Consider the following 47,298-nt stretch of genomic DNA (forward strand, 5'->3'; position numbering starts at 1 on the left):
GATAAATTCTATCAGGGAGGATATTAGGCTTAAATGATCTGTAGTTCAAAGAAATTTGGATTGACAGCTAGCCAAGCAGTTATCATAAATGTTACAGTAATTAATAATAAAAAATAAAAAGTGTTTACTTAGGGAATTTTTATCTAACTGTAGATACTTGTAAAAAATGGGAAATAGCTGTAATTTTTTGCAGTTAAGAACCAAAATATGACCAAGAGCCGCAGAATAGCCGTTGTGCGTCAGTTGCAAATTACAATATAACTTTCCACTGAAAAACACCGGAAGTAACCTTCTAAAAGGCATCTATCAGCTCTAACCCCACTATTAAACCCAATTATCAAGAAAAGAGTAGCGCCATGAAGACCGCTCAGACAGCTACAGACCTAGTGCGGACTTACTTACGTGAGATTGGCAAAGTGCCACTCCTATCGCACGAGGAAGAAATATTCTATGGAAAGCAAGTACAGCGTTCAACAGCATTACAAGAAATCAGGGAATCGTTAGCCACTCAATTAAATCGTCAACCCTCGCTAGAAGAGTGGGCAAAAGCAACGCAACTAGAACCCGCAGAGTTGAACGAAGCCATAGCAGATGGTGAAGTAGCGAAACGCAAAATGGTAGAAGCTAATTTGCGACTGGTTGTGTCTGTAGCTAAAAAATATATCAAGCGGAATGTTGATTTACTCGATTTAATACAAGAAGGTAGCATAGGAATGCAACGGGGTGTAGAAAAATTTGACCCCACAAAAGGATATCGGTTCTCTACCTACGCTTACTGGTGGATACGTCAAGCTATCACTCGTGCGATCGCAGAAAAAGGTCGTACCATTAGATTGCCCATTCATATAACAGAAAAACTCAATAAAATCAAGAAAGCACAGCGTCAATTATCCCAAAGATTGGGACGTGCTCCTACAGCTTCTGAGCTAGCCCAAGAATTAGAACTGACTCCAAGACAAGTGCGAGAGTATCTCGAAAAGGCGAGGTTACCATTATCCTTAGATTTGCGATTGGGTGATAACTACGATACAGAACTCGGGGAAATGTTGGAAGATCCAGGAACTTCTCCAGAAGACTTTGTTACCCAATCATCCTTATCTAAGGATTTGGAAAGTCTTATGGCGGAACTGACACCACAACAAAGAGAAGTTTTATCCCTACGATTTGGTTTAAATGATGGACAAGCGCTGACACTCTCCAGAATTGGTGAACTTCTTAACATTAGCCGCGAACGAGTCCGGCAAATTGAGAGAGAAGCCCTCAGTAAACTCCGTAAATCTAAAGCAGGTATAAATGAATACTTAGCAAGTTAGCTAATTGTCATTGGTCATTGGTTATTGGTCATTGGTAAAGAACTATGAACAAATGACAACGGACAAATGACAACGGACAAATGACCAATGACAAAAAACTCTTGGGTGAAAAACCCGTTACTCGTGGTACGGTTACAACGACTCCCAAAAGAGAAGATACTTGTTACATTAGATGATAGGAACACACAACGCGAAAGCATTGTCCATACCTAAAGACGCAATTGTGACCTAAGTAGTTTTGACCACAGTTGTGGTATTCCAAGGAGGTAAAAGTGAGTAACCCATCTAACCGAGTCTCAGAATTTTTTAACGGTGAGTCAGAAGCAGGCAATTTGTTATTGCAGTACGTCAAATCTCTAAGCCCAGATACAGTTAGCCAACTATCCAAACCGACTTCTCCAGAAGTCTTCCAAGCTATGGAGCGCAATATTATGGGAATATTAGGGAACTTACCTTCAGAGCACTTTGGAGTTACTATCACTACTAACCGCGAACATTTAGGTCGCCTGCTTGCCTCCGCCATGATTAGTGGTTATTTTTTACGTAATGTAGAACAAAGGATGAATTTTGAAATGGTTCTGCAAAGAACTGAAGGTAACGAGGAATGAAGTGACAAGTAATCTCTAAAAATTCAGCAGTGAGAATCGTTAAGTACATAGGTTGCTTGGGCAACAATGGCAAAAATATAGAGTTGCTCCCTGCAAACTCCATGAATTACAAACTCGGCAAATATGTATATCATTTGCCGAGTTTTGTTGTATCTTTATGTATATTGAAAAACGTATGAGCGAAACAACGTCTTCTGTACCGCATAAAATCATAGGTGTTGCCATAGTCAAAAATGACTTAGGACAGATTTTAATCGATCGGCGACCTTTAGAGGGAGTTATGGGAGGTTTGTGGGAATTTCCTGGAGGAAAAGTTGAGCCAAATGAGACAGTGTCTGAGTGCATCAAACGTGAAATACAAGAAGAACTGGGGATTGAAATTGAGGTAGGCAAACATTTACTAACAATCGATCACACCTACACTCACTTACGAGTTACTCTAACAGTTCATGAATGTCGCCATCTTTCAGGCATTCCGCAACCTATTGAGTGTGAAGAAGTTCGTTGGGTGAGTGTAGATGAGTTAGAAACATTTACTTTTCCCGAAGCCAATCTTCAAATTATTGAGGTTTTGAAAAAGAGCTAATTGCTAATTGCTAATTGCTAATTGCTAATTGTGAATTACTATTAGCCATTAGCCATTAGCCATTAGCCATTAGCCATTAGCTAATTTGGATATACTGGTAATGTAAAGTGGAACCATGCTCCGCCTTCGGGAGCAGCATCTACCCAAATTTGACCGTAGTGTGCTCGGATAATGCGTTGACACAAACACAATCCAATACCATAACCTTCGGTGGTTTCGTCTCTTTCTAAGCGGAAGTGATTTTCAAAAATGCGTTCTCGATTTTCTTCGGGAATACCGGGACCTGTATCACCAACACTAAATTGAACTTTTTGAGTTGTACGGTGCAGCCCGGATACCGCAATACTACCGCCTTCAGGAGTATATTTTATTGCATTGTCTAACAAATTCATCAACACTTGCCGTATGCGTTCTGGATCGGCATAAACGCTAGGTAAATCTTTCGGGATGTCTTTTGTCAATGTATGAGATTTAGCTGTGTAGCGATCGCGTAACTCTTCAAGTACCTCTGAACAAAGTTTGCCCAAGTCTATCTTCTGAGGTTGTATGTAAAATTCCTTTTCACTGCCGCGACTGACCTGTAGAAGGTCAGTAATCATCTTATCTATTATCTTGGTTTGGCTGCGAGCTTGTTTAAATAAGTGTACCGTCATCTTTGGTGTGATGCGCTCAAAAGTCCCTTGTTCTGAGTCGAAGTTAGATTGTAAGGTATCTATAGCTATGGAAGCCGCAGTCAGGGGGTTGCGAAGGTCGTGGGCTAACATAGCAATAACTCGGTCTTTGAACTGTAACTGTTCGGTAAGTTTCTCTTTTTCTTGTTTTAAACGAAAGATTTCATCCGAGAGGTGTAAAAGTTCTTCTGAAACAGCTAGGGAACCAATTGTATGCTTTTTATCCTTAACAAGACCATTATCAACCGTGTTTTCGTCTAAATTACTTTGTAATTCTAAATACGCGTCTACAGCCGCCTGCCACCTAGGCCACCACGTTTTCAATTGAGCTGTAATGTTACTACCAGCCAAAATTTGTCTTGGTTCCGGATGGATTTTGATGAGAGCTGGCGTTGCTACCAGTTTAAAGTGTTCTGCCAAGTAGGGCTTTTGTCCTACATCTACAATCTGTAGTTCAAACTTATAGTCAGCCTGCAATTCTTCTAAGAATGAAAGGATTCGCTGTACCTGCTGTCTGGACTTTGGACGTCCATCGACAAAAAGTAGCAGCTGTAGTGGAGCCTCAGAATAAATAGGCCGATCCTGGGAAAGTTGCATGTAATCGTGTTTCAGCACTGGTAACAAACCGACGACGCGTAATGGTGGAAGTGAAATTGACTGGCGGTTGTCCTCGATGGAATGGTTGCTCTGTTTTTTTCAATTTAATATCTATTTTAGATTCTTCATAGTCCTATCCCACACTGGTTTTTAAGAAGAGATACATTCTTTTTAGCTTCCTGGTTCTTTTTTGACCAGATCTTTTCCTAAAAAACATCCATGCTCCTCCTTGGAGGGCAATATTTGCTCTCATCAACCTGTTTCACCACGCTCCAAGGCATAGTGGGTGTATATTGGCTGGTTGATTAATACAAGAACGGTTACCGATTTTTCTAGGCATTGCCCAGCATAGATTGGTTCGCCAACAACATTCCCAAATCGGTTGCACGGAACTGTTAGCGAACTTTACCGTTGTCCATCTTTAGAGGCAAAGAGTGGGTTTAATCTCAGTTTACCACCTCAGATAGTTGCTGATAACCTTGGAGATTGGAGGTTAGGGATTGAGAAAACTGCGTTGACTCTACGCTACTGTAGAAGTTGATCTGCTTATTTATGGTTGTCCGTGTTGCAAAGTAAACGTCCAGTTGTTTCGCTCGGTGTGGCTGTTCTACTAGCTGCGTTAACAGCCTGTGCCAATAGTCCAACTGCCAAAGAAATTGAGCAGTCGTTGGCAGCAGATCCGAAGCTAAGCAGTAACCCAGTTAGTCTTGGTTCTCAAGAAGCAAGCAGTAACCAACAACAGCAAACCGATGGGGCAACAGTTAAGTTACCTGCTGATTTTCCCAAGGATATCCCTTTATATCCCAATGCCAATTTGCAAGAAGTGACACCACCGAGTGACGAAAACCCTGGTGCATCATCAACTCGCTGGATGAGCATTGACCCCAGTAATATTATTGCTAGCTACTATCTCCAACAACTTCGAGCAAACAACTGGCAAATTGTTCAACAGTCAAATGAGCAGGGAAATGTTATTGAGGCGCGACGCGATCGCTTGTTACTCAAAATTTCCATTCAGCCAAAAACTGTCACAACCGCCTCACCCAATCAACCACAAACTTCAACTGAGATAGCGATTGATTATCAACCAAATTCTACAGAAATAGCGCAAGCTACCCCAACTCCTACCTCCAGCCCCGAAACAACTGCAACGGAAGTTCCACCTACTAGCTCTTCACCAGTTGTCGAGCCGACGCGATCGCCAGAAGCAACACCACAACCAAATACCACGGGTGAACCAACCAATAATACTACCAACACCACTACCACTTCTAATCCTCAAGAATTTAGCGATTTAACCAAAGCACCTCAAGAATTCCAAAGATACATTCGAGATCTAGCAGAGTTGGGTGTCTTATCCGTAAGCTCAAATGCTGCTAAGAGCGATGGGGGTTTTGCAACAAACCAATTTGAACCGAATAAAATTATTGCTCGACGCGAGTATGCTCGTTGGCTAGTCACTGCTAACAATAATATGTACGCCAGCGATCCAGCCAAACAAATTCGCTTAGCATCCTCTGGTTCCCAACCCGCTTTTAGTGATGTTCCAAAAACCGATCCAGATTTCCCAGTGATTCAGGGATTAGCTGAAGCTGGATTAATTCCTAGCCCTTTATCAGGAGATGCTACAGCAGTATTGTTTCGTCCGGGCGCACCTCTGACACGAGAACAATTGATTTTGTGGAAAGTGCCTTTGGATACACGCCAAGCCCTGCCAAATACCAATTTAACAGCGATCGAGCAAACTTGGGGTTTTCAGGATGCAGGGAAAATAGACCCCAAAGCATTGCGAGCAATTCTGGCAGATCATCAGAATGGCGAACAATCAAATATTCGTCGTGTATTTGGATATACCACAATATTTCAGCCGAAGAAGCCAGTGACTCGTGCTGAGGCAGCAGCAGCTTTGTGGTACTTTGGAACTCAAGGCGAGGGAATATCAGCAGCTGAAGCCTTAAGGGTTAAACGTCCATGAAGTTAACATTTGTCATTGGTAATTTGTCATTGGTCATTTGTCACTAATTACTGGTCAGTATATGTGGGATGAGCGCCAACTGTTTAAAAGCATATAAGAGTTGGTGATGCACCATTCTCCTAGTGGTGCGGAAGAAGAAATCAATCAGTTCTTAATGCAGCAGAGTTCGAGTGAATTTTTGGTTAAAATGTGTGAATGGGAAGAGGGTTAGTGCTACAGCAACTACGTACAATAATGGCAATGAAACCTAGTAGCACGACAGCAAGCAAATGCCTAAAACCGTTGCCGATGTAATGAGCCATAACCCAATTGTTGTGCGCCCTGAAACTCCTTTAAAGGAAGCCATTCAAATTTTGGCAGAGCGACGAATCAGCGGACTACCCGTTACAGACAATACTGGGAAATTGGTAGGCATCATCTCAGAAACGGATTTGATGTGGCAAGAAACAGGGGTCACACCTCCTGCGTACATAATGTTTCTTGACAGCGTTATCTATTTACAGAATCCCGCCACTTATGAACGTGACTTACACAAAGCACTGGGGCAAACAGTTGGCGAAGTGATGACTCACAACCCCATCACAATTTCTCCTGATAAAACTGTGACAGAAGCTGCTAGACTCATGCACGATCGCAATATTCACCGTCTTCCAGTACTTGACAGCGAGGGTCAAGTCGTTGGTATTCTCACCCGTGGTGACATTATCCGAGCAATGGCAGCAAGTCAGGAAGGTTAGTTGTGAGTTGTGAGTTGTGAGTTGTGAGTTGTTAGTTGTTGATTGTTGCTACCACTAACCCCTAACCCCTAACCCCTAACCCCTAACCCCTAACCCCTAACCCCTAACCCCTAACCCCTAACCCCTAACCCCTAACCAAAAAATGAGTACTACTCCAGAATCTGTTAAGCAAATGCTTGGCTCGCAAGATTTGGGCGATCGCTTGCGTGCAGTGAATCTCGTTCGTCAATTAGAACCAACAGTAGGCTATGAGTTAATTCAAACCGCTATCAACGACAGCAATTCCCGCGTGCGTTACTCAGCTGTCAGTCAATTAGATACCCTTGGCAAGCAAAATATAGATTTAACCTTAAACGTTTTGCGCGATCGCCTTCTCAACGATCCAGAAGCTGATGTACAAGCAGCAGCAGCAGATTGTTTGGGTGCTCTTAAGCTACAGGAAGCTTTTCAAGATTTACAACAGGTTTACCGCACAACTAAAGAATGGATTGTCCAATTGAGCATTATTGCTGTATTAGGAGAGTTAGGAGATCCAAGAGCCTTTGAGTTGCTCAAAGAAGCCCTCGCTTCCAATAATGAGCTAGTCATTACAGCTGCGATTGGTTCTTTGGGAGAGTTGGGCAATCCACAAGCAGTTCCCCTTTTAGCTCCATTTGTTACAAATCCCGATTGGCAACTCCGCTATAGACTGGCGCAAGCTCTAAGGCGTTTGGGTAGTGCAGATGCCAAACCTGTATTAGAAACTTTAGCTAACGATGAAGTAGAAGCAGTTGCCGCAGAAGCCAAAAAGTCTTTGAACGAGTCTTAAAGCCTTTAGTCCCCTCAAAAGATTCTCTGATTACCACTTTAATTCTGGATTTGATCTGAATCAAATATGAGGGGAAGTCAGTAAAAAAACTCAATACTTATAATCTCGTCAAAAAACATACATTCAATCAACAATGATTCACGCATAGTATACGTGAATCATTAATTTTATATTGCTTTAAAGGTTAAAGATTTGATATCTTCCGAACTTGCTTTCAATCAGAGGAAGTGAAGAGAACAGGTGCTCGCAAATATACAAGATAGATGTATTTTTTAGCACCATTTTTTAAGTACAGTTTTCGGTTTGTACTTAAGTTAATATTTTTTTAACAAAAGGTTTAAAGAAACATCATTAAGATTGGTTAAATTTCCGTAAAAATCTCAAAACTAGTCCGTAATTTATTGTCAAAAAAAAATTGCATATTGTGTAGATTTTACGGAAATTTAATAATAACATAAATAGCAAAATCAAGATTGCATTAATTCTCTTTTCTAGTCTTCTCGAACTCTAAAAAACTATTTAAATTAGTGGAATAGGAAAGAGGCAAAATACATTTCTCTGCCTTTAATAGAAATCAATTGGAAGTTAGTTATGCAAAAATTTAATTTGAGAGCAGCAATCGTTTTAGGAACCACTCTAAGTATAGGTATAGCTGCTAATATGCCTGCGGCTCACGCTATTTCTCTTGTTCCCAATCAAGAAGGTGAAATCAAACTAACTAATTTTGGCTGTGTTGTGAATCCTAGCGACTGTATTGATACCTCATCATTAGGTTTTACAGTCACAAGTTTGGACTACGGTTCAGAATATGGGCTTCCACAATATGGCCTCAGCCGTTTGTTTGTTGATATGAATGGTACAGCAAACAACTGGGCATCTGGAATTAGCTTTGCTAAAACAGATGCTGGAACTAACCCAAGTGCTTATCAACTTTGGTTGCGCCCTGTAGCTATCAAAAAGGATAGTTCAGTACCTGAAAATGGTCAGTTAGAAATAGGTCGATACGAGTTTACGTTCGATCGAGCTTATGAAGATCTTGAATTGAGCTTCCTTGATGTAGAGACTAGTGGTTTTAGTGGCATTTTAAGCGTGAACGGACAACCGCCCACTCAATTGCTTCCAGCCAAAGGCAACAATAAGATACAAACATTGAAGTTAAACAACGTGAAATCTTTTATAGTTCAATTAGGAATAGCTGGATCTCAGTCTAAGATTCAGCCCGGTGACGGTGTGCGGTTAGCTGGGATAGCAACAAAACCAGTACCCGAACCAGGAACTACATTGAGTTTGGGTGTTTTGGCATTTGTCGGTTTGTTTGGCTTACGGAAACGCGATCGGGCTTCAAAAACTCGTACTTCCTAACTGCGCTAAAATAAAGGATTTTTGTAGAGTAGGCATTACCCACAATTCAATGTTGCTGGGCGGTGCTACTTCTATAGGTAATCAAACGTAAAGGTCAAGACTAGCCATAGAGCCATGGAGCAAAGACGCGCCATGGCGCGTCTCTACATTTGTTTTATGTTTATTTGGCACTATTGTGAATTACTCGTCTAGCAAAATTCTTCGATCTTGAACTTCTGGAAAATTTACTGAGTGATAAATTATACTAATCTTAAAATGAAAGTACTAAAATTTAGTACAAGTTTCTCTAGTAGTTTATCGGAAAACCGCAGCAATTTGGGATTGATTTTTGAGGAAATAAAAAGAGCTTGAGAGATTGATAGGCGCGATCGGCTGGAAGCTTAACGGAGTACAGCCGTATTGCGTGCATTATAGCTAGACTTCAACTTGTTCAATGCCATACTGATAAGGGCTTTAACCACATTCAATACTGCAAGGGCTGAGAGAAATTGTAGGTTGGGTAGAGCGATAGCGTTACCCAACAAATGCTGATAAATGTTGGGTTTCGTTCCTCAACCCAACCTACGTGTTTTGGAATTTATGTCTCAGCCCTTGTAGTATTGTAACCACATTATGTTTTTTCAATTAAGTAAATAGCAAAAGAATCGAAAATTACTTACGTAATATAAAGTCCAATTCAGTAATAATATCAACTTGAAAGTTGGATTTAAGAATTCAAATCATTTTTAAGTATTAGGAGTTTTTACTGACAAAAATACAATCATAAATCTCAAAATTAAGATTGTATCAATTCTGATTTTTAGACTTTTCGATTGAAAAAAAGATGGCTAAATTAGTGAATGTAAAGAGCGGGCAAAAAAAATTAAAACTGCTGCCCGTAACTAATAGGGCTAATCTAATCGGGAGCAAGTTATGCAAAAGTTCAATTTAGTAGCAGCAACAATTCTAGGAACAAGTTTGAGTATAGGTCTAGCTGCTGCAATGCCAGCCGCTCACGCTGTTTCTTTGATTCCTCAGCAAGAAGGTGAAATTGGCTTGACCAATTTAACAAGTGTTTCTAGCACCACTATTGATACAACATCAATGGGCTTTAATGTTACAAGTTTACAATTTGACAGTAAGCTTGGACTCAGCCGTTTATTTGTTGACAAAAATGGTACAGAAAATACCTGGGGTTTAGGAATTAAATTTGGAGCAACAGACCTTGGAACCAACCCAAACAGCTCGCAATACTGGTATCGTCCTGTTGCTATAGGGACTGACAATAAAGTACTTGAAGGTGGTCAGTTAGAAGTGGGTCGTTTCTTGTTCAACTTGGATAAAACATATGAAGAAGTATCATTAGACTTTGTTGACGTAGAAGACAACGGTTTCAGTGGCATTTTAGAAGTAAATGGACAAAGCGTTAGCAATCTACTTAATGCTGGACCTAACGATGGTACTCAATCCTTAACTTTAAAGAATGTCAAATCATTTGTTGTTCAAATGGGTAATTCTGGCAAGAATTACAGTAATCCCAATGCCCGCTTCGCTACTGGTGACGGTGTTCGTTTGTCTGGGCTAGGAGTAACAAAAGCAGTACCCGAACCTACAACCACCTTGGGCTTGGGTGCAATGGCAGTAGCTGGTTTATTGGGCTTGCGTCGTAAAAAAGCTTCTCAAGTTGGTTAATTGAAGTTTTGTGCAAATCGCAAATCTCTCATCAACCAAAAGTTTTGAATGAGATAATCTAAAGCCTGTTTTCACAGGCATTCTTGAAAAATCCGTCCTTTAAGCGTTACTAAAAACTCGCCAAGGCGGGTTTTGTTTTTTTGTAATTTTTCAAGAACCAAAAACCTGCGACCAAGTAGTCACTAGGAAAGTCACAACAGCTCCAATTGCCAACAACCCTTGAATCAAATTTCCAAGTATTGTACCTACCACTATTCCAATCCCGGCTTTAATGGCAACCAGCCACTCACGTCTGTAAAGGTACTCACCGATAATTGCTCCTAAAAGAGGACCTAACAACATCCCCAATAATGGACCGCCAACAGGCAAAGCGGGTAATAATCCGAAAAAGCCTAGCAAAAATCCTACTATTGCTCCAATTTGTCCCCACTTGCTAGCACCTGCTTGTTGTGCTCCGATGTAACTTGCTAAAAAATCAATTCCTATACTCAGAAGTAAAACGATAACAGTTACAATAAGCGGTATTTTTATAGCTGCAAAGGAACCACTGACAAAGCCCCAAATGATAATCCCAATCAAAATTAAACTTGCTCCTGGAAGGGCAGGAATGACTGCACCCGCAATCCCTACAAGCATCAGGGCAACGATTAAAATGTAAATAATTTTCATAGAGTTAGGGGTGAGTGGTTAGTTGTTAGTGGTTGGTTGTTAGCTGTTTTCCTACTAACGACTAACGACTAACCACTAACCCTTTAGCGTAACAGCTAATTTATCTGCTATTCCGGCAATCCAAGTTTCATCCTGTTTGGTGTAGCTTCGAGGAGCATTTGCACCTAAGATGAGGACTCCTTCTTTGCCAATCGGTTGACAAATGACACCTTGAGTATTCTCCGGTAAATAATCAAATTCAACTCGTCCTGGGTAAATTTTTAAATCTACCAAATACACTGGTTTTTGTTTTTCTAGCACCCTCTTGAGTATTGCTCCAGGTATCACATCTGATTTCTCAGCTAAAATTCCCCTGCGTAACAAAACTTTACCTTGATAATAAAGAACGAGCGATCGCGTCACCGTATTAGTTAACAACAAATGCGATGCCCAGGCGAGTTCGGTTTTTACAGTTTCTGGTAAATCGGGGGCTAAGACAAAACCTTCTTCACCTGTAAGTTGAACGGCATCCGGAGGGCGCGGTTGCACTTGTTGCCATAGTAAACCGATCAAAATCAATACAGCGCTTAATATGACACCAAGCACATCAGCGCGTGCTTGAGATTCAGTTATATCTGGCGTCAATAACCGATTAATCAACAGAAGCACAGCGCCTAACCCACCCACTACGATAGGCAGACGCCGCAAAACGTCATTTGTCATTAATTGTTAGTGGTTAGTTGTTAGTGGTTGGTGGTTAGTGGTTAGTAGTCATTGGTCATTGGGCATTGGGCATTGGGCATTGGGCATTGGTTATGTGAGTTATTCTACCTTGTCTCCCTTGTCTCCCTTGTCCTGTCCTCCTTGTCCTCCTTGTCCTCCTTGTCCCCCTGTCCCTCATTCTTCTCCCGGTTCAATTATCCGTTGAAACAAATAACCGGTTCCTCGTGCTGTCAGTATTAACTCTGGGTTACTGGGGTCATCTTCTAGTTTTGCTCGCAGGCGGGAGATGTGTACGTCAACGACACGGGTATCTACATGGCGTTCTGGTGTGTATCCCCACACTTCTTGCAAAATTTCCGAACGGGAAAAAGCTTCGCCTGAACGACTTACTAGCAGTTCTAGCAAGCTAAACTCCATACCTGTTAAGCGAATGCGTTCGTCCCCCTTGTAAACTTGCCGCTTGTTGGTGTCAATTTTAATATTGCCTACATGAATGACACCGGAACTGGGAATCCCGGAAGCACCAGTTTTGTCTACTCGCCTCAGAACCGACCGAATACGGGCTTCCAACTCTTTGGGAGAAAAGGGCTTAACTACGTAATCATCAGCACCTAACTCTAAACCCGTTATTCGATCTGCTACATCCCCTAGGGCTGTTAACATAATAATGGGTACATCCGATTCCTTGCGTAATTCTTGGCATACCCCATAGCCATCTAGCTTTGGCATCATCACGTCAAGGACGACTAGGTCTGGATCGGCTTTGCGAAACGTGTCCAACGCTTCTTCTCCATCACCTGCTGTCACTACGTCATAGCCAATCATCGAAAGGCGTGTTTCCAAAATCCGACGAATGCTGGCTTCGTCATCTACTACCAGAATTTTTTCTTTATGACTTTCCAAGTTTCTCAACTCTCCTTAACTAAAATTTTTCATGCTTAATTTTTAGTACCATAGTATTAAGATATCATTTCACAATTTGAATGGAAAAAACCTGCATCTACTACTATTATTCAAGTTCACTTTCCTCAAAAACTTAAGCAAAAATTAAGATAAGATATAATAAATGCCAAAGCAAAAGACATATTACGTTTGTAGTGAATGTGGCTCGGAGTCTCCTCAATGGTTTGGTAAGTGTCCGGCTTGCGGCACCTACAACTCTCTAGAAGAGCAGATTGCTATTCAGTCATCGACAGATATACCCAGTCGGGGGATAAGTGGATGGCATCAACAGGCGGGAAACACAAAACCTACAGCTAAACCTGCAAAACCACGCGCCTCTCTGACATTTGACCAAATTAGCGATCGCCAAGTGACTCGTTGGGCGTCTGGTTATGAAGAACTCGATCGAGTCCTTGGCGGCGGCGTTGTTCCCGGTTCAATGGTACTTATAGGTGGCGATCCGGGAATTGGAAAATCAACTCTGTTGCTGCAAGTATCCAGCGAATTGGCGCAGAGATACCGCATTCTCTACGTTTCTGGAGAGGAGTCAGGACAGCAAGTTAAACTCAGAGCATCTCGTTTGGGTGTCTCAAAATCTCTAAGTTTAGTGAGTGGTGGTAATGATAACATTAGTGGGAATAGCGAAACAACCAAAGAAACGACTCTTGAGGTAACAAAGCCGTCTGAAGAAACTAGGGATGCGGATCTGTACGTATTGCCAGAAACTGATTTGGAAGAGATTTTGAAGGAAATGGATTCCCTCAGACCAAATGTGGCGATTATTGATAGTATTCAAACAGTGTTCTTTCCGGCATTGACTTCTGCACCCGGTTCTGTAGCTCAGGTAAGAGAATGTACTGCGGCTTTGATGAAAGTCGCAAAGCATGAAGATATTACGATGTTAATTGTGGGACACGTCACGAAAGAAGGTGCGATCGCAGGGCCAAAAGTATTGGAACACTTAGTCGATACAGTCTTGTATTTTGAAGGTGACAGGTTTGCATCCCATCGATTATTAAGAACAGTAAAAAATCGATTTGGGGCAACACATGAAATCGGTATCTTTGAAATGGTAGATACGGGTTTGCGAGAAGTCCCCAATCCTTCCGAGTTATTTTTAGGAAATCGTGATGACCCCGCGCCCGGTACTGCCCTAGTTGTGGCTTGTGAAGGCACACGTCCAATTGTTGTTGAGTTGCAAGCTTTAGTCAGCCCTACGAGTTACCCCTCCCCCCGTCGTGCAGGGACAGGTATAGATTACAACCGCTTGGTACAAATCTTAGCGGTGTTAGAAAAGCGGGTAGGGATTCCCATGTCGAAACTGGATTCTTACGTAGCTTCCGCAGGTGGACTGAGTGTGGAAGAACCAGCCGTCGATTTGGGAATAGCTATATCAATTGTTGCTAGTTTCCGCGATCGCATTGTAGACCCCCGTACCGTACTGATTGGAGAAGTTGGCTTGGGGGGACAAGTCAGATCTGTATCGCAGATGGAATTGCGGTTAAAAGAAGCAGCAAAACTTGGATTTAAACGGGCGATCGTACCTAAAGGGCAAAAATACCCCAACTATGACATTGAAATTGTACCAGTTTCCAAAGTCATAGACGCCATTATTGCAGCAATCCCGCAACAGGGTTTAACAGAAGCTGACTTAGCACCAGATGATGATGACGAGGAATCTATCTAGGGAGTAGGGTGGGCTGAAGCCCACCATTTCAAATAATACAAAAGATAAGGACAAATGCTGCTTTGGGGTTTAGAATTAGCCGAACAAGAACGGCAACGCGCCGAACAAGAACGGCAACGCGCCGAACGACTTGCAGCACAGTTGCGGGCAGCAGGGATAGAACCAGAAGTATAATTGAAAACTGCTTTTCGCGATCGCTTTTCTAAAAAACGTGAATGTATTAGACGCTTGCTGTTTTCTTACTCTTTTCCCGCCATTCGATTACCTTAAAAATAGTTATATGATTGTTAGGCTACATCCTCATGCTCAAGCACGATTAATTGAGCGGGGTGCAACAGAGGAAGAAGTTGTCCTTACTGTTGAAGGAGGTGTTACTTTTCCCGCTCAATTTGGTAGAACTGGATTTAGGCGTAATTTTTCCTTTAATGCTGAATGGAATGGAAAGGTTTACGCTACGAAAAAAATTGAGGTAATTGCAGTCCAAGAAGGAGAAAATTGGTTAGTTATTACTGTAATTGTTAAATATTTTTAAGGAAAAATAAGATGAAGATAACTTACGATCCTAGATACAACATAGCTTATATTTACCTTCAAGAAAAAACAATGCAGGTGAACACAATCCAAGTTAGCCAGGAGATGAATGTAGATGTTGGTCTAGATGGAAAAATTTATGGCATTGAACTCCTAAATGCTAATCAACAACTCGGTTCTCTTGAACAAGGTAAGCTGGTTGTTGTTAACGAAGCTTTGGGTGAATCTGCTGAAATCAGGCTGTCACTATGAAAACTATTATTTAGCGGTGCTTTCTACTAATCCCGTTAACTGTGCTTGTAAATCTAGTTGGAGTGGGATTCAATCGTAACAAGGATTCCATAAGTACAGAGATGATGAGGAATCTATCTAGGGAGTAGGGAGTAGGTTGGGTTGAGGAACGAAACCCAACATTTTGTCAGGTTTGTTGGGTTGAGGCGATAGCGTTACCCAACAAATCAATAATCTCAGCCCTTGCAGTGTTAAGGCAATTAACCAGATACTTTTGTAAAAACGGACAATACAGTATGACCTTCAAAAAAGCTCCCAAATAGATTTTGTAGATTTCTCTGAACTATAGCAGGTCGTATACGGAATAAAAAGAATTTAGTAACCCGAAAAATGAACTGAAGCATATTACCTAATAGCACTGATTTAGACTTTAAACTTTGAATATAAAAACCAAAATAATTGTCGTAATACCAGGGTTCCAAAATTTGAATAAGATACCTATCTAAGCGAATTGGAAAAAATTTTTCCAGGTTTGCCAATGATTTTGCATTCCATAGTCCCATATGGTGAGGCGGCAAATTCAAAGTGAAATATTTATCATGTTTTAAAAGATAAGGGTTATTATGAGGCACTCCAATTATTAGCTTACCTCCCGGCTTTAAAACAGCAATACATGCTTTTAAGAAGCTTTCTACTTCGACTATATGCTCCAAAACCTGAAAAAGACAGACTATATCGTATTTATCTGCATTAATTTTGGCGTGTTCCTGTATAGTTTGATTTTGTACACATAAGCCAATCTTTTGAGCATCCCGAACAGCATCGTCGTTGAGTTCAAGACCTATATAATTTATTCCTTTTTGCTCTAAAATTTCAAGAAATTTACCATTTCCACATCCTACTTCTAAAACTAAACAATCTGCTGGGATAAAATTAATGGCTACCTGATGTTCCCATTTTCCTGAGGAGTAATATCCCTCAATTTTTTGGAGTTCTCTGTACAATTCATCTTTTCCAGCTAGAGTAAGCGGATAATAAAAACGGTAATCTGTATCCAAGCATCTACAAATTTTGACTGATTCTACTTCTTTAAAATAATCACTGACATCGATATTGTATTCTTGTAAGTAAAGATTCTTTATGATTTGACTGTCAATTTCTTCTTCGACGACGACATGATTTGAACCAGTCAATGGACTCCTGATGATTAAATCAGACATACTACCCTCCATGGACGATCGGTTGTTGACCAAATTATGCAGAGGAGCAGGGGGAGCGAAAACAATTTTTCTCTCCAAAGAGCAGAGAATCGGCTTCGGCTTGCTGATATAATTCTATATCTAACGGTAAGCTTTTTCTGCCATCATAGTAAATGAAGTTATACGATCGCTCGGTTCTCTTGAAGAAGGATATAGCAGTCCTAAATGATTTACAAACACCTCTTCCTTGTCTTCCTTGTCCTCCTTGTCTTCCTTGTCTCCCTTGTTTGGATCTCAAATAGGATTGCTATAGGCTGGTTGCTGTTAATGAAGCTTTGGGTGAACCTGCTGAAATTAGGCTGTCTCTATGAAAATTATTATCTGGCGGCGCTTTCTACTAATCCCGTTAACTGTCCTTGTAAGTCTAGTTGGAGTGGGATGCAGTCGTAACAAGGACTCTATAAGTGCAGAAAGGCTTACTGTAGGAGTAGTCAGTTATGGTGAACAAACAGTTTCATTAGAAAGGTACGAGCAATTTAAAAACTATCTTGCCGCGCAAACTCAATCAATTGTAGAACTGGAACCAGCTTATAACGAATTACAAGCTCTCGAGCAAATTCAACGGCAAAGATGGGAAATTGTCTTTGCCCCTCCAGGTTTAGCAGCAATTGCGATGGGCAAAGGTCTTTACATTCCTTTATTTTCCATGGAGGGAATTAGCAGCAGACAGCGTTCCTTACTGGTGGTGCGCGATGATAGACCGATTACCAAAATAGCAGATCTAGCAAATAAAACTGTTGCTTTAGAATCGGTAGGTTCGGCTGCGGGTTATTATGTTCCTCTCTACGATCTGTATGGATTAACTCTGGCTCAAATCCGTTTTGCACCCACTCCTAAAACAGTTCTCGAATGGCTTAATGAAGGGAGTGTAGATGCTGGGGCAATAGCTGAAAAAGATTTTGAGCTTTACAAGCAGCAATTTAGTGGAACTAAGTTTAGGGTTTTACACACCAGTCGATGGATTCCTCCTGCAGTTGTACTCCTAGCACCTACAGTAGAGCGTAATCGACAGCAACAAATCGAAAAAGCTATGGAGCAAGCACCAGGGTACATAATCTCAGACGCCGGTTATGTTCCTGCGGCTAAAATACCCAGCTACGATCAGTTTATTAAGTTGGTGGAAAAAGTCAGACCTTTAGAAGCGCAGGTTAAACAGACGCCTACTGTCTTAATTAATCCCGAAGCAACTAAATAAGAGATATTGCGATCGCAACTAGCAATCCGTGTTGCTTGATAGAATTCAATTGTGATTTGCGTATTTTATAAGAATTCTACTGATTAATTAATTAGGTTCTTTATAAAGTTCGCTCGCTCAACGAGTGTTTACCATGTTCCAAGTATATTTAAATACACATTTTACTGGCTTGAAGAAGGCTGTTGTTATGTAAGTGTCTCGTAAAAGCTCGGTGTTGTAGTTAAAACAAGTTTTTACTTGTCAATCTCATCTATGTAAAAAAACAAATTGTATTGAAAATACTTCAGCTAGGTAGGAGTGCGCGGATTATGTCTCAGTCCCCCGTCATTAAACCAGAAATACCCTCTGGAACATTTATCGATAATCGCTACATCATCCAAAAACTTTTGGGACAGGGTGGATTGGGAAGAACTTATTTGGCATTTGATACGCGTCGTTTCAATGAACCGTGCGTTTTAAAAGAATTTGCTCCTGCCGGTTCGGGAGAAAGTTCGCTAGAAAAGTGCCGGAATTTATTCAAAAGAGAAGCTAAAATTCTTCATCAGTTAGAACATCCTCAAATCCCTCGATTCTTAGCTTGTTTTGAAGGTGATGGTCGGTTGTTTTTGGTACAAGAGTTTGTGGATGGTAAAACCTACTCAGCCCTATTACGAGAACGTCAAAAACTGGGACAAGTTTTTGGTGAAAGTGAAGTTGTACAGTGGCTGAAAAACTTGTTACCAATTCTTGAGTATATTCACACAAACAATATTATTCATAGAGATATTTCCCCTGACAACATTATGTTGCCTCAAGGAAAAGAGTTACCAGTGCTGATAGATTTTGGTGTAGGAAAACAAATAGCTGATTTAAATGAAGCAACTAGAGCGAGCCAGATAACTTTTGTTGGCAAAATGTCACTTGTTGGTAAAGTAGGATATGCTCCTCGCGAACAAATTAGCTTGGGGCTGTGTTCTCCTAGCAGCGATCTTTATGCTTTAGGTGTAACCGCAATAGTTTTGCTAACAGGAAGAGATCCTTCTTTGTTAATGGATCAGTATTCTTTAGAGTGGAGATGGGATCAATTTGTTCGTGTCAGCAATTCATTTGCTCAAGTTCTCACGAAACTACTTGCAGATACCCCAAGATACCGCTATCAAAACTCAAGAGAAGTTCTGACAGACTTAGCACGTCTTGGAATAGCACAAGTATCACCACAACTACCACCACAACCACAAGCACAAAATAGAAATTTACCTCCCACTTTGGTGAATCACGAATTTGTGTCAGGCGCAACCAATCGACCCTTCCACAACCAACATCCAGAAGCCCATTTTAGTTCACCTCCGAGTGAACCCCCGTTTGAAATTCCACAGCAATTTCCACAGCAATTTCCACAGGTTCAATCACAATCCAAATCTTATCAACCACCATACCCAACATCCCAACCTCAAGCTCCACCATCTCAACCACAATCTTCACTCAACCCAGCGTTTTTAGAACGCTGTCAGCAAGAACTTGCTTATCGCATTGGACCGATGGCAAGTCTGATAGTGGAGGAGACACTAGCCGAACATCCAAACGCCTCGCCATATCAGTTTGTTGAGCTTTTAGCAAAGGAAATTCCCGACGCACAAGAAGCTTTTGCCTTCAGACAGCGTTTGTTTTCTTAGAGTTAGTAGTTGGTGGTTAGTAGTTAGTAGTGAGTAAAACCACTAACCACTAACCACTAACAAAATTACGTACTCCCCGTGTTTCCATAAGTACGTTTGATTCTTTTCATTGCCATATCTAAACTCAGCTTCATTCGTTTGAAAGCTTTAGCAAGATTGCCAATTTCATCATTTGTCAGCTGCTCAAAATCAACATCCATATGCCCAGTGCTGACTTCTTCAGCTACGCGAGTTATACGCTTGAGAGGTACAACAACTTCTCGATTTAAGAAGAAGTTAACTAGAAAGATAACAGCTACAAACAAAGCAGACACCAGTCCTACCATAATGAAAAGAGATTGATTGGCTTTTTCAATAACTCTGCTTGCAGGTAATGACACTATTTGAGCTGAGACAATTTCATTCAAATGCCAATTAAATCCACCCGCAGTACCATAACGTTCAATCATAGTTTTTGGTGCAGCATCAGGCGCACCGTGACAGACAAGACAACTTTCTTTTGTTACAGCTAGCGGACGAGCAATGTAAAAAACATCACCTCCAGGCAGCGATCTAAATCCACTGACCTGTTTTGAATTTTTATTTTTTCTAAAACCTTCTACAATTCGAGTTTCAAAACTATCTGCTTTATCTCTAAGATTCGTTGGATTGAGTGTTGCTTCTTTGTAAAAGAAGTCACGATATTCCGCTCTTCTTCGTAAAATTTCAAAAACTTCTCTTGCTGAATATGCCGCCACAGTCTGTGGTAAAAATTTAGTTGTTAAGTCATCCGTAAGTTCTGGAGTGATTTGAGTAATTGTATACTCCCGCACAGAAGACATTGTATCAATGAGAGATAAAGCTTTGGCGGTAATTTCATCCTTCGCATTTTGATTTAATAGCGTAGCAAGTGTAATTCCACTGAAACTTACACCTACTACAAGAATCAAAAGTAACAAAATTGTAAATTTTTGTTTTAATTTTAAATTTTTTAGCATAACGAGCGCTCAATTTCTGTCATTGCGTAGAATTGTAAAACTGTTTCAGCTTTTTCATTGCCATTTCTAAACTTAGTTTCATGCGATTAAAAGCTTTGGCTAACTTACCAATTTCATCATTAGATATTTCCTGGAAATTTACATCCATATGCCCTGTACTTACTTCCTCAGCTATGCGAGTGATGCGTTTGAGAGGACGAAGAATTTGATGATTTAAGAAAATATTAACCAAAATAATGATACCAATAAACATAGTAGACACAATTCCGAGAATCCAGACAGAGGATTGCTGTGACTTTTGGATGACTTTCCTTGCTGGTACTGATATCATTTGAACGCCAACAATTTCATGCAATTTCCACCCAAATCCGTTAACTGTACCATATCGGTCAATCATAGTTTTGGGTGCAACATTAAAAGTGCTGTGACACTCCAAACACTTTGATTCGGTAACCGCTAGCGGGCGAGCAATATAAAAAATATCTCCGCCTGGTATTTTACGGAATCCATCCAATTCTTTTAAATTTTTGTTTTTTCGGAATCGCTCAACAATTTGGGTTTCAAAACTGTCAGCTTTATCTCGCAAGTTTGTTGGATTCAGTGTTGCTTCCTTATAAAAAAAGTCTTGATATTCTGTTTTTCTTCGCAAAACTTCAAAAACTTCTCTTGCTGAGTAAGCTGGTACACTTTGGGGTATAAAATCAACTGCGAATTTATCAGCTAACTCTAGATTGACTTGTTGATTTGTGTAGTCACGGACAGAAGTCATGGTTTCCATAATCAACAAGGCTGTTGCTGTGATTTCTTGTCTTGCATTATGCTTCAGGACAGCAGATAAACCCAAGCCACCCAAGCTTAAACCCACTACAACCATAATCGACAGCAAAATTGTTAATTTTTGTCTCAAATTTAGATGTTCAAGCATAAGCACAGACATATGAAATAAATAGTATGTAGTTTTTTTCTACTTCCAAACCTCTGCTCTCTCCCTTTCTTTTTGTAAAATAGATCTTATTTTTGGCTCAACATAGTTGACAGGAAAACATCATATAACTCCAAAATACCGAGATCCTTTTCCAGATTATGCTTGTTTTTTTCTTTAAGGAAAGAACAGGTAATATTCCTTAATTCTTCAAGGACTTAAAATCTCAAAATATTGTAGACTAACATAGGGTCATCGTGTAGCAATCCTAAATCATTTTTAAAAAGATTGGCGGGAGCTACAAATTGTGAAATACCCAAAATACTGTTGAGATTGCCTCAGTCCTGTATTAATCAAATCTTAAAGTTTTCTTATACCAATTTAATATGAAGCTGCATATTATTTTTACCCCGACTAACCTCCCCTTATCAAGGGGAGGAAAATAAATTTCCTGTTTCCCCCCAATACATCGGGGGGATTAAGGGGGTAAGGAGAGATCCCACCGTTGGTAGAGTTTTTTCGGGAGCATCTTCATCTGAAAACGGTATTAGTTTTCAATTGGTTACTATCTAAAGATAATATAAGTAAAAGTTCAGATAATTTTACCTTTAAATCCTCAGTGTAGGTTAGTTTAGGCTCAAAGAGAGCAAATTTCCCCCAATCAATTTCAATCTTATAGCTATGCCACAATAAATACAGAATTTGGCGATTATTACGAATGGTCTGGAATCCAGGACAACAGTTGTTTGGGGGACGGTATATTATTGTAGGGCAACTAGGCGAAGGAGGAATTGGTGTGACCTACCTCGCTAGAAACGAGCACAAAGAACTGCGGGTTATTAAAACACTTAGAGAAGAACTCCTTAATAAGGCTGCCTGGAAGCCGCACCAAGTGAAATTGAAGCAAGATTTTCGCGATGAAGCAGTTCGGCTGGCTGTCTGCCGCCATCCTCATATCGTGCAGATAGAAAATATTTTTGATGAAGATAGTCTTCCTTGCATAGTTATGGAGTATATTGAGGGCGAAGACTTGAGCAACCGAGTCCGTCGTTTGGGAATCTTATCAGAAACGGAAGCATTGTTATACATCCAGCAAGTTGGTGATGCGTTAAAAGTTATTCATAGTAAAGGCTTGCTACATAGAGATATCAAGCCACGCAATATTATGATTCGTGCTGACAAAAATGAGGCTGTATTGATTGACTTTGGTATTGCCAGAGAATTTATTCCCAATGCAGTTCAAAGGCATACAGTGTACCGTACTCCTGGTTTTGCTCCTCCCGAACAATATGAATTGGAAGCACCAAGAGGAGAATATATTGACGTATATGCTCTCGCTGCTACATTGTATAATATATTAACAGGAGTTTTACCAAGAAATGCGGTTGACAGAAGCCCTGAAAATCCTCTACAGCTACCACAATATTATAATCCTAATATCAGCAATAGGGTCAACGAAGCCATTTTGCGGGGAATGGATTTACAACCGCATCATCGCCCTCAATCCGTACAACAATGGCTAGACTTACTTTTTGGAGACGAAGAACTTCCTCCTACACAGTTGGTTTCCTCTAGTCCCCACGCTCAACGCCCTACACCTCAATCCTTTACTGGCAGGCAGTTCTTTGCTCCTACTCCTACTCCCCCTTCCTCAGAAACCTCTTTGCAATGGCAGTGCATACGTACTATTACCGGACACTCAAATATGGTTCATGCCGTTGCTATTAGTCCTGATAGTCAAGCGATCGCCAGTGGAAGTAACGATAACACCGTTAAATTGTGGCAGTTGAGCAATGGAAAACTCATACGTACTTTTGGTCGTTGGTTTTCCGGTCATTCCAATATGGTGAATGCAGTTGCCTTTAGTCCTGATGGGCAGTTGCTTGCCAGTGCAAGTTCTGATGAAACAATAAAGTTGTGGCAAATAAATACAGGCAAAGAAATTCGCACATTCACCGGTCATTCCAACTGGGTCAATTCAGTGACCTTTAGTCCCGTCTTGCCAGATTCTTCTTCGTATCAACTAGGGCTTGGGCGAATGTTTGCCAGTGCTGGAGCTGACGGCACAATTAAGTTGTGGCTGGCAAGCACAGCTGTAGAAATCCGCAGTCTCACAGGACATACTGATTCAGTGTGGTCAATCGCCTTCAGCCAGGATGGTGAGCTTCTAGCAAGTGGTAGTGCTGACTGTTCGGTCAAGCTTTGGCAAGTGAGTACAGGCAGAGAACTGCACACCTTCACAGGTCATTCCTTCTTTGTAAACTCCGTTGCTTTCAGTCCCAATGGGCAAATTTTAGCAAGTGGCAGTGCCGATAATACAATCAAACTTTGGAATGTTAACACAAAACAAGAAATTGTTACCATAACTGGTCATTCTGACTCAGTGTGGTCAGTTGCTTTCAGTCCAAACGGTCAACTTTTAGCCAGTGGAAGTTGGGATCGCACTATCAAAATCTGGCAAGTCAGTACAGGTGCTGAAGTTATGACTCTTACAGGGCATACCAGCTATGTCCGCTCCATTGCTTTCAGCCCTGACGGAAAAATAATCGTCACCGGCAGCGATGACGACACTATTAAAATTTGGCGACAGGGTTAACGTATTCTGTATTTAAAGCAAGTTGTTATTAATAAAGATGAAACACATAAAAATTATTGTAGAAAAACATTCTGATGGTTATATTGCTTATCCCCTTGGCATCAAAGGGATTGTAGTTGGTCAAGGCGATACCTACGAGGAAGCCTTAGCCGATGTTAAATCTGCCGTCCATTCCCACATCAAAACATTTGGTACTGAAGTTATTGAGGATGAAACACTTTCACTCGACGACTTACCCGTACTAGAAGCTTTTGTCACTGAAATTCAAATACCTGGATGAGAATGGGGCATTTGTCAATAGTCAATAGTCATTTGTCCGCCTTGTCCGCCTTGTCCGCCTTGTCGCCTTGTATTCCTTGTCCCCTTTGTCCCCATGCCCCAGTCCCCTGCCTCCTTCTAACTCTCCAGATAGACCAGTAAATTTCTAAAAATTGTCACAATAAGGACTATCACTCTTAGTTTTTCACAATCAACCCTATGGGCTTCGGTATAGGTGATTTATTCTGGATTTTTCTCCTTCTTTCTTCTCTGCAACCCTTGTGGCAGAGACGCCAGATAGAGTTTCGCCGTGTTCGTACCATTCAGCAATTTCAACAGCAACGAAAAAGCCGCGTTATATTACTCATTCATCGCCAAGAATCTATCAGCTTTTTAGGGATTCCCGTATCGCGATACATTACTATTGAAGACTCAGAACAAATTTTGCGAGCAATTCGTCTGACCCCACCAGAAGTTCCCATTGACTTAATTTTACATACTCCTGGTGGTTTAGTCTTGGCAACCGAACAAATTGCTAGAGCATTAATTCGCCATCCTGCAAAAGTTACCGTCTTTGTCCCTCATTATGCTATGAGTGGCGGTACAATGCTTGCCCTAGCGGCTGATGAAATTGTTATGGATGCCAACGCAGTCCTCGGACCGGTCGATCCCCAACTCGGTAACTTTCCCGCTGCTAGCATTCTTAAAGTTGTTGAACAGAAACCCATTGGTGAAGTTGACGACCAGACTGTTATTATGGCAGACCTGGCACGTAAGGCCATCGAGCAGGTGCAGCGCTTTGTGCGGACTTTGTTAAAAGACTCAATTCCCACAGAGAAAATCAAGCCTGAAAACATCGAAAATATTATCGACGCATTGACAACCGGGCGCGTGACTCATGACTACCCCATCACTGCGGAGGAAGCAACACAAATGGGGCTGCCTATTACAGTTGGACTACCCCGTGTTATCTACGATCTCATGGATCTGTATCCTCAACCCCAAGGCGGACGTCCAAGCGTTCAGTACATCCCCATGCCTTACGACAATGGTCGCCCAATCCTTCCTACTCCTAAAGGTAGACCTTTAGAGGAACCCAGCCCAAGTCAGTTCAACAGTTAAAAGTCAAAAGTCAAAAGGGCAAAGAATTCTGACTTTTGACTTTCTACCTATGGCGTGGGTGTCGAAGTCGCTGTTGGTGTTGGTGTTTCTGTAGCTTCTGGTGTTGGTGTTTCTGTAGGTGATGCCTCAGGTGTAGAAGTAGGTTTTGGTTTGGGTGAAGTCGTTGGAGTGGAACTCGGTTTTCTTGTCGGTTGTGGTTTGGATGTGGGTGAAGTTGTCGGTGACGGTTCGGCTGTTGGGGTCGGTTCGGTTTTGTTTAAGATTTCTTTTGCCTCTTGGTCAAGTCTTTGCCTGAGTGCTAAGTCAGCGATTCCAGTTTCTTGCAAACCAACTTTTTTTTGATACAGCTTTACTGCTGCTTCTGTCCTTGGACCGTAATATTGATTTTTTGGTAAGAGAGGATCGGGCTTAACTACCAAATTCAGGTTTCCCTGCAAAATTTCAACAGTCGTCGCTGCAAAATCTTGGGTTTTCTCTCCTGCGACTCCATCAGCAGGTTTTAATTTATACCCTTTTTGAAATTCAATGATGACTTTTTTGGCATCCGCCTCTGTCAAAGGCGCATTTGATACCTTGATGTTATAGCCCAAACCCCTCAACACAGAACGGAACTGTTGAGGTGTATACCTTAGGGCTGCAAACGCCGTATCCGTTATAACTATGCTAGTTGTTATCAGACAGGCTGTAGCAATGCTAACACTTGATTTTCTTAACACACACCACATAGACAAGACTCCTCACAATTAAATCAGCATGGCTATGACGTTAATAAATGAATTAAGGTTTCTTTAACCTCTTTGTCTCCCAGTTATGGATGATTTTTGATTAGTTTAATTTATAATGGGTGCGTTCTAGAATTATTGTAATTAGCTATTTTGTCATCTATCTCAGGCTGTATAAGTTTAGCTTGTTATACTTTATCCTTCATACTTAATCCTTCCTTCAAATGGCTATATCAGCACGTAATTTATGGTTTGAGAGGTTGATGGCACTTGTTGCCTCAGCAAATTTACTATTAATCTTATTTGATTTAAGTTATGTTCCTTGGCGAAATTTGTACGTACAAAAGCTTCCCCAAGTAACACATATATACGATCGCTTTAAAGGTATTGAACCCCATCGCGAAACAGTCCAATATCTGAAAACAGTAGACGCACTCATAGCACAAGTGAGTCAAACAGGATTGCAATCGTCACAAGTAGAAACAAGATTAGCCGAACTTCGCTATTTGAGTAATGAAATGGTTGATAGCAATCCTTTTGCCGGAGTGGGTAAGAGCGGGACATTAGAAAAAATCAAAAATCGGATGCGCGATCGCATTAACGTAGAATCGTCAAAAAAAGCTTTTTCTATTTTCTGGAGTCAAGCATACTTATCAAAACGCGATTGGACTCAAGAAATAGGTTTTTTCAACAAGGCAATTAGACCTTTAATTGCTACCAATTACTACCGTCGTATAGGAGAAGATGGCGAATTTATCGACGATTTTTGGCTGATTGACTTACCATTCGTCTTAATATTTGCTGTTGAATTGCTAGCACGAAGCTACTATATCAAGCGCAGTCATCCTGGTTTTAGCTGGTTCAATGCAATTCTTTGGCGCTGGTACGACCTATTCTTACTACTACCGTTTTTGAGATGGTTAAGAATTATATCCGTACTCATTCGTCTAGACCAAGCCAAATTATTAAATCTTCAACCCCTGCGCCAGCAAATCCATCAAGGAATTATCGCCAATTTTGCGGAAGAAATTACAGAAATTGTCGTTGTGCGGGTTATCAACCAGATTCAAGGGGCTATTCACAGAGGCGAACTCAAAAGGTGGTTACAGCAAAACGAGAGTTTACGTCCTTACATAGATATTAACAATATCAATGAAATTGAAGCCATTGGAACTATTTTTGTTCAAACTATCATTTACCAAGTCTTGCCAAAAATCCAACCAGAAACGATCGCGATCCTGCGCCATACCATAGATAGTGCTCTCAAACAATCCCCTATGTATAGAGATTTACAAAACTTTCCTGGAGTAGGACAGATACAGATCCAACTGAGCGAGCAATTCGCGACCCTGATTGCCACTAACCTTTACAGTGCAGTAGTCAGCGCCGCCGAAGATCCAGTAGGAGCAAAACTTTCAGGTCAATTAGTAAAACGCTTTACCGAAGCTCTTGGAACAGAATTGCAAAACAAACACGTTCTTTCAGAACTTCAGAACCTTGTGCTCGATTTTCTAGAAGAAATCAAACTCAATTACGTTCAGCAAATGTCAGAAGAGGAGATGATGCAAATTTTGCAGCAAACCAGACAACTGAGAACAAAACCATCAGTTCAACAGGTTAGCTCTCCACCTCCTGTCATGCTATCACCTAAGGAAAAAGGTTCTTGAAGAAGGCACAGAGCAGAGGGCAGAGGGCAGAAGGCGAAGCGTCAAAAGCTCAATCGAATAGGCGATGGGGTTCTTGAAACTCCGTCCGCATAGGTTATATCTTATTACAGTTTTCCCAAAGCAAAAGAAACTAGAATAGTGTATAATAGTAGCCTCAGGGCACATAAAATTGATACTTAATAATGTGCCTCTGGCAGTCGAACCGATGGTAACTCAAAAAGTTAGTGCCACTTAGACTAGCTTTTGGAGGAAAGGTTGGTTTGAAACGAGTTTTTGCATCTTACCTCAAAAAAAATGCGCTAAACTAAGGTTAAGGGCGAACTTAAGTTATAGGTTCGCCCTAAGACTTCTTGGAAGATATCCCTATCGCAGGAAGTGGGCTTTTGACCCACTTTTTTTGTTGGAATAGCCGCATGACTCACCCTTTAGTCCCACAAGTTATAGAATTGGCGACACCAGTAGCAGAACAAATTGGTTTAGAAGTTGTTGGAGCTGTGTTTCACACCAACCAACGCCCACCTGTTTTGCGGGTAGATATTCGCAATCCCAATCAAGACACAGGTTTGGATGATTGTGAACGGATGAGCCGTGCTTTAGAAGCCACTCTGGATGCGGCAAAAATTATTCCAGACGCCTACGTATTGGAAGTTTCCAGTCCTGGAATTTCACGACAACTTGAGACTGACCGGGAATTTATTTCTTTTAAAGGATTTCCTGTCATTGTCCGAACTTCTCCACCTCATGAAGGACAGCAAGAGTGGAATGGTCAGTTGATTCGCCGGGATGAAACAGCAGTTTACATCAACCAAAAAGGTCGCGTAGTTGAAATTCCACGCGCCCTAGTTGTTAGGGTGCAACTGGATGAACGCCACTGAACAATTTTAGATTTTAGATTTTAGATTTTAGATTTAGGGTTTTGGAAAAGAATCCACGCATCCACGCATCTAAAATCCACGCATTCTTTATGTACTTGTCTAAAAATATAGGAGATTTGCTTATGTCAATGGTGACGTTACCTGGATTAAAAGATTTAATTGAAAATATAAGTCGCGAGCGTAATTTACCTCGCGTCGCCGTTCAATCAGCCATTAGAGAAGCACTATTAAAGGGGTACGAGCGTTACCGACGTGCCCAAAATTTAGAACGCAAACAATTTGATGATGATTATTTTGATAATTTTGATGTGCAACTCGACGTGGAAGATGAAGGATTTCGCGTCGTTGCTACAAAAACTATTGTAGAAGCCGTCTCTAATTCTGACCACGAAATTGCCTTACAGCAAGTTCAGGAAATGGGAGGTGATGAAGCACAACTCGGTCAAGAAGTGGTGCTAGATGTAACACCAGACCAAGGAGAATTTGGTCGCATGGCAGCAATGCAAACCAAACAAGTTTTGGCGCAAAAACTGCGGGATCAACAGCGCCAAATGGTGCAGGAAGAATTTCAAGAATTAGAAGGAGAAGTACTGCAAGCCAGAGTCCTGCGTTTTGAAAGACAATCAGTCATCATGGCAGTCAGAAGTAGCTTGGGTCAGCCAGAGGTAGAAGCGGAATTGCCCAAGCGGGAACAATTACCAAACGATAATTACCGAGCAAATGCTACCTTTAAAGTCTATCTGAAAAAAGTATCTCAGGGTCAGCAACGCGGTCCTCAGTTACTAGTTTCCAGAGCTGATGCTGGTTTGGTCGTTGAACTCTTTGCTAATGAAGTTCCAGAAATTGAAGATGAAGTGGTCAGGATTGTGGCTGTAGCCAGGGAAGCAAATCCTCCCTCCCGTCACGTAGGACCTCGCACAAAGATTGCTGTTGATACACTCGATCGCGATGTAGACCCAGTAGGAGCATGTATTGGAGCACGGGGATCGCGGATTCAAGTTGTTGTGAACGAATTGCGTGGGGAAAAGATAGACGTGATTCGTTGGTCGCCAGACCCTGCAACTTATATAGCAAACGCCTTGAGCCCAGCACGAGTTGATGAAGTCCGCCTCATGGACCCAGAAACCAGGCAAACTCACGTATTAGTTGCTGAGGATCAATTAAGTCTGGCGATTGGGAAAGAAGGACAAAATGTTCGTTTAGCTGCAAAACTCACGGGTTGGAAAATTGATATCAAAGACAAAGCTAAGTACGACCACGCAGGAGAAGATGCTAAGTTTGTAGCTGCTAGGGCAAAATATGCTGCGGAATTAGCTGCATTAGAAGCAGCTGAGCAAGATGAGGATGAGTATGAGGATGAGTATGAGGATGAACTCGAAAACAAACTTAATAACAAACTCGACGAAGACGAACTTGATGAAGATGAACTTGACGAAGACGAACTCGACGAAAATGACGAAGATCGGGAAGATTCTGAACTAGAGGAGGATGAGGATTTTGACGAAGATGATGACAATTTGAATGCTAGGTAAAGCAACGAGTTATCAAGTGTGTGCCGCTCGCGCTGTAGTTGATATATGAATAGATTTTGTGACGATGAAACCAAACTACCGACGTTGTATTAGTTGTCGTAAAGTAGGGTTAAAGCAAGAGTTCTGGCGGATTGTCCGCGTGTTTCCTTCGGGACAGGTACAATTAGATGAGGGCATGGGCCGTTCTGCCTATATTTGTCCAAACCAAAGCTGTGTCGCCGCAGCTCAAAAAAAAAATAAACTAGGGCGTGCTCTACAGGCATCAGTGCCAGAACCACTGTATCAACTATTGTGGCAGCGTCTATCCCAAGAAAATAACCAAAATTCAACTGATAATTGAGCTTATGCTTGAAGAAGTTACAGATTTTTTAGAAAGATGGTAAGTGGGAAGTGGTTAATCGTTAGTAGCGATCGAGGTACCAACTAGCAACCACTAACCACTAACCACTAACCCATCTGAAAAATCTGTAAGGAAGTGCATGCGGAGCTTGAAACTAACTTGTAGCGGTAATTTCAGAGGAAAAGTGCAGGCAGCCGAACAAATTGTGCTGTCAACACCTCCTCTAGAATCGCTCATGTAGTGCCAGAATAGTAAAAGGGTGTCGTTAGCATTGCTCTTGATTTTATAAAAAGGGGCGAAGCTGCACTCCCAACAAGTTTTACTTAGTTGTGTTGTGGAAGACTCAGAAAAAGCAAAAAAACAAAAAACAGAATGGCAACCTGGTAGCGCCCAAGCGCGGTTTGGCGTCAACCATCAATTCTGGTGGAGATGCCAGCATTAACAAGGGAACATCTCTCTTTCCTGATTGGAGGCATCGGCAAGAATAGCAACTGCAACCAAAAAACAGTAATCAAAAGGATGGAGATGTCACAAACCAGGCAACCATCCGTTAAAACTGTAAATTAAAGGGGAAGAGTGGATGAACAACGGCAAAGTTAGAATTTACGAGTTATCAAAGGAATTGAATTTGGATAATAAAGAGCTATTAGCAATTTGCGACCAGCTCAACATTGCGGTCAAAAGTCATAGCAGTACAATTACAGAGTCAGAAGCAGAACGCATTCGGACTCAAGCAGAAAAATTAGCGGCGACAACTGTGCCGCAAAGAAAGGATAATGGTGGAAATAGCCATAATAGAATAAATTCACTACAAGCTGGCTCCCGAAACAGACCTGCTGCACCTAATAATCAACAAATCTTGGAGATACGTAAACCTAAAGACTTGATAAACCAGACGTCAAACGCCTCCGAGGCGTCAGTTGCTACCAACACTAAACTTGCTTCTTCTGAAGTCAATCCTCCCTCCCCCCCTAAGCCCTTTGCTACCCCAGTCTCACCCATGAAGCCCGTGGCACCAAGCAAACCTGTACCCCGGAATCAGTCTGAGACCGCTCAAGAACTTGTTGTGACAGACGCGGCTAACAAGACACAAGATACAGAAAAACCGGCGGAAAAAACAACGGCAGCAAAACCAGAAAAATCGGTTGCACCTTCTCAAGGGTCTAAGGTAAAACCAGAAAGACCTCAAAAACCGCAACTGACGGCACCACCTACAAGACCACCAGGAGAAAAGCCAAACACAGGTGGCACTTCTCCTCAAGCAAATGTAAGTGAAAAGCCGATTCTGAAGCGCGATCGCGACCAAGCTAAACCAGAACGCGATCCCGAACGCGATCGCAATCGACCTGGAAAGCAAGAACACGCTGCCAAGCACGACCAGGCAAGACCGCAAAAAGAAAGAGCAAACAAACCACCCACAGGGGATTCAACAGCGGCACCGCCACAAAAACCCTCGCGTCCTGCCCCGCCTGTAAGATCGGAACGCGGTGCGGGCAAACCGTCTGCACCGATACCCGCAGGCGCAGATACTCCACGGCCCAGCAGACCAATGCGTCCGTCTGCTGACCATCCAGTCGCAGCAACACTTGCGACTCCACCAAAACAAATCCCAAGCTCAGCTAAAACAGCAATAGCTGTTGAAGAAGAGGATGACGACGTAGTTGTACCTGAAGTTATCGAACTGAAGCGACCAACACCGCCCCGCCAAGCCAAAGGAAAGAAGTGGCAGGAAGAGGACATCGATGAACTCAAAGAAGCGGCTAAATCGGGTAAGGGCGTCACTAAAGGAAAGCGCCTCAAGCCGATTGTCGATGATGAGGACTTGTTAGAAGACGATCTACTTGATGAAGAAGGAGTAGAAATACCAGCCGCTGTTCAAGTCAGTCTTTCCATTGCCCGTCCACCCAAACCCAAGGCAGCTAAAGCAGCACAACCTGCCGTTGCTGTTGTTACTCCAGTGGCTAGAGGGAAAAAGCCAGCTAGCAATCGCACAGAGCAACAACAAAATCGTCGCCAAACAGAGCAAAAGCGGGAGCGACCGGAAATTCTGACAGTTACAGGTCCCATGACTGTACAAGAACTGGCAGAAGGTTTAGCAGTGGCTGATACAGAGATTGTAAAAATCCTGTTTATGAAGGGTATAGCAGTTAGCATTACCCAAAGCCTTGATATTCCCACAATTACACAGGTTGCCAACGAGTTAGGTACAGAAATTACAACTGCTGAACCCGAAGCAGAAGCCCGTAAAGTCACCGAAATGATTGATGTCGAAGATCTGGAAAAACTCCAGCGACGTCCGCCAGTAGTGACAATTATGGGTCACGTAGACCACGGAAAAACAACCCTACTCGACTCGATTCGCAAAACAAAGGTGGCTGCTGGTGAAGCGGGTGGTATTACCCAGCACATTGGCGCTTACCACGTAGATGTGGAACACGATGGCAAAGAGCAGCAAATCGTATTTCTCGATACTCCCGGTCACGAAGCATTTACAGCAATGCGGGCAAGAGGCGCACGTGTCACCGACATTGCTATCTTGGTCGTTGCCGCAGATGATGGTGTCCGTCCCCAAACAGTGGAAGCCATAAGCCACGCAAAGGCAGCTGAGGTTCCCATTGTGGTTGCGATTAACAAAATCGACAAACCAGAAGCTCAACCAGACCGGGTGAAGCAAGAATTAACGGAATACGCTCTCGTTCCAGAAGAATGGGGCGGCGATACGATTATGGTTCCGGTTAGCGCTATCAAAGGTGAAAACCTCGATACGCTGCTTGAAATGATTCTGCTAGTAGCAGAAATCGAAGAACTATCTGCTAACCCAGAGCGGATGGCGAGAGGAACTGTCATTGAAGCACATCTGGACAAAGCTAAAGGACCGGTTGCTACCCTGTTGATTCAAAACGGTACATTACACGTGGGCGACCTGTTAGTAGCAGGTTCTGTCTTCGGTAAAGTCCGAGCCATGGTGGATGACAGAGGGGCAAGAGTCGAAGCAGCCAATCCATCCTTCGCTGTTGAGGTACTGGGCTTAAGTGAAGTACCTGCGGCGGGTGATGAGTTCGAGGTCTTTGATAACGAGAAACAAGCAAGGTCTATTGCTGACGAACGTGCCGAAAAACAACGTCAATCCCGCCTCATGCAGGGACGCGTTACCCTTACAAGTCTGTCGGCTCAAGCTCAAGAGGGCGAGTTAAAAGAACTCAACTTGATTTTGAAAGGAGACGTACAGGGTTCAGTAGAAGCTATTGTGGGATCGCTCAGGCAAATTCCACAAAACGAAGTGCAAATTCGTTTGTTGTTAGCATCTGCAGGTGAAATCACTCAAACAGATATCGACTTGGCTGCAGCCAGTGGAGCCGTTATTGTTGGTTTCAATACAACCTACGCAAGCGGTGCAAGACACGCAGCCGATGAAGCAGGTGTCGATGTACGGGAATACGACATTATCTACAAACTGTTGGAAGATATCCAAGGTGCTCTAGAAGGTCTCTTGGAACCAGAGTTGGTAGAAGAACATCTCGGTCAAGCCGAAGTGCGTGCTGTCTTCCCTGTCGGTCGCGGTGCTGTTGCTGGTTGTTACGTACAGTCTGGCAAACTTATACGGAACTGCAAAGTGCGTGTACGTCGCAATGGTAAGGTAATCCATGAAGATACTCTTGACTCCCTCAAGCGGATGAAAGAAGATGCACGCGAAGTCAATTCTGGTTATGAGTGTGGTGTCGGTATAGATAAATATACTGATTGGGCAGAAGGTGATATCATCGAAGCCTACCAGATGGTGACCAAACGTCGTACCCTTTCCAAAACAAGATAGTGGGTACAAAGTTTAGAGTTAGGAGTTGTCTATTAAAAACTCTTAACTCTATATTTATCAGGCAAATGGCAGATGGCAGAGGAGCGACTGCGGTGGACGGGTTTCACAGGCTACAACAAGTGGCGTGGCAGAAGCAAGTTTCTACACGTTGATTTTTTAATATTTGAAGACAAATAAATATTTTTAAACCATACGGTAAAAGTTCCGTGAGAAGGGTGTAAATTTTAGTAACCAACGAAACAGAATTAACCGTGGGAAAAGATTATCTTGAAAATTAAGCAGTAGAATTATAAGGTCTCAGGGTATCTATTATGAAGAGTACCCTGTTACTACACAGCTAATCATAAGGATGAACAAATATGGTTCGGATTCACGCAACGAGCGAGCGCCAATTTTCCGGCGACGCCAATATATGGAACAGTCTCAAAAGCGCGATCGCAGCTAGTTCTGGTTTTCAACGCTGGTTGCTAGAGCGTGATACTCAAGTGCAAAAACTTCGACTAGAGGAACAGGTACAGCGTTATTTACGTGAGACTCTAGAAACACTAGCGTATTGAGTACAGTTACTAATTATCAGTTATCAGTTACATTTATATATTAATTTTTTATTCACAGCAATCTGATAACTGGTTACTATTATTTACTGTTTGCCAGTTAAAACTTGAGAAAATCTGGGAGATTGCCCTGTAAAATTTGAAGTTGGCGATGGGCGAGTGCAAGGCGATCGCCATCAACTTCAACTTCAGATGTTGGGTAATTTTGAATGATTTCTATTAACGTAATCTGTTCATCTTTACTTGCAGAAAGAATCAAAGCAGAACGCAAAGCTTGTCTGTCAGCTTTACCAGAAGGTGTATGAATCACTTGAGTAAGTTGGTCAAGGACGGCATTACCGACTCGACTATTGAGTATTTTATCAAGAATTAATAAATTAACTTTTACAGGTTCCGTCAAATACTTGCGAACTTGTTGGGGGTTTTGCCCTGAAGAAGCCAGATTAGATGAGAGTGAACCAGACAGTTTTCCCGTTTGGGCAAACGTTGACAGTTCTGTCACAGAAAGTGATTCACGAAAAATACGATACTTCAGTATTACACTTTCAGCAGCAAAAGTAGGAATGCTCAGTAATAAAACACAGCTGCTGACAAAAAAAATTGAAGTGTAGCCCAGAGAAAATAATTGGTACATCGTTAACCCAAATGCATAACACACCCTCTATATTTTTGACACAATTTTAGTAAGATATGTTGCCGTTTTTTTGTTAGATCCCCGACAACTTCTACCGATACAGCATTTGCTACTCTCTCGTTCCCAGCCTGAGGCTGGGAACGAGATGAGGCGGAGGGTAACTGGTAGTAAATTAAACGACTACTATCAGTATTTACATGGTTATTTAATTGTACAAAACTTAACGATAAAAATCCTTTTTTTTCCCAGGGAACCCAGCTGCCAAGGCATATGTCTTCGGCTATAGTTTTGCATAAGTTTCACAGCTAAAAAGCTTGTAAATAGCCGGATTGAGTTGAAAGGATGAAGTATGAAGGATGAAGTATGAAGTATGAACAACTTTTTCATTCTTTATGCTTGACACTTAATCCTTCAGTTAAGTCTAATTTTGTACATTTAAAACCACAAATCAAGATGACACACCAGGGATTTAACATTCCGCAATCAAAAAACTTTCACATTCATGCGTTACCAGTAGGACTAGGTGCTTTATTAGCAGTCACTGGTGGATTTATCCTTCCAGAAAAAGAGGTAAACGCAGGAGAAGTGCCTCAAAAAGTGAATGCGACCATGACAACAGCACAAGTACCTGTTGGCGCAACTACTCTTTACATTAATCCAGAAACGGGTCAAGATAGTCCTGATGCTGGGACTTCAGAAGCAAAAGCTTACAAAACTATCACCTACGCTCTCAAGCAAGCTAAAGCAGGTACAGTTATTCAACTAGCTCCCGGTACCTACAGTCAAGAAAGTGGAGAAGTCTTTCCACTGGTAATCGCACCGGGCGTAACGCTACGCGGGGACGAATCCACCAAAGGTCAAGGAATATTAATTGTAGGCAGTGGTAATTTTATCAGTCCCACGTTTGCGCGTCAGAATGTAGCAATCCTAGCCCAAAACGATAGTGCGATTAGTGGAGTCACAGTGACTAATCCAGAAAACCGTGGTACTGGAGTGTGGATTGAAACATCCAATGCAGGAGTCAGCAACTCTACTTTTACCAACAGCGTGCGTGAGGGCGTTTTTGTTACGGGTAAAGCCAATCCAAAAATCGAAAATAACGTCTTTATTCAAAATAAAGGCAACGGAATTTCTGTAGCTAAATCTGCTCAGGGAGAGGTTCGCAATAACTTGTTTCAGAATACTGGTTTTGGTGTTGCAGTAAGCGATTTAGCATCACCTTTAATTACTGATAACCAGATTATTCAAAATAATGGCGGTGTTGTAGTTAATGGATCTTCTAAACCAGTACTCCGTAATAACGTTATTCAAGATAACCGAGATCACGGTCTAGTTGTCATTCAAAATGCACAACCAGATTTAGGAACAGCAGAAAATCCTGGTAAGAACATAATCCGTAATAACGGTAAAAAGGATATTAAAAAATTCTTTGATGTACTCAATGCGACCACAGGCAACACAATAATTGCTGTTGGTAATGATATTGATGAGAAGCGAATTTCTGGCAAAGTTGACTTCGTTGCAGCCAAAGTTGAAGCACCATCGGGTGGTGGCATTGCGACAGCTTTCACAGATGTGCCAGCAGGTTATTGGGCAAAAACCTATATTGAAGCACTAGCCGCTAAAAATATTATTGCTGGGTTCCCCGATGGTTCTTTTAAACCCAATGAACCAGTCACTCGCGCCCAATTTGCTGCCATTATTAGTAAAGCATTTGCACCAAGCCCCAAACGCGAAACCTCTAGTTTCAACGATGTAAGCCGCAATTTTTGGGCTTACCAAGTGATTCAATCTGCTTACCAAGGTGGTTTTGTATCTGGCTATCCTGATAAGACTTTTAAACCGGAACAACAAATTCCGCGAGTGCAAGCACTAGTGTCCTTAGCTAATGGATTGGGACTATCTGCAGATAGCCAAAATGTTTTATCTGTCTACAGTGACGCCTCCCAAATTCCCAATTACGCTGCAGGTCCCATAGCAGCAGCGACTACAAAACAACTAGTGGTTAATTACCCTTCAGTTAAGCAACTTAACCCCAACCGTCAAGCAACTAGAGCAGAAGTTGCAGCTTTTGTTTACCAAGCACTCGTTAACAGAGGTAGCCTGCAACCAATACCTTCTCCGTACCTAGTTAGGACTCCATAAATGGGGGTTAGTGGTTAGTTGTTAGTTGTTAGTGGCTAACTACTAACCATGTACGGGCGCAAGGCCTTGCGCCCCTACCAACCACTAACCACCGCAAAAAGTGCCAGAACCAACAGTTTGTTTGTTCTGGCATTTAGTATTTATCGCGTTTTCTTAACAATAGGGTCTTTAAAATTTTGACTGACCCTTTTTTTAGTTTCTGTTTATATTCAGGGTCTTTATATAAGCTGACCCCGTTTGAATAAATACTAGCTTCTCAGAATTTTTGCGATTTCCAGATTTCCTAATATTTTTTTAATTTTTTTTATCTTTTTATTGTCCATTGTGTACAATTGTTAAGCTGTCTGTGAAATAGTTGTGTAGATCGAGACTCGACAAGAGGAAAAAAGTTCAGAATTTAATATTCATAATAGTTATACAATGCACCACGCTTTACTTTTGGCGACGTTGCTCCCAACGCCAAAGAAAAACCATTAAGGTAACTATTCCTATTTGAAGTGCTAAATTAGGCAATGCGCTTTCAACATCTCGTCCAGCTAATAACTGTGTTAGGAAGATGAACATACCAATAAAACCAGAAGCACCACAAGCGATGTAAATAAACATCCGCAAACCTCTATAGGGCGCTGCTGCCTCTGCTTTTAAGCGGGCGTATTGCTCGGATTTCATGCGATTTTTGCTGTTGGGGTCTATCATGATGTAAATACTGTTATAATCTTGTATTATGGACGCCGATGTGGCTCAGCGGTAGAGCAGCTGATTCGTAATCAGCAGGTCACGGGTTCAAATCCCGTCATCGGCTTTAGGGGCTGCAAGCTCCCCGACTTATTCAAGGATACAGTTGGCAACTGGTGGTTCAGACCCCCCATCAGACCCCCCACCTCGTTCCCAGGCTCCGCCTGGGAATGCCTTAAGGGAGGCTCTGCCTCCTGTACCCTACCTGGAGTGAGAGGCAGAGCCTCGCAGCCTGTATTCTGTGCCAGAGGCTGGGAAAGAGAGAGGAAAGCGTTTCACCCATCACAACTTATGTGGTAGACACCAGCCTGTCCCATAAGAGGAATCATTTATTATTTGGAAATCTCTTAAATTATTTACTACCGATAGACAATTAGTATTTATCAAAATATTAACAACCTCTTAATAGTGGCTTAAAACCTAGTTGATAGCCTAATCTTGCAACATTTAGCTGGGTTTGATACCAAATCCGCTTCTGTAACCTCTCATTCCATCTCTTCAAAATTCATAAAAATACATATGGAGCGTTTTCATCTCGATCGCTTGCTATCTAGTAGAGTCAAGCGACGGCGCTTTTTAATTGGTGCTGGGGCAGTAACTGCAGGTGCGATCGCAACTCAGTGGAATCACAGAGTTTTAGCGCAGCCTAGTTTTTCTGCTTATCCCTTCAGTCTGGGCATAGCTTCCGGCGATCCCCTGCCAGATAGTATAGTGCTCTGGACGCGACTAGCACCCGATCCGTTAAATGGAGGTGGAATGCCATCTGTTAACGTGCCAGTACAATGGCAAGTTGCCTTAGATGAAAATATGAAAGAAGTCGTGCGAACAGGCACGGTGCTGGCAACCCCCAATTTTGCACACTCAGTTCACGTAGATGTAGGCGGGTTACAACCTGACCGTTGGTACTGGTATCAATTCAAGGTAGGGAATGAAGTTAGTCCTATTGGTCGTACCCGCACAGCCCCAGCATATGGTGCTCGTGTTGATAAGTTTCGCTTTGCCTTTGCTAATTGTCAGGATTGGCAGAACGGTTATTATACAGCTTATCAACACCTAGCCAAAGAAGATTTGGATTTAGTTGTTCATTTAGGTGACTACATTTATGAGTACGGTCCTCAGCCAGGAGGACCTCGCCAACACAACAGTCCAGAGATTGTCACCCTTGCTGACTACCGAAACCGCCACGCCCTATACAAAACCGATCCCAACTTACAAGCATCTCATGCTGCTTTTCCCTGGATAGTCACTTGGGATGACCACGAAGTAGAAAACAACTACGCTAGTTTGATACCTGAAGAGAATCAAGATCCAGCAGCGTTTGTCACTCGCAGAGCCAACGCTTACCAGGCTTACTACGAACATATGCCCCTGCGTCGAACATCGCTACCGCAAGGTCCTAATTTACAGCTTTATCGGCGCTTCACCTTTGGAAACATTGCCGAGTTTAACGTACTGGATACCCGTCAATACCGCACCGATCAGCCCTGCGATGACGGCTTAAAACCCCGTTGTGCTCAAGCCTTCGATCCAAATGCAACTCTAACAGGTACAGAGCAAGAAAATTGGCTATTCCAAGGTTTGAGTCAGTCTCAGTCTCGCTGGAACATTCTTGCTCAGCAGGTTATGTTTGGACAATACGACTTTGATGCTACCCCAAATCAACAAGTTTTTAACATGGATCAGTGGGATGGTTATGTCGTTCAGCGCGATCGCATACTAGAATTCATCGAACAACAGAAACCCAGCAACCCAGTTGTCATTACTGGTGACATCCATTCTAGTTGGGTACACGACCTAAACACTAACTTCGATGACCCAAACTCACCAACCGTTGCTACCGAGTTTGTTGGTACCTCAATTACCTCTGACTTCCCTGAGGTCTTCATTCCTCCGGTGACAGCCGCCCTAGCTGACAATCCTCATACCAAATTCTTCGACGGTAGAAACCGAGGTTATGTACGTTGTTCTCTTACACAAAATATTTGGCAAACTGATTTCCGAGTTGTTTCTACCATCCGCGAACAGAATGCAACTCTCAGCACTCTAGCATCGTTTGTCGTTCAAGATGGGCAACCGGGTGCTGAACGTATCTAGGGATTGCCAAGAATAAATTATCCTGTGAACGTGGGGTAGGCGTCCTCGCCCGCCCTCCACATAGAACATGACCTATTTGGTTTCCCTGTCTATCCCACAACCGCACGGTTTTATCTTGGGCGGAGGAATGAAAAAAAAGGTCAAGTTGAGGGCCCCTTGAGAAAACTCTTCTCACAACAACAGCAAAATACCCAACAAGAACCTATACAATTTGACGACAAAGCTTTATGGTTAGACCCTGGTATCCCACTGGCATATAGCGTAAGTTCAGGGATCGTATTTGCTGTCTTGACTGGACTCGTAATTCGCTTGTGGCCGCGATCGCGTTAACTTTGGAGTGCAAGTGAGATATAAATTTTACCCAGTTAAAGATTCAACTGCTTGAGAATTATTCGATTGCGCCCCTCTGCTTTTGCTTTGTAAAGAGCCTTATCTGCCGCCATAATTAAAGTGGTTGGAGAAAATTCAAACTTGGGAACAGTCGTGGCTACTCCTACACTTAGGGTAATGAAGTGGCTAACTGTCGATTCAATATGCTCAATTTCCAGTTCTCTAACGCCCGCTTGCATGGCAGCGGCAACGTGAACTGCACGAGTTGTATGTGTGTTGGGCATAATTACAGCAAATTCTTCACCACCGTAACGCGCTACCAAATCCTGATTTTTCTCAGATGTACGACTTAGGACGTTGGCAACTTTTTGCAAACAAGCGTCTCCAGTGATGTGACCGTACTTATCGTTGTAAAGTTTAAAATAATCTATATCGCATAATATTAAAGATAACGGCAATTGTTCTTCTACCGAGTTTAACCACTGAGCGTTTAAATATTGGTCAAAACGACGGCGATTTGCAACTCCAGTTAAACCATCAACATTAGCAAGTTCTTGTAAAGCTTGGGTCACTGCCTCTAACTGTTTGTAAAGTTGTGCTTGCTGTAGCAGTCTTTTGACCCGTTGGCGTAGCACTGCCCAATGAATTGGTTTGGTTACATAATCGCTTGCTCCTGCCTCAAAAGCCCGATCTACTGATTCAGAATCTTCTAAACCTGTAATCATTAAAATGGGAATGCGATCGCACAGTCTTGAAATCGTACTATTACCAAAAGAGAATCCTGGCATAGAGTGTACAAGACCCGAAGCAAAAAGAGTTCTGGACAGCTGAGTCAATTGCTTGCAACAAGTAAAGCCATCCATAACTGGCATGACAGCGTCTAACAAAATGAGGTCTGGTTTAACGGTTGTGAATGTCTCCAGACACTGTTTGCCATTAGAGACATCCACCACACGATAACCTTCTTTTTCCATCACTTCACGCAACAGCATCCGAATGGTCTTATCATCGTCAGCAACAAGAATTAAAGGGGGGTCGTTGGAGATAGAAAATTGGCTTATGCCGGACATGAGCTGCATTCCATAAAGCATTCTGTAAAATAGACAACACGATTGTGGTACAGTGGTCATTACACTCTACCGCTACACCATGCCTTGACTAACAAACTAAAGTTAAAAGATGTTTCTTTTATAATTCCCATACTCTGATGTCCAATTACTAGTTCTCGTGCTTTTCTTTTCCGTATTGGACTGGTAAGGATAGTCGCAAGAAGGTATACACAGAAGGTAAAATTATAGTAAACCTTACAATATTAGTTTATATGCCAGACTCATTAATGTATAGTCAAGATTATTTTGTTGTTTTAGAAACAAATCAAACAGAGCAATTTTTGACTGTGTTAGAATTACTTGAAAAGCTAAAAGGCATTATACAAAACATTGAACCTGAAGAGTTAACGCCAGATTTGCGATCGTTCAATTCACCCGAAGAACAGGCAAAATATTTGATAGATACAAGTTGTGAATTAGATGTTGGGCAAGGTCAATATTTACAATGGTATGCAGTTCGATTGGAAAAGTGAATTTTGTTAGTTGATAGTTGATAGTGGTTAGTAGTTAGTTGTTAGTTGTTCACCACTAACTACTAACTACTAACTACTAACTACTAACTACTAACTACTAACCACTAACCACTAACCACTAACTCTTTGAATTTACAACCAAAGCCAACTCAATTTTATTTGAATCTGGTTGTGTGACTGAAACCTCCACACCAGGACCGAAATAATTAGTCATTTTTTCCTGCTTTTTTTGCCATATATCAATTGGCACGGAAGGTGAATTAAATTCTAAAATTAGGGCATAAGCTCCATTAATTTCTGTTTCTCGCAGTCCTGATATTTCCGGTCTATCTTCATCTGAGGACCCAAGACCCAAAAATTCAAGAGATTTATCGAAGTGAGCATCTTGACCGTAGCAATATCGAGTCAAGTCTTTGCGAATTTTAGTTTGAGTAGAAGTTGCCTGTTTCTCTCGTAATGCCAATACCTGTGGTGTTGTCGGTTGACTAAAAGGCACAGGTGAAATTTCGTTAGCTTTGAGAGCTAATCCTCCTAAAAGAAGAGGAATCCCATAAAAAAATCCAACCAGATTGAGTGTAGCATTGTCTGCAGCATAAGCCACAAAGCCGATTATTGTTAAAATCCCACCGACAGTTAATCCAAGCGTTCCCAAAGAAAATTGGCGTAACATGATTTCTCTATAGTACAAATTCCAAGTATTTCTTTTGTACTACTATTTAGTGGCTATTCACAAGCTAGATCCCCAGGGGGAATAGTCCATAACGAGGGAACGACAATTTCTTACCTCCCACTACCTACTACCCACTCCCTATTTTCTAGAGTGCGTCTTTGCGTGAAGCTAAAAATAATTCATTAAGCATTTAAAAGCTTGCGTTTTTGCGCTAAGTTTAAATGTAAGAATATTTTTTTAAGATAAAAACACAACAATGGATGCACAAACACTTAAAGAAAGAGTAGCCCTAGTCAGAGCTAAACGCGAGTACCTAATGAATCTTCTGGAAAAACCTAACTTGGGAACTTTAAGAGTAGACGTAAATCAAGCGCTCGAAGAAATGGATGATTTAATTGATGAGTTTAGACGCACCTTTCCTGATACAGAAATAATTTGAGTACAATAGGTTGTCAAATGCAAAACTTGCGTCAATAGCAATTGTCAAGCTGCAATTCTACTGACGCACTTAAAAAATAAGATTTTTTTATACGCCAAAGTCCAATTGAGTTGCTGATTGCCCAAGTTCCCCATACAGCATAGTTTAACTGGCTACTGAGTGATTTTCAGATTTCTTGCCTAATTGCCTAACTAAAGCAATCAGTTCTTTTGTAGGTACATCCTTTTTACAAAAAGCATCCAAACTACCAACTTCTTTGGTATCTTGAAGCTTAACGTCCTCGACAGAGGAGTAAGCAATGATTTGAGTATTTGGGGCAATGGCTTTAATGTGACGAGATGCATCCCAACCATCCATAATTGGCATTTGTAAATCTAGAACGATTACATCCGGCTGAGTACGTTCAACCAATTCTATGGCTTCTTGACCATTGCTAGCTAAACCCACTACATGAATATTTTCTTGGCAAGAAAACGCTAATTTCAAGGTTAAACGAGTTAATTCGTGGTCATCAACCACGATAACTCTTAAGGTAGAAGACTCACAGGACAACATCAACATCCTAGGGAACTAGAGATAATATAGGATAACTTTTATAGTTTATGAGAACAGGCAGCTGAACTCACTCTATCCAATGGTTGAATAATTTCTCAGTTCCAATGGCATATAAACTAATGTGTCAAAAAAGAAAGTTCTATCAGGAACAAGAACCGATTAATTATCAAAATATTGTGAGCTAATTGTCAAGTTGTGATGAACTTTTCTTCGTATTTGTACTAACAGTATTTGCAGGACTTGCATTCATGCTTGAAGCCATAGACATGAGAATTTTTTGCGAGCTTGCATCTGGGCAATCTTCAACAGGATGTCTTTGGATATAACTACCATCTTGTTGTAATTCCCAAGCCTGACGATTATCTGCGAGCATAATTCCCAAAATTTCCTGCAAATCTTTAGCGATATCTGGATCTAAGATAGGAGTAATGACTTCTACTCGACGATCCAAGTTACGAGGCATCCAGTCGGCACTACCAATATAAATTTCTTCCTTTCCATTGTTGTAGAAATAATATATGCGAGAGTGCTCTAGAAAACGACCAACAATACTGATAACGCGAATATTGTCACTAATGTCTTTCAACCCAGGACGCAAACAGCATATACCTCGTACAATCAAGTCAATTTGTACGCCTGCACGAGAAGCTTGATACAATACCGAAATGATTTCTGGATCGACTAGAGAGTTCATCTTAGCAACAATGCGCCCGCTCAAACCGTTTTGAACATTTTCAATTTCTCGATGGATCAAAGAAATAAAGCGATCGCGCATATTCACGGGAGCTACCAACAGCAGTCGGTAAGACTTTTGCCGAGAATATCCTGTCAAGAAATTGAAAACATCTGTAATATCAGCGCCTAAATCCTCATGACAGCTAAATAATCCCAAGTCGGTATACAGTCGTGCAGTTTTTGGATTATAGTTACCAGTTCCAATATGTACATAGCGACGAATGCGCTCTTGTTCGCGCCGCACTACCATAACAGTTTTGCAATGAGTCTTCAAACCTACCAAACCATAAACAACGTGAACTCCAACACTTTCCAGACGCTTTGCCCACTTAATATTGTTTTCTTCATCAAATCGTGCCTTAAGTTCTACCAGTACAGAAACCTGCTTGCCATTTTCAGCTGCAGCAATTAAGGCATTCAGGATTGGCGAGTCAAAAGATGTTCGGTAGAGAGTCATCTTAATTGCTAGCACATTGGGATCGTAGGCTGCACTGGTAATAAAGCGCACAACAGTTGATGAAAAGGATTGATATGGATGATGTACGAGCATATCCTTTTCTTGAATAACTGAAAAAAAATCTTTTCCTTCCTCTATCTCTCGCAGGTTGGAGTTTATACTTGGCTCCTTAATCCGTTGCAAGCGGACAGGAACTACAGACTTCCATGGTTCGTCTTTCAGTTCTGGAACTGGCATTGACATAAAAAACATCAAATCCTTTAGCCCCATCAAACCATCTACTTGATAGACATCGTTTTCCGTTAATTCCAGCTCCTCTAACAGCCGTTTTCTGACTGATTCAGGAGTTTGAGAGTGTATTTCTAACCTTAAAGGAGAACCACCAACACGCCGCTTTCTCAGCTCGTGTTCAATTGCTAGTAATAGATCGTCAGCTTCATCTTCTTCCAATTCCAAATCTGCATCACGAGTGATGCGGAACATATGATATTCCTGAATATTCATTCCAGGAAACAAGGACTCTAGATTGTGGGCAATTGCTTGTTCTAGAGGTACACCAGTCCAAATAGCAGGCTTTTCTGAATCCTGAACTCCCAACTCTAGCGGTAAAGGCAAAAATCGCGGTAAAACAGTAGGAACTTTAACCCTAGCGAACAACTCCTCTTCTGTTTCCGGATTTTTGACCATAACAGCCAAATTCAGACTGAGATTGGAGATATAAGGGAAAGGATGACTCGGATCGACAGCGAGGGGAGTAATGACAGGAAAAATTTGTTCTTCGTAGTACTGGTCTAGATAATTTTTTTGCCTTTCCGATAAGTTTATGTAGTCTAAAATATGGATTCCGTGCTCAGCCAGTTGGGGTCGCAAGCTTTTTTCAAACTGTTCGTGTTGCCGAGCAATTAATGGACGTAAAGCCACACTAATCTCTTCAAGTTGCTGCTGAGGTGTACGACCATCAAAAGTGACCACGCTTATTTTGGCTTCTACTTGTTCCTTCAGTGCAGCAACACGCACCATAAAGAACTCATCCAAATTAGAGCTAAAGATTGCCAGAAACTTCAGACGTTCTATAAGGGACGTGCGTGGGTCACAGGCTTCATGTAACACCCTTTTATTAAATTCCAGCCAGCTTAACTCCCGGTTAAGGTAGTATTGTGAATCTCTGAGATTGATTTGATGAGCGGTCTTCTTAGATTTTGCCATGATGACCTAGTACCACGTAGTATATCCAAGTTAGGATTCCCGATATTAAACAATAGTAGAGGAAAAGTGTCATCTGTCATTTGTCAAAAGTTATTTGTCATTGGTCACTAGTCACTAGTCACTGGTCACTGTTTTATCGGGATTGCAATCAGAAATTCCGTGCCTTGTCCTGGTTGCGATATGCACTCTAATTTACAGCCATGCTTTTCTACAACAATTTGATAACAAATTGACAACCCTAAACCAGTCCCTTTGCCAACTGGTTTGGTTGTGAAGAAAGGATCGAACAATCGGGTTTTCACCTCCAGTGAGATTCCCAGTCCATTGTCTTTGATACGAATCGTAATCTCAGAATTTGGTTCAAGATATGTCTCGATAGTAATGCGACTGGAGTATTTTTCATGCTTCAGTTGTAACCATTCAGCTTCCTGCTGACGCAAAGCATCAAGCGCGAATATCACGTAAAAAGGACAATATATTCTTGATTCTGGTTGATAGCTCGTTGCGAAACAGTAGTTTCAATAATGGGCTTGCTTATAAGATGTTTTAACAATGCACTTGCAGGTTCAGCAAAATGCCCACAATCATTCCTAAAAAATTTTAAGTACTGTAGTACTGTAGGGAGGGCGATGCCTCACAAAAGCTTGATGTGTGAGGCATCGCCCTATCTACATGATATTTCAAAAATCAAATCGGAATCCGAAATTAACCAAAAGTTGAACCGTTCCAACCCCACATTGTAGCTCTAGAATCTGCAAACTCTATATATATTCGATCTTGAGGGACGCCTAATACTTGATTAATTTCTTGGCAAAAATCTTGGCTCATTTCCTTAGTTTGTTGTGGCAGCATTGTTCCGATACTCTTGATTTCTATGTAACAAACGGGATCTGCTGTCCCACCAAATGTCATGGGAATTTCGGTTTCAAAAGCTGTCATCACATAAGATTCTGGTTTGCCTGTATGTTTGGCTAACTTGGCTGATAAATTTTTGAGCAGTGTTTCAATTTCAGCTTTTGCAGGAGTTGATACAGAAGTTTGGACTTTGATAAGTGGCATAGGTAAATTTTGGATTTTGGATTTTGGATTTTGGATTTTGGATTTTGGATTTTGGATTTTGGATTTTGGATTTTGTATTTTG

Annotated in this window: 44 protein-coding genes and 1 tRNA gene; 28 read left to right on the forward strand and 17 right to left on the reverse strand. The window is 41.7% G+C overall.

Annotated elements, in window-relative coordinates; genetic code table 11:
* Positions 1-356: 356 nt before the first annotated feature.
* The 3 genes from F7734_RS33775 (at position 357) to mutT (ending at position 2,507) form a co-directional block, all read left to right on the forward strand.
* The gene (locus F7734_RS33775) at positions 357-1,313 is read left to right on the forward strand and encodes an RNA polymerase sigma factor, RpoD/SigA family (protein ID WP_155748903.1); all 957 of its coding nucleotides are present in this window, start codon (positions 357-359) and stop codon (positions 1,311-1,313) included.
* 272 nt (positions 1,314-1,585) lie between these two features.
* The gene (locus F7734_RS33780; protein ID WP_166482316.1) at positions 1,586-1,921 is read left to right on the forward strand and encodes a DUF760 domain-containing protein; all 336 of its coding nucleotides are present in this window, start codon (positions 1,586-1,588) and stop codon (positions 1,919-1,921) included.
* A gap of 175 nt (positions 1,922-2,096) precedes the next feature.
* The gene (gene mutT / locus F7734_RS33785) at positions 2,097-2,507 is read left to right on the forward strand and encodes an 8-oxo-dGTP diphosphatase MutT (protein WP_155748905.1); all 411 of its coding nucleotides are present in this window, start codon (positions 2,097-2,099) and stop codon (positions 2,505-2,507) included.
* Between the two features lie 80 nt (positions 2,508-2,587).
* Here mutT and F7734_RS33790 read toward each other — a convergent pair whose 3' ends face one another.
* The gene (locus tag F7734_RS33790) at positions 2,588-3,775 is read right to left on the reverse strand and encodes a histidine kinase (RefSeq protein WP_155748906.1); all 1,188 of its coding nucleotides are present in this window, start codon (positions 3,773-3,775) and stop codon (positions 2,588-2,590) included.
* A gap of 562 nt (positions 3,776-4,337) precedes the next feature.
* On the opposite strand from F7734_RS33790, the gene F7734_RS33795 reads away from it, so the two are divergent.
* The 5 genes from F7734_RS33795 (at position 4,338) to F7734_RS33815 (ending at position 10,328) form a co-directional block, all read left to right on the forward strand.
* Positions 4,338-5,750 carry an S-layer homology domain-containing protein gene (locus tag F7734_RS33795; RefSeq protein WP_166482317.1) on the forward strand — a complete coding sequence of 471 codons (1,413 nt, stop codon included), beginning with the start codon at positions 4,338-4,340 and terminating at the stop codon, positions 5,748-5,750.
* A gap of 269 nt (positions 5,751-6,019) precedes the next feature.
* Positions 6,020-6,487: a CBS domain-containing protein gene (locus F7734_RS33800; protein WP_155748908.1), complete on the forward strand. Its 468-nt coding sequence runs from the start codon at positions 6,020-6,022 to the stop codon at positions 6,485-6,487.
* A gap of 142 nt (positions 6,488-6,629) precedes the next feature.
* Positions 6,630-7,295, forward strand: coding sequence for a phycobilisome degradation protein NblB (nblB, locus tag F7734_RS33805; RefSeq protein ID WP_155748909.1), 666 nt, complete (start codon positions 6,630-6,632; stop codon positions 7,293-7,295).
* 591 nt (positions 7,296-7,886) lie between these two features.
* Positions 7,887-8,657, forward strand: a complete 771-nt coding sequence (locus tag F7734_RS33810; protein WP_155748910.1) for an LEVG family PEP-CTERM protein — start codon at positions 7,887-7,889, stop codon at positions 8,655-8,657.
* Between the two features lie 912 nt (positions 8,658-9,569).
* Entirely contained in the window at positions 9,570-10,328 is a 759-nt protein-coding gene (locus F7734_RS33815) for an LEVG family PEP-CTERM protein (protein ID WP_155748911.1), read from the forward strand.
* Positions 10,329-10,478: 150 nt separating this feature from the next.
* On the opposite strand, the gene F7734_RS33820 is transcribed toward F7734_RS33815, so the two are convergent.
* From F7734_RS33820 to rpaB, 3 genes are all read right to left on the reverse strand, one after another.
* Positions 10,479-10,997, reverse strand: coding sequence for a DUF456 family protein (locus tag F7734_RS33820; RefSeq protein WP_155748912.1), 519 nt, complete (start codon positions 10,995-10,997; stop codon positions 10,479-10,481).
* 75 nt (positions 10,998-11,072) lie between these two features.
* Complete coding sequence (locus F7734_RS33825) at positions 11,073-11,699, reverse strand: cofactor assembly of complex C subunit B (protein ID WP_155748913.1); 627 nt, start codon at positions 11,697-11,699, stop codon at positions 11,073-11,075.
* A gap of 174 nt (positions 11,700-11,873) precedes the next feature.
* Positions 11,874-12,602 (reverse strand): response regulator transcription factor RpaB, encoded by a 729-nt coding sequence (gene rpaB / locus F7734_RS33830; RefSeq protein ID WP_038087821.1) that lies wholly within the window; start codon positions 12,600-12,602, stop codon positions 11,874-11,876.
* Between the two features lie 163 nt (positions 12,603-12,765).
* Here rpaB and radA point away from each other — a divergent pair, with 163 nt between their 5' ends.
* The 3 genes from radA to F7734_RS33850 all read left to right on the forward strand — a co-directional run bounded on the left by radA (position 12,766) and on the right by F7734_RS33850 (position 15,111).
* The gene (radA, locus tag F7734_RS33835; RefSeq protein ID WP_155748914.1) at positions 12,766-14,328 is read left to right on the forward strand and encodes a DNA repair protein RadA; all 1,563 of its coding nucleotides are present in this window, start codon (positions 12,766-12,768) and stop codon (positions 14,326-14,328) included.
* A gap of 280 nt (positions 14,329-14,608) precedes the next feature.
* Positions 14,609-14,860 (forward strand): DUF4258 domain-containing protein, encoded by a 252-nt coding sequence (locus F7734_RS33845; protein WP_155748915.1) that lies wholly within the window; start codon positions 14,609-14,611, stop codon positions 14,858-14,860.
* Positions 14,861-14,871: 11 nt separating this feature from the next.
* Positions 14,872-15,111 (forward strand): DUF2283 domain-containing protein, encoded by a 240-nt coding sequence (locus tag F7734_RS33850; protein ID WP_155748916.1) that lies wholly within the window; start codon positions 14,872-14,874, stop codon positions 15,109-15,111.
* Between the two features lie 239 nt (positions 15,112-15,350).
* On the opposite strand, the gene F7734_RS33855 is transcribed toward F7734_RS33850, so the two are convergent.
* On the reverse strand, positions 15,351-16,310 hold the full coding sequence (locus F7734_RS33855) for a class I SAM-dependent methyltransferase (protein ID WP_166482318.1): 960 nt from the start codon (positions 16,308-16,310) through the stop codon (positions 15,351-15,353).
* Positions 16,311-16,344: 34 nt separating this feature from the next.
* Positions 16,345-16,587 (reverse strand): hypothetical protein, encoded by a 243-nt coding sequence (locus F7734_RS33860; RefSeq protein WP_155748918.1) that lies wholly within the window; start codon positions 16,585-16,587, stop codon positions 16,345-16,347.
* A gap of 69 nt (positions 16,588-16,656) precedes the next feature.
* Here F7734_RS33860 and F7734_RS33865 point away from each other — a divergent pair, with 69 nt between their 5' ends.
* Complete coding sequence (locus F7734_RS33865; protein ID WP_155748919.1) at positions 16,657-17,544, forward strand: PhnD/SsuA/transferrin family substrate-binding protein; 888 nt, start codon at positions 16,657-16,659, stop codon at positions 17,542-17,544.
* A gap of 308 nt (positions 17,545-17,852) precedes the next feature.
* Positions 17,853-19,196, forward strand: a complete 1,344-nt coding sequence (locus F7734_RS33870) for a serine/threonine-protein kinase (RefSeq protein WP_155748920.1) — start codon at positions 17,853-17,855, stop codon at positions 19,194-19,196.
* Between the two features lie 65 nt (positions 19,197-19,261).
* Here F7734_RS33870 and F7734_RS33875 read toward each other — a convergent pair whose 3' ends face one another.
* Together F7734_RS33875 and F7734_RS33880 are read right to left on the reverse strand one after the other, a co-directional pair.
* Positions 19,262-20,173: a DUF3365 domain-containing protein gene (locus F7734_RS33875; protein ID WP_155748921.1), complete on the reverse strand. Its 912-nt coding sequence runs from the start codon at positions 20,171-20,173 to the stop codon at positions 19,262-19,264.
* Between the two features lie 19 nt (positions 20,174-20,192).
* Positions 20,193-21,098: a DUF3365 domain-containing protein gene (locus F7734_RS33880; protein WP_155748922.1), complete on the reverse strand. Its 906-nt coding sequence runs from the start codon at positions 21,096-21,098 to the stop codon at positions 20,193-20,195.
* A 715-nt stretch (positions 21,099-21,813) separates the two neighbouring features.
* On the opposite strand from F7734_RS33880, the gene F7734_RS33885 reads away from it, so the two are divergent.
* From F7734_RS33885 to F7734_RS33895, 3 genes are all read left to right on the forward strand, one after another.
* A complete protein-coding gene (locus F7734_RS33885; protein WP_155748923.1) occupies positions 21,814-23,691 on the forward strand; it encodes a serine/threonine-protein kinase in 1,878 nt (625 codons plus the stop codon).
* A 37-nt stretch (positions 23,692-23,728) separates the two neighbouring features.
* A complete protein-coding gene (locus tag F7734_RS33890; RefSeq protein WP_155748924.1) occupies positions 23,729-23,971 on the forward strand; it encodes a type II toxin-antitoxin system HicB family antitoxin in 243 nt (80 codons plus the stop codon).
* Positions 23,972-24,168: 197 nt separating this feature from the next.
* The gene (locus tag F7734_RS33895; protein WP_155748925.1) at positions 24,169-25,071 is read left to right on the forward strand and encodes a hypothetical protein; all 903 of its coding nucleotides are present in this window, start codon (positions 24,169-24,171) and stop codon (positions 25,069-25,071) included.
* A 47-nt stretch (positions 25,072-25,118) separates the two neighbouring features.
* Here F7734_RS33895 and F7734_RS33900 read toward each other — a convergent pair whose 3' ends face one another.
* Positions 25,119-25,796, reverse strand: coding sequence for a peptidoglycan-binding protein (locus tag F7734_RS33900; protein WP_155748926.1), 678 nt, complete (start codon positions 25,794-25,796; stop codon positions 25,119-25,121).
* Positions 25,797-26,056: 260 nt separating this feature from the next.
* On the opposite strand from F7734_RS33900, the gene F7734_RS33905 reads away from it, so the two are divergent.
* From F7734_RS33905 to F7734_RS33930, 6 genes are all read left to right on the forward strand, one after another.
* Positions 26,057-27,460: a hypothetical protein gene (locus tag F7734_RS33905; protein ID WP_155748942.1), complete on the forward strand. Its 1,404-nt coding sequence runs from the start codon at positions 26,057-26,059 to the stop codon at positions 27,458-27,460.
* A gap of 413 nt (positions 27,461-27,873) precedes the next feature.
* Positions 27,874-28,335 (forward strand): ribosome maturation factor RimP, encoded by a 462-nt coding sequence (rimP, locus tag F7734_RS33910; RefSeq protein WP_155748927.1) that lies wholly within the window; start codon positions 27,874-27,876, stop codon positions 28,333-28,335.
* A gap of 128 nt (positions 28,336-28,463) precedes the next feature.
* Positions 28,464-29,867: a transcription termination factor NusA gene (gene nusA, locus F7734_RS33915; protein WP_155748943.1), complete on the forward strand. Its 1,404-nt coding sequence runs from the start codon at positions 28,464-28,466 to the stop codon at positions 29,865-29,867.
* A gap of 64 nt (positions 29,868-29,931) precedes the next feature.
* Positions 29,932-30,207 (forward strand): YlxR family protein, encoded by a 276-nt coding sequence (locus F7734_RS33920; protein ID WP_155748928.1) that lies wholly within the window; start codon positions 29,932-29,934, stop codon positions 30,205-30,207.
* A 580-nt stretch (positions 30,208-30,787) separates the two neighbouring features.
* On the forward strand, positions 30,788-34,021 hold the full coding sequence (infB, locus tag F7734_RS33925; protein WP_155748929.1) for a translation initiation factor IF-2: 3,234 nt from the start codon (positions 30,788-30,790) through the stop codon (positions 34,019-34,021).
* Positions 34,022-34,380: 359 nt separating this feature from the next.
* Positions 34,381-34,578 (forward strand): hypothetical protein, encoded by a 198-nt coding sequence (locus F7734_RS33930; protein ID WP_155748930.1) that lies wholly within the window; start codon positions 34,381-34,383, stop codon positions 34,576-34,578.
* A gap of 97 nt (positions 34,579-34,675) precedes the next feature.
* Here F7734_RS33930 and F7734_RS33935 read toward each other — a convergent pair whose 3' ends face one another.
* Entirely contained in the window at positions 34,676-35,209 is a 534-nt protein-coding gene (locus tag F7734_RS33935; RefSeq protein ID WP_155748931.1) for an alpha/beta hydrolase, read from the reverse strand.
* A 453-nt stretch (positions 35,210-35,662) separates the two neighbouring features.
* On the opposite strand from F7734_RS33935, the gene F7734_RS33940 reads away from it, so the two are divergent.
* Entirely contained in the window at positions 35,663-37,354 is a 1,692-nt protein-coding gene (locus F7734_RS33940) for a DUF1565 domain-containing protein (RefSeq protein WP_155748944.1), read from the forward strand.
* A 432-nt stretch (positions 37,355-37,786) separates the two neighbouring features.
* Here F7734_RS33940 and F7734_RS33945 read toward each other — a convergent pair whose 3' ends face one another.
* Positions 37,787-38,050 carry a DUF3493 domain-containing protein gene (locus F7734_RS33945; protein WP_155748932.1) on the reverse strand — a complete coding sequence of 88 codons (264 nt, stop codon included), beginning with the start codon at positions 38,048-38,050 and terminating at the stop codon, positions 37,787-37,789.
* A gap of 34 nt (positions 38,051-38,084) precedes the next feature.
* Between F7734_RS33945 and F7734_RS33950 the strand changes: the two genes are divergently transcribed.
* From F7734_RS33950 to F7734_RS33960, 3 genes are all read left to right on the forward strand, one after another.
* Positions 38,085-38,156 (forward strand) — tRNA-Thr (locus F7734_RS33950).
* Positions 38,157-38,608: 452 nt separating this feature from the next.
* Positions 38,609-40,183, forward strand: coding sequence for an alkaline phosphatase (locus tag F7734_RS33955; RefSeq protein ID WP_155748933.1), 1,575 nt, complete (start codon positions 38,609-38,611; stop codon positions 40,181-40,183).
* Between the two features lie 156 nt (positions 40,184-40,339).
* A complete protein-coding gene (locus tag F7734_RS33960) occupies positions 40,340-40,513 on the forward strand; it encodes a hypothetical protein (protein ID WP_155748934.1) in 174 nt (57 codons plus the stop codon).
* A 35-nt stretch (positions 40,514-40,548) separates the two neighbouring features.
* On the opposite strand, the gene F7734_RS33965 is transcribed toward F7734_RS33960, so the two are convergent.
* A complete protein-coding gene (locus tag F7734_RS33965; protein ID WP_155748935.1) occupies positions 40,549-41,583 on the reverse strand; it encodes a PleD family two-component system response regulator in 1,035 nt (344 codons plus the stop codon).
* Between the two features lie 251 nt (positions 41,584-41,834).
* Here F7734_RS33965 and F7734_RS33970 point away from each other — a divergent pair, with 251 nt between their 5' ends.
* On the forward strand, positions 41,835-42,095 hold the full coding sequence (locus tag F7734_RS33970) for a chlororespiratory reduction protein 7 (protein ID WP_155748936.1): 261 nt from the start codon (positions 41,835-41,837) through the stop codon (positions 42,093-42,095).
* A gap of 118 nt (positions 42,096-42,213) precedes the next feature.
* Here the strand turns inward: F7734_RS33970 and F7734_RS33975 are convergent, their stop codons facing one another.
* Complete coding sequence (locus F7734_RS33975; RefSeq protein WP_155748937.1) at positions 42,214-42,765, reverse strand: DUF2854 domain-containing protein; 552 nt, start codon at positions 42,763-42,765, stop codon at positions 42,214-42,216.
* Between the two features lie 256 nt (positions 42,766-43,021).
* Between F7734_RS33975 and F7734_RS33980 the strand changes: the two genes are divergently transcribed.
* Positions 43,022-43,204 carry a hypothetical protein gene (locus F7734_RS33980; RefSeq protein ID WP_155748938.1) on the forward strand — a complete coding sequence of 61 codons (183 nt, stop codon included), beginning with the start codon at positions 43,022-43,024 and terminating at the stop codon, positions 43,202-43,204.
* Positions 43,205-43,348: 144 nt separating this feature from the next.
* On the opposite strand, the gene F7734_RS33985 is transcribed toward F7734_RS33980, so the two are convergent.
* The 4 genes from F7734_RS33985 to F7734_RS34000 all read right to left on the reverse strand — a co-directional run bounded on the left by F7734_RS33985 (position 43,349) and on the right by F7734_RS34000 (position 47,216).
* Entirely contained in the window at positions 43,349-43,765 is a 417-nt protein-coding gene (locus F7734_RS33985; protein WP_155748939.1) for a response regulator transcription factor, read from the reverse strand.
* 175 nt (positions 43,766-43,940) lie between these two features.
* Positions 43,941-46,157, reverse strand: coding sequence for a polyphosphate kinase 1 (gene ppk1 / locus F7734_RS33990; protein ID WP_155748940.1), 2,217 nt, complete (start codon positions 46,155-46,157; stop codon positions 43,941-43,943).
* A 125-nt stretch (positions 46,158-46,282) separates the two neighbouring features.
* Entirely contained in the window at positions 46,283-46,618 is a 336-nt protein-coding gene (locus F7734_RS33995; protein ID WP_347566334.1) for an ATP-binding protein, read from the reverse strand.
* Between the two features lie 244 nt (positions 46,619-46,862).
* Entirely contained in the window at positions 46,863-47,216 is a 354-nt protein-coding gene (locus F7734_RS34000) for a phenylpyruvate tautomerase MIF-related protein (protein ID WP_155748941.1), read from the reverse strand.
* Between the last annotated feature and the right edge of the window lie 82 nt (positions 47,217-47,298).

Source organism: Scytonema sp. UIC 10036 (genome assembly GCF_009725235.1).

Coding starts and splice junctions, on each gene's coding strand:
- F7734_RS33845 (WP_155748915.1), top strand. CDS start 14,609: ATGATTGTTAGGCTACATCCTCATGCTCAAGCACGATTAATTGAGCGG.
- F7734_RS33800 (WP_155748908.1), top strand. CDS start 6,020: ATGCCTAAAACCGTTGCCGATGTAATGAGCCATAACCCAATTGTTGTG.
- radA (WP_155748914.1), top strand. CDS start 12,766: ATGCCAAAGCAAAAGACATATTACGTTTGTAGTGAATGTGGCTCGGAG.
- F7734_RS33815 (WP_155748911.1), top strand. CDS start 9,570: ATGCAAAAGTTCAATTTAGTAGCAGCAACAATTCTAGGAACAAGTTTG.
- F7734_RS33935 (WP_155748931.1), bottom strand. CDS start 35,209: ATGTACCAATTATTTTCTCTGGGCTACACTTCAATTTTTTTTGTCAGC.
- infB (WP_155748929.1), top strand. CDS start 30,788: ATGAACAACGGCAAAGTTAGAATTTACGAGTTATCAAAGGAATTGAAT.
- rimP (WP_155748927.1), top strand. CDS start 27,874: ATGACTCACCCTTTAGTCCCACAAGTTATAGAATTGGCGACACCAGTA.
- nblB (WP_155748909.1), top strand. CDS start 6,630: ATGAGTACTACTCCAGAATCTGTTAAGCAAATGCTTGGCTCGCAAGAT.
- F7734_RS33825 (WP_155748913.1), bottom strand. CDS start 11,699: ATGACAAATGACGTTTTGCGGCGTCTGCCTATCGTAGTGGGTGGGTTA.
- F7734_RS33880 (WP_155748922.1), bottom strand. CDS start 21,098: ATGCTTGAACATCTAAATTTGAGACAAAAATTAACAATTTTGCTGTCG.
- F7734_RS33820 (WP_155748912.1), bottom strand. CDS start 10,997: ATGAAAATTATTTACATTTTAATCGTTGCCCTGATGCTTGTAGGGATT.
- F7734_RS33920 (WP_155748928.1), top strand. CDS start 29,932: ATGAAACCAAACTACCGACGTTGTATTAGTTGTCGTAAAGTAGGGTTA.
- F7734_RS33875 (WP_155748921.1), bottom strand. CDS start 20,173: ATGCTAAAAAATTTAAAATTAAAACAAAAATTTACAATTTTGTTACTT.
- F7734_RS33890 (WP_155748924.1), top strand. CDS start 23,729: ATGAAACACATAAAAATTATTGTAGAAAAACATTCTGATGGTTATATT.
- F7734_RS33900 (WP_155748926.1), bottom strand. CDS start 25,796: ATGTGGTGTGTGTTAAGAAAATCAAGTGTTAGCATTGCTACAGCCTGT.
- F7734_RS33790 (WP_155748906.1), bottom strand. CDS start 3,775: ATGCAACTTTCCCAGGATCGGCCTATTTATTCTGAGGCTCCACTACAG.
- F7734_RS33905 (WP_155748942.1), top strand. CDS start 26,057: ATGGCACTTGTTGCCTCAGCAAATTTACTATTAATCTTATTTGATTTA.
- F7734_RS33850 (WP_155748916.1), top strand. CDS start 14,872: ATGAAGATAACTTACGATCCTAGATACAACATAGCTTATATTTACCTT.
- F7734_RS33895 (WP_155748925.1), top strand. CDS start 24,169: ATGGGCTTCGGTATAGGTGATTTATTCTGGATTTTTCTCCTTCTTTCT.
- F7734_RS33865 (WP_155748919.1), top strand. CDS start 16,657: ATGAAAATTATTATCTGGCGGCGCTTTCTACTAATCCCGTTAACTGTC.
- F7734_RS33970 (WP_155748936.1), top strand. CDS start 41,835: ATGCCAGACTCATTAATGTATAGTCAAGATTATTTTGTTGTTTTAGAA.
- F7734_RS33955 (WP_155748933.1), top strand. CDS start 38,609: ATGGAGCGTTTTCATCTCGATCGCTTGCTATCTAGTAGAGTCAAGCGA.
- F7734_RS33855 (WP_166482318.1), bottom strand. CDS start 16,310: ATGTCTGATTTAATCATCAGGAGTCCATTGACTGGTTCAAATCATGTC.
- F7734_RS33940 (WP_155748944.1), top strand. CDS start 35,663: ATGACACACCAGGGATTTAACATTCCGCAATCAAAAAACTTTCACATT.
- F7734_RS34000 (WP_155748941.1), bottom strand. CDS start 47,216: ATGCCACTTATCAAAGTCCAAACTTCTGTATCAACTCCTGCAAAAGCT.
- F7734_RS33975 (WP_155748937.1), bottom strand. CDS start 42,765: ATGTTACGCCAATTTTCTTTGGGAACGCTTGGATTAACTGTCGGTGGG.
- F7734_RS33965 (WP_155748935.1), bottom strand. CDS start 41,583: ATGTCCGGCATAAGCCAATTTTCTATCTCCAACGACCCCCCTTTAATT.
- mutT (WP_155748905.1), top strand. CDS start 2,097: ATGAGCGAAACAACGTCTTCTGTACCGCATAAAATCATAGGTGTTGCC.
- F7734_RS33870 (WP_155748920.1), top strand. CDS start 17,853: ATGTCTCAGTCCCCCGTCATTAAACCAGAAATACCCTCTGGAACATTT.
- F7734_RS33930 (WP_155748930.1), top strand. CDS start 34,381: ATGGTTCGGATTCACGCAACGAGCGAGCGCCAATTTTCCGGCGACGCC.
- F7734_RS33775 (WP_155748903.1), top strand. CDS start 357: ATGAAGACCGCTCAGACAGCTACAGACCTAGTGCGGACTTACTTACGT.
- nusA (WP_155748943.1), top strand. CDS start 28,464: ATGGTGACGTTACCTGGATTAAAAGATTTAATTGAAAATATAAGTCGC.
- F7734_RS33885 (WP_155748923.1), top strand. CDS start 21,814: ATGGTCTGGAATCCAGGACAACAGTTGTTTGGGGGACGGTATATTATT.
- F7734_RS33980 (WP_155748938.1), top strand. CDS start 43,022: ATGGATGCACAAACACTTAAAGAAAGAGTAGCCCTAGTCAGAGCTAAA.
- ppk1 (WP_155748940.1), bottom strand. CDS start 46,157: ATGGCAAAATCTAAGAAGACCGCTCATCAAATCAATCTCAGAGATTCA.
- F7734_RS33810 (WP_155748910.1), top strand. CDS start 7,887: ATGCAAAAATTTAATTTGAGAGCAGCAATCGTTTTAGGAACCACTCTA.
- F7734_RS33985 (WP_155748939.1), bottom strand. CDS start 43,765: ATGTTGATGTTGTCCTGTGAGTCTTCTACCTTAAGAGTTATCGTGGTT.
- F7734_RS33945 (WP_155748932.1), bottom strand. CDS start 38,050: ATGATAGACCCCAACAGCAAAAATCGCATGAAATCCGAGCAATACGCC.